57 protein-coding genes and 2 other annotated features (1 of these 59 running past the window's edge) are annotated in these 57,671 nt (G+C 31.9%); of the genes, 48 read left to right on the top strand and 9 right to left on the bottom strand.

Annotation, left to right across the window (positions count from 1 at the left end; all coding sequences use genetic code 11):
- The 5 genes from AB9Q04_RS05615 to serS all read left to right on the top strand — a co-directional run.
- A protein-coding gene (locus tag AB9Q04_RS05615; RefSeq protein WP_410024388.1) for an ATP-binding protein crosses the window boundary here: on the top strand, nt 1-924 show its 3' portion. It extends 45 nt beyond the left edge of the window; 924 of the gene's 969 nt are visible here — the last part of the coding sequence; its start codon lies beyond the left edge, outside the window; the stop codon is at nt 922-924.
- Nucleotides 925-931: 7 nt separating this feature from the next.
- On the top strand, nt 932-1,591 hold the full coding sequence (locus AB9Q04_RS05610) for an NAD(P)H-hydrate epimerase (RefSeq protein ID WP_410024387.1): 660 nt from the start codon (nt 932-934) through the stop codon (nt 1,589-1,591).
- A gap of 74 nt (nt 1,592-1,665) precedes the next feature.
- Nucleotides 1,666-2,151: a DUF1003 domain-containing protein gene (locus tag AB9Q04_RS05605; protein ID WP_410024386.1), complete on the top strand. Its 486-nt coding sequence runs from the start codon at nt 1,666-1,668 to the stop codon at nt 2,149-2,151.
- 62 nt (nt 2,152-2,213) lie between these two features.
- Nucleotides 2,214-3,506: a branched-chain amino acid transport system II carrier protein gene (gene brnQ, locus AB9Q04_RS05600; protein WP_410024385.1), complete on the top strand. Its 1,293-nt coding sequence runs from the start codon at nt 2,214-2,216 to the stop codon at nt 3,504-3,506.
- Between the two features lie 33 nt (nt 3,507-3,539).
- Nucleotides 3,540-3,702, top strand: a binding site (T-box leader).
- 38 nt (nt 3,703-3,740) lie between these two features.
- A complete protein-coding gene (gene serS, locus AB9Q04_RS05595) occupies nt 3,741-5,030 on the top strand; it encodes a serine--tRNA ligase (protein WP_410024384.1) in 1,290 nt (429 codons plus the stop codon).
- Between the two features lie 38 nt (nt 5,031-5,068).
- Here the strand turns inward: serS and AB9Q04_RS05590 are convergent, their stop codons facing one another.
- Nucleotides 5,069-6,940, bottom strand: a complete 1,872-nt coding sequence (locus tag AB9Q04_RS05590; RefSeq protein ID WP_410024383.1) for an acyltransferase family protein — start codon at nt 6,938-6,940, stop codon at nt 5,069-5,071.
- A 79-nt stretch (nt 6,941-7,019) separates the two neighbouring features.
- Nucleotides 7,020-7,712, bottom strand: coding sequence for a cysteate racemase (gene cuyB, locus AB9Q04_RS05585; protein ID WP_410024382.1), 693 nt, complete (start codon nt 7,710-7,712; stop codon nt 7,020-7,022).
- A gap of 98 nt (nt 7,713-7,810) precedes the next feature.
- Here cuyB and AB9Q04_RS05580 point away from each other — a divergent pair, with 98 nt between their 5' ends.
- Nucleotides 7,811-9,001 carry a carboxylate--amine ligase gene (locus tag AB9Q04_RS05580; RefSeq protein WP_410024381.1) on the top strand — a complete coding sequence of 397 codons (1,191 nt, stop codon included), beginning with the start codon at nt 7,811-7,813 and terminating at the stop codon, nt 8,999-9,001.
- A gap of 152 nt (nt 9,002-9,153) precedes the next feature.
- On the opposite strand, the gene AB9Q04_RS05575 is transcribed toward AB9Q04_RS05580, so the two are convergent.
- The 3 genes from AB9Q04_RS05575 to AB9Q04_RS05565 are packed head-to-tail and all read right to left on the bottom strand — an operon-like array spanning nt 9,154 to nt 13,518.
- Nucleotides 9,154-10,023: a DUF4300 family protein gene (locus tag AB9Q04_RS05575; RefSeq protein ID WP_410024380.1), complete on the bottom strand. Its 870-nt coding sequence runs from the start codon at nt 10,021-10,023 to the stop codon at nt 9,154-9,156.
- A gap of 37 nt (nt 10,024-10,060) precedes the next feature.
- Nucleotides 10,061-11,608 (bottom strand): 5-formyltetrahydrofolate cyclo-ligase, encoded by a 1,548-nt coding sequence (locus tag AB9Q04_RS05570; RefSeq protein WP_410024379.1) that lies wholly within the window; start codon nt 11,606-11,608, stop codon nt 10,061-10,063.
- The gene (locus tag AB9Q04_RS05565; protein ID WP_410024378.1) at nt 11,608-13,518 is read right to left on the bottom strand and encodes an alpha/beta hydrolase family protein; all 1,911 of its coding nucleotides are present in this window, start codon (nt 13,516-13,518) and stop codon (nt 11,608-11,610) included. The genes AB9Q04_RS05570 and AB9Q04_RS05565 overlap by 1 nt, the downstream gene beginning before the upstream one ends.
- Nucleotides 13,519-13,634: 116 nt before the next feature.
- Here AB9Q04_RS05565 and hpf point away from each other — a divergent pair, with 116 nt between their 5' ends.
- The 25 genes from hpf (at nt 13,635) to AB9Q04_RS05440 (ending at nt 38,414) form a co-directional block, all read left to right on the top strand.
- Nucleotides 13,635-14,186 (top strand): ribosome hibernation-promoting factor, HPF/YfiA family, encoded by a 552-nt coding sequence (gene hpf, locus AB9Q04_RS05560; RefSeq protein WP_410024377.1) that lies wholly within the window; start codon nt 13,635-13,637, stop codon nt 14,184-14,186.
- Between the two features lie 303 nt (nt 14,187-14,489).
- Nucleotides 14,490-17,249: a preprotein translocase subunit SecA gene (gene secA, locus AB9Q04_RS05555; RefSeq protein ID WP_410024434.1), complete on the top strand. Its 2,760-nt coding sequence runs from the start codon at nt 14,490-14,492 to the stop codon at nt 17,247-17,249.
- A 1-nt stretch (nt 17,250) separates the two neighbouring features.
- A protein-coding gene (gene prfB / locus AB9Q04_RS05550) for a peptide chain release factor 2 (protein WP_410024375.1) occupies nt 17,251-18,367 on the top strand; the annotation gives its coding sequence in 2 pieces (ribosomal slippage) (nt 17,251-17,325 and nt 17,327-18,367; 1,116 coding nt in all).
- A 42-nt stretch (nt 18,368-18,409) separates the two neighbouring features.
- Nucleotides 18,410-19,498, top strand: a complete 1,089-nt coding sequence (gene trpS, locus AB9Q04_RS05545) for a tryptophan--tRNA ligase (protein WP_410024374.1) — start codon at nt 18,410-18,412, stop codon at nt 19,496-19,498.
- Between the two features lie 38 nt (nt 19,499-19,536).
- A complete protein-coding gene (locus AB9Q04_RS05540) occupies nt 19,537-20,112 on the top strand; it encodes a uracil-DNA glycosylase family protein (protein WP_410024373.1) in 576 nt (191 codons plus the stop codon).
- An 81-nt stretch (nt 20,113-20,193) separates the two neighbouring features.
- A complete protein-coding gene (locus tag AB9Q04_RS05535; RefSeq protein ID WP_410024372.1) occupies nt 20,194-21,501 on the top strand; it encodes a sodium-dependent transporter in 1,308 nt (435 codons plus the stop codon).
- A 99-nt stretch (nt 21,502-21,600) separates the two neighbouring features.
- Nucleotides 21,601-22,908: a sodium-dependent transporter gene (locus AB9Q04_RS05530; RefSeq protein WP_410024371.1), complete on the top strand. Its 1,308-nt coding sequence runs from the start codon at nt 21,601-21,603 to the stop codon at nt 22,906-22,908.
- Between the two features lie 85 nt (nt 22,909-22,993).
- Entirely contained in the window at nt 22,994-23,932 is a 939-nt protein-coding gene (locus tag AB9Q04_RS05525; RefSeq protein ID WP_410024370.1) for an L-lactate dehydrogenase, read from the top strand.
- A 22-nt stretch (nt 23,933-23,954) separates the two neighbouring features.
- Nucleotides 23,955-24,341: a YbgA family protein gene (locus AB9Q04_RS05520; RefSeq protein WP_410024369.1), complete on the top strand. Its 387-nt coding sequence runs from the start codon at nt 23,955-23,957 to the stop codon at nt 24,339-24,341.
- A 72-nt stretch (nt 24,342-24,413) separates the two neighbouring features.
- Nucleotides 24,414-25,118, top strand: a complete 705-nt coding sequence (locus AB9Q04_RS05515) for a type 1 glutamine amidotransferase domain-containing protein (RefSeq protein ID WP_410024368.1) — start codon at nt 24,414-24,416, stop codon at nt 25,116-25,118.
- A gap of 120 nt (nt 25,119-25,238) precedes the next feature.
- Nucleotides 25,239-26,231: an NADH:flavin oxidoreductase gene (locus AB9Q04_RS05510; RefSeq protein WP_410024367.1), complete on the top strand. Its 993-nt coding sequence runs from the start codon at nt 25,239-25,241 to the stop codon at nt 26,229-26,231.
- A 63-nt stretch (nt 26,232-26,294) separates the two neighbouring features.
- Nucleotides 26,295-26,921 carry a nitroreductase family protein gene (locus tag AB9Q04_RS05505; protein ID WP_410024366.1) on the top strand — a complete coding sequence of 209 codons (627 nt, stop codon included), beginning with the start codon at nt 26,295-26,297 and terminating at the stop codon, nt 26,919-26,921.
- A gap of 201 nt (nt 26,922-27,122) precedes the next feature.
- Nucleotides 27,123-27,500: a lactoylglutathione lyase gene (gene gloA, locus AB9Q04_RS05500; RefSeq protein WP_410024364.1), complete on the top strand. Its 378-nt coding sequence runs from the start codon at nt 27,123-27,125 to the stop codon at nt 27,498-27,500.
- 286 nt (nt 27,501-27,786) lie between these two features.
- Nucleotides 27,787-28,740 carry a D-cysteine desulfhydrase family protein gene (locus AB9Q04_RS05495; RefSeq protein WP_410024363.1) on the top strand — a complete coding sequence of 318 codons (954 nt, stop codon included), beginning with the start codon at nt 27,787-27,789 and terminating at the stop codon, nt 28,738-28,740.
- Between the two features lie 387 nt (nt 28,741-29,127).
- Nucleotides 29,128-29,895, top strand: a complete 768-nt coding sequence (locus tag AB9Q04_RS05490; RefSeq protein WP_410024362.1) for a type I restriction-modification system subunit M N-terminal domain-containing protein — start codon at nt 29,128-29,130, stop codon at nt 29,893-29,895.
- Between the two features lie 227 nt (nt 29,896-30,122).
- Nucleotides 30,123-30,458, top strand: coding sequence for a thioredoxin family protein (locus AB9Q04_RS05485; protein ID WP_262122072.1), 336 nt, complete (start codon nt 30,123-30,125; stop codon nt 30,456-30,458).
- 211 nt (nt 30,459-30,669) lie between these two features.
- Nucleotides 30,670-31,152 (top strand): Csac_0668 family 2Fe-2S cluster-binding (seleno)protein, encoded by a 483-nt coding sequence (locus AB9Q04_RS05480; protein ID WP_410024433.1) that lies wholly within the window; start codon nt 30,670-30,672, stop codon nt 31,150-31,152.
- Nucleotides 31,153-31,293: 141 nt separating this feature from the next.
- On the top strand, nt 31,294-32,649 hold the full coding sequence (locus AB9Q04_RS05475; RefSeq protein ID WP_410024361.1) for a type I restriction endonuclease subunit R, EcoR124 family: 1,356 nt from the start codon (nt 31,294-31,296) through the stop codon (nt 32,647-32,649).
- A gap of 52 nt (nt 32,650-32,701) precedes the next feature.
- Nucleotides 32,702-34,450, top strand: coding sequence for a KAP family P-loop NTPase fold protein (locus AB9Q04_RS05470; RefSeq protein WP_410024360.1), 1,749 nt, complete (start codon nt 32,702-32,704; stop codon nt 34,448-34,450).
- Complete coding sequence (locus AB9Q04_RS05465) at nt 34,451-34,849, top strand: hypothetical protein (protein ID WP_410024359.1); 399 nt, start codon at nt 34,451-34,453, stop codon at nt 34,847-34,849.
- Nucleotides 34,850-34,925: 76 nt separating this feature from the next.
- Nucleotides 34,926-35,774, top strand: a complete 849-nt coding sequence (locus AB9Q04_RS05460; RefSeq protein ID WP_410024358.1) for a MerR family transcriptional regulator — start codon at nt 34,926-34,928, stop codon at nt 35,772-35,774.
- Nucleotides 35,775-36,351: 577 nt separating this feature from the next.
- Complete coding sequence (locus AB9Q04_RS05455; protein WP_410024357.1) at nt 36,352-36,759, top strand: GNAT family N-acetyltransferase; 408 nt, start codon at nt 36,352-36,354, stop codon at nt 36,757-36,759.
- A gap of 52 nt (nt 36,760-36,811) precedes the next feature.
- Nucleotides 36,812-37,174 carry a hypothetical protein gene (locus AB9Q04_RS05450; RefSeq protein WP_410024356.1) on the top strand — a complete coding sequence of 121 codons (363 nt, stop codon included), beginning with the start codon at nt 36,812-36,814 and terminating at the stop codon, nt 37,172-37,174.
- Between the two features lie 45 nt (nt 37,175-37,219).
- Complete coding sequence (locus AB9Q04_RS05445; RefSeq protein WP_410024355.1) at nt 37,220-37,495, top strand: hypothetical protein; 276 nt, start codon at nt 37,220-37,222, stop codon at nt 37,493-37,495.
- 280 nt (nt 37,496-37,775) lie between these two features.
- Complete coding sequence (locus AB9Q04_RS05440) at nt 37,776-38,414, top strand: YdhK family protein (protein ID WP_410024354.1); 639 nt, start codon at nt 37,776-37,778, stop codon at nt 38,412-38,414.
- Nucleotides 38,415-38,492: 78 nt separating this feature from the next.
- Here the strand turns inward: AB9Q04_RS05440 and AB9Q04_RS05435 are convergent, their stop codons facing one another.
- Both AB9Q04_RS05435 and AB9Q04_RS05430 read right to left on the bottom strand, forming a co-directional pair.
- Complete coding sequence (locus AB9Q04_RS05435) at nt 38,493-39,872, bottom strand: leucyl aminopeptidase (protein ID WP_410024353.1); 1,380 nt, start codon at nt 39,870-39,872, stop codon at nt 38,493-38,495.
- A 9-nt stretch (nt 39,873-39,881) separates the two neighbouring features.
- Complete coding sequence (locus tag AB9Q04_RS05430; RefSeq protein WP_410024352.1) at nt 39,882-40,421, bottom strand: DUF421 domain-containing protein; 540 nt, start codon at nt 40,419-40,421, stop codon at nt 39,882-39,884.
- 268 nt (nt 40,422-40,689) lie between these two features.
- Here AB9Q04_RS05430 and AB9Q04_RS05425 point away from each other — a divergent pair, with 268 nt between their 5' ends.
- Entirely contained in the window at nt 40,690-42,066 is a 1,377-nt protein-coding gene (locus AB9Q04_RS05425) for an alanine/glycine:cation symporter family protein (protein ID WP_410024351.1), read from the top strand.
- Nucleotides 42,067-42,108: 42 nt separating this feature from the next.
- Here AB9Q04_RS05425 and AB9Q04_RS05420 read toward each other — a convergent pair whose 3' ends face one another.
- The gene (locus AB9Q04_RS05420) at nt 42,109-43,257 is read right to left on the bottom strand and encodes a cobalamin-independent methionine synthase II family protein (RefSeq protein WP_410024350.1); all 1,149 of its coding nucleotides are present in this window, start codon (nt 43,255-43,257) and stop codon (nt 42,109-42,111) included.
- 75 nt (nt 43,258-43,332) lie between these two features.
- Nucleotides 43,333-43,568: a binding site (T-box leader), on the bottom strand.
- 131 nt (nt 43,569-43,699) lie between these two features.
- Here AB9Q04_RS05420 and AB9Q04_RS05415 point away from each other — a divergent pair.
- The 15 genes from AB9Q04_RS05415 to AB9Q04_RS05345 all read left to right on the top strand — a co-directional run bounded on the left by AB9Q04_RS05415 (nt 43,700) and on the right by AB9Q04_RS05345 (nt 56,640).
- A complete protein-coding gene (locus AB9Q04_RS05415) occupies nt 43,700-44,776 on the top strand; it encodes an FAD-dependent oxidoreductase (protein WP_410024349.1) in 1,077 nt (358 codons plus the stop codon).
- Between the two features lie 291 nt (nt 44,777-45,067).
- Nucleotides 45,068-46,195 carry an ABC transporter ATP-binding protein gene (locus AB9Q04_RS05410; protein WP_410024348.1) on the top strand — a complete coding sequence of 376 codons (1,128 nt, stop codon included), beginning with the start codon at nt 45,068-45,070 and terminating at the stop codon, nt 46,193-46,195.
- A gap of 9 nt (nt 46,196-46,204) precedes the next feature.
- Complete coding sequence (locus tag AB9Q04_RS05405; protein WP_410024347.1) at nt 46,205-47,167, top strand: ABC transporter permease; 963 nt, start codon at nt 46,205-46,207, stop codon at nt 47,165-47,167.
- A 9-nt stretch (nt 47,168-47,176) separates the two neighbouring features.
- Complete coding sequence (locus AB9Q04_RS05400; protein ID WP_410024346.1) at nt 47,177-48,073, top strand: carbohydrate ABC transporter permease; 897 nt, start codon at nt 47,177-47,179, stop codon at nt 48,071-48,073.
- A 9-nt stretch (nt 48,074-48,082) separates the two neighbouring features.
- Nucleotides 48,083-49,705, top strand: a complete 1,623-nt coding sequence (locus AB9Q04_RS05395) for an extracellular solute-binding protein (protein ID WP_410024345.1) — start codon at nt 48,083-48,085, stop codon at nt 49,703-49,705.
- The gene (locus AB9Q04_RS05390; RefSeq protein ID WP_410024344.1) at nt 49,705-50,316 is read left to right on the top strand and encodes a YesL family protein; all 612 of its coding nucleotides are present in this window, start codon (nt 49,705-49,707) and stop codon (nt 50,314-50,316) included. The genes AB9Q04_RS05395 and AB9Q04_RS05390 overlap by 1 nt, the downstream gene beginning before the upstream one ends.
- A 9-nt stretch (nt 50,317-50,325) precedes the next feature.
- The gene (locus AB9Q04_RS05385; protein WP_410024432.1) at nt 50,326-50,607 is read left to right on the top strand and encodes a DUF503 domain-containing protein; all 282 of its coding nucleotides are present in this window, start codon (nt 50,326-50,328) and stop codon (nt 50,605-50,607) included.
- A 1-nt stretch (nt 50,608) separates the two neighbouring features.
- Nucleotides 50,609-51,376: an EFR1 family ferrodoxin gene (locus AB9Q04_RS05380; protein WP_410024343.1), complete on the top strand. Its 768-nt coding sequence runs from the start codon at nt 50,609-50,611 to the stop codon at nt 51,374-51,376.
- Between the two features lie 57 nt (nt 51,377-51,433).
- Nucleotides 51,434-51,784, top strand: coding sequence for an arsenate reductase family protein (locus tag AB9Q04_RS05375; RefSeq protein ID WP_410024342.1), 351 nt, complete (start codon nt 51,434-51,436; stop codon nt 51,782-51,784).
- The gene (locus tag AB9Q04_RS05370; protein WP_410024341.1) at nt 51,781-52,386 is read left to right on the top strand and encodes a hypothetical protein; all 606 of its coding nucleotides are present in this window, start codon (nt 51,781-51,783) and stop codon (nt 52,384-52,386) included. The genes AB9Q04_RS05375 and AB9Q04_RS05370 overlap by 4 nt, the downstream gene beginning before the upstream one ends.
- Complete coding sequence (locus AB9Q04_RS05365) at nt 52,387-52,881, top strand: GAF domain-containing protein (protein ID WP_410024340.1); 495 nt, start codon at nt 52,387-52,389, stop codon at nt 52,879-52,881.
- Nucleotides 52,882-52,947: 66 nt separating this feature from the next.
- Nucleotides 52,948-54,315, top strand: coding sequence for a branched-chain amino acid transport system II carrier protein (gene brnQ, locus AB9Q04_RS05360; protein WP_410024339.1), 1,368 nt, complete (start codon nt 52,948-52,950; stop codon nt 54,313-54,315).
- Nucleotides 54,316-54,352: 37 nt separating this feature from the next.
- Nucleotides 54,353-54,979: a tRNA (guanosine(46)-N7)-methyltransferase TrmB gene (gene trmB, locus AB9Q04_RS05355; protein ID WP_410024338.1), complete on the top strand. Its 627-nt coding sequence runs from the start codon at nt 54,353-54,355 to the stop codon at nt 54,977-54,979.
- 84 nt (nt 54,980-55,063) lie between these two features.
- Entirely contained in the window at nt 55,064-55,948 is an 885-nt protein-coding gene (locus AB9Q04_RS05350) for an SDR family oxidoreductase (protein ID WP_410024337.1), read from the top strand.
- An 80-nt stretch (nt 55,949-56,028) separates the two neighbouring features.
- Nucleotides 56,029-56,640 carry a DUF4230 domain-containing protein gene (locus AB9Q04_RS05345; RefSeq protein ID WP_410024336.1) on the top strand — a complete coding sequence of 204 codons (612 nt, stop codon included), beginning with the start codon at nt 56,029-56,031 and terminating at the stop codon, nt 56,638-56,640.
- Nucleotides 56,641-56,669: 29 nt separating this feature from the next.
- Here AB9Q04_RS05345 and AB9Q04_RS05340 read toward each other — a convergent pair whose 3' ends face one another.
- Nucleotides 56,670-57,383: a heparan-alpha-glucosaminide N-acetyltransferase domain-containing protein gene (locus AB9Q04_RS05340; RefSeq protein ID WP_410024335.1), complete on the bottom strand. Its 714-nt coding sequence runs from the start codon at nt 57,381-57,383 to the stop codon at nt 56,670-56,672.
- Between the two features lie 37 nt (nt 57,384-57,420).
- Between AB9Q04_RS05340 and AB9Q04_RS05335 the strand changes: the two genes are divergently transcribed.
- On the top strand, nt 57,421-57,624 hold the full coding sequence (locus tag AB9Q04_RS05335; protein WP_410024334.1) for a DUF4177 domain-containing protein: 204 nt from the start codon (nt 57,421-57,423) through the stop codon (nt 57,622-57,624).
- The last annotated feature ends 47 nt before the right edge of the window (nt 57,625-57,671 follow it).

Genomic DNA, 57,671 nt, shown 5'->3' with positions numbered 1-57,671 from the left:
GAGCAAAATATCATTGACCAGCAAAATCGTATCAATGAAGTATATGAAAAAATTCCTAGTATGAAAGCTTTAGAAAAAAATATCAAAGAATTGGGCTATTCCATTATTCAAGATGGCTTAAGGGGCTTTGATACAGAAAAAAAGGAAAATGACCTTAAAAATTTGAGATATCAAAAGGTAAGTTTATTAAACCAGCATGGCTTTGCTAAAGACTACATGGAAATTCGCTACCACCATCCAATTTGTAAGGATACAGGATTTGTAGGTACGAGGATGTGCTCTTGCCGAAAACAGCTAATAATTGATCAAAACTATAGCCAATCAAATATCAGAAGCCTAATAGCAAGAGAAAACTTTAGAAACTTTGATGATTCATTATTTTCTGATAATCCCTATAAAGATTACCCAATCACCCCATATCAAAATATAAAGCATATCAAAAAATCTTTATATAACTTTATAAATAATTTTGATAAACAAGATAATAACTTATATATATTTGGTGATGTAGGTCGTGGCAAAACATACCTTTTAAATGCAGTTGCCAAGGAAATCCTAGACCGCAATTATTCAGTGCTTTATATGACATCATCAAAACTTTTTAAATTTTTAAATGACTATAACTGGGCCTTTGAAGAAGCCCGTGTCAAACACCAAGACCAATTTGACTTTATCCTAGATTGTGATTTACTTATTATAGATGACCTAGGAAGTGAACCATCCAGCAAAAATGATTCTGCAAATTTATTTGAGGTAGTAAACAACAGGATGATTGCTGGCAAACCAATAATATTTTCAACAAACTTTGATGAATCCATGTTATCAGAAACCTATGGAGATAGGATATTTTCAAGAATAATTGGAAATAGCGAAGTTTATGAAATATTTGGGGAAGATTTGAGGCTTAAAACAAGAAATTTTTGAGGTGATTATGCTAGTTGTAGACAAAGACCAGATGATTGCAATCGATAAGTATGCTATAAATGAACTAAACATACCGTCTATTTGCCTTGTAGAACGAGCTGCCCTTGCAGTTATAAAAAATATTAACCTTGAAGTGAGGAAGACCTTTGCTATTGTAGTTGGTATAGGCAACAATGGAGCTGATGGTCTAGCAGTTGCTAGAAATCTTTTAGCAAGAGACTTTTATGTAGATATTTATATAATTGGGAACTTAGAAAAAGCTAGTGATGAATTTATCCTAAACTATGAAGCTGTAAAATGTTTAACCGACAATGTATATAGGGTGGAAACTATTGCAGATTTAGAGTTTATGGAAGCAAATTTATCAAATGTTACTACAATTATAGAAGGAATATTTGGTACAGGCCTTGATCGAACCATTTCTGGCACCTATGCTTACGTGATTGCCCTAATAAATCGTTCTTTAAAATATATTATATCAATAGATGTCCCATCAGGTCTTGACTCTACTAGTGGTGATAGCTGGGGAGAGATTGTAGATTGTGATTTGATAGTTTCTATGCAGCTAATGAAACAAGGTGTTTTTGAAAGGTCTATTTATAAAAATAAATGTATCGTAGAAGATATAGGCATACCTCAAAAAGCAATAAATGAAATTTTATCTTAGATGGCTAACTAGCCATCTTTTATTTTTCTAAAAATTAGATAAAATATAATTAAATAAAATTTTAGGAGTTATTAATGAAAGATTATAAAGAAAGTGAAGAAAAAATACTACAAAGTATTCTGGATAATGATTTGGGCCTAGATGATGAAGAAATCATAATGTTAATTAAGGACAGCCTTTCTAAACAAAAAAGAAGTGAAAAAGATGACTATTCTTTCGGAGCAAAGGCAGCAGATAAGATTGCTAAATTTGCAGGATCTTGGACTTTTATAATTATTTTTATAGCTATCCTTGCTATATGGATGATTATCAATAATAAGATGGGAGATAAGGCCTTTGACCCATATCCTTTTATATTATTAAATCTTGTTTTATCATGTCTAGCAGCCGTTCAAGCTCCTCTTATAATGATGAGCCAAAATCGTCAAGAAGAAAAGGATAGGCAAAGAGCAGAGGATGATTACATAGTAAATCTTAAAACGGAAATAATCATAAGAGATATCCACAAACATCTAGAAGAAGTAGAAAAAAAGTTAGATGATTCAAAGATTAATAATTAAGGTGCTAAATTCATTAAATACTTGTATAGTATATCTTATATTAAAAAAAGCAGGTAATATTAATGAATGAAACAAAACTAGATACTAAACAAATAATAATATCAGGCTTTGCCCTATTTGCCATATTCTTTGGAGCGGGCAATCTGATTTTCCCACCCTTTCTAGGGCTAAACTCTGGAGATGAATGGTTTTTAGCTTCTCTTGGCTTTAACTTATCTGATAGTTTATTAATACTTTTAGGAACCCTTGCTATAAGTGCAAGATTAGCAAATTTAACTGCCTTTGGTAACAAAGTGAGCAAAAATTTTGGTAGCATTGTAAGTTTAGTTTGTATAACACTAGTAGGACCACTTTTATCCATACCGCGTACTGGGGCAACTACTTTTGAAGTTGGCGTGATGCCTTTTTATCCAGACTTTAATAAGGTATTATTTTCCTTCTTATTCTTTTCTTTAGTGTATGTATTGACAATAAATGGGTCTAAAGTAATAGATAGGGTTGGCAAATATCTAACACCAGTGCTTTTACTTATCCTTGCAATTTTAATTATAAAAGGAATTACCTATTCAGGTGTTAGTTTAAATTCTCTACCAGGTAATAAATTATCCCTAGGTTTTATAGAAGGCTACCAAACGATGGACTCATTAGGACCAGTTTTTACTACAAGTATTATTTTAAATGACTTTAGGAATAAGGGCATTACCAAGCAAGATGATTTAATAAGGGCTACTATTTATTCTGGACTTATAGCTGTATTTGGTCTTATTATAGTTTATACTGGCCTTACTTATATAGGAGCAAAATCAATTTCCTTTGCAGATCCTAATATGACTAGAACAAATTTATTTATAACTATTGCCCAAAATTTGTTAGGCCGCAATGTCCAAATAGCATTAAGTCTTGTAGTTGGCTTTGCTTGCCTTTCTACAGCCATAGGATTATTATCAGCCTTTGCAACAATATTTTCTGAAAGTCTTCCTAGATTTTCTTATACATTTTATGTAAGGCTTGGGGTTATAGTAAGTTTCATATTATCCATTCTTGGTGTGGAGAGAATAATGGAAATATCCATCCCAATTTTACTTTTTGTCTATCCTATAGTTATAAGCCTTTATATACTAAACTTACTGGATAAGGGAAATATAAGTCCTCTAGTGTATAAAATTGTGATCATAGCAGTAGGGCTTGTAAGCTTAGCAGATAGTATTAATGCTTTAGGCTTTGCTGATAATTTTTATGTAAATACTATGGCAAGACTGCCTCTTGCTGCATCAGGTTTTAGTTTTATATTTGTATTTGTGATTAGTTTATTAATTGGGTTAATTGTTACAAAAAATAAAAAAGAGATTGATTAAAATAAAAATTCATTGTATACTATAAATAACTTAATACAAGCGATGATAAGACCTAGTAGCTATTTTAAAGCCTTTAGAGAGAAGATGGTTGGTGAAAATCTTTGGTGGTAAGTAGTGAATCTACCTTTAGCTTTTTAAATTTGAGTATGTTGTATACATAAAAATTGGGTGGCACCACGAGACCTTCGTCCCATGTAGGATGAGGGTCTATTTTTATGCTAAAAAGGAGAAAAAATGTTAGATATAAAATTAGTTAGAGAAAATCCAGAACTTGTAAAAGAAAATATCAAGAAAAAATTTCAAGAAGAAAAACTGCACCTTGTTGATGAAGTTTTAGAACTTGATGAAAAGGGCAGAGCCTTTAAAACTGAAGGGGATAACCTAAGGGCAGAAAGAAACAAAGTTTCAAAAGAAATCGGCGCTCTTATGGGCCAAGGCAAAAAAGATGAAGCAGAAGAAGCAAAGGCTCATGTTGGTGAAATCAATGATAAATTAGCCCACATAGAAGAAGAAACTAAAAAATTTGAAGATGAAATCAAAACAAGAATGCAAAAAATTCCTCAAATCATCGATCAATCAGTGCCTATAGGTAAAGATGATAGTGAAAATGTGGAAAATGACAGATATGGTGAACCAATAGTACCTGACTATGAAGTCCCATACCACATAGATATTATGGAAAGCTTTGATGGGGTAGACCTAGATGCAGCAAGAGAAACATCTGGATCAGGTTTTTACTATCTAAAAGGTGATATTGCAAGATTACACTCAGCTATCCTTTCTTATGCAAGAGACTTTATGATTGACCGTGGCTACACATATTACATTCCACCATTTATGATAAGAAGTGACGTTGTAACAGGGGTTATGAGCTTTGAAGAAATGGAAAATATGATGTATAAAATTGAGGGAGAAGATTTATACCTAATTGGTACATCTGAACACTCAATGATTGGTAAATTTATTAATACAATCACAGATGAAGATGAAATGCCACTAAAAATGACATCCTATTCACCTTGCTTTAGAAAAGAAGTAGGGGCTCACGGTATAGAAGAACGTGGAGTATACCGTATCCACCAATTTGAAAAACAAGAGATGGTTATTATCTGTAAGCCAGAGGACTCTAAAAAATTCTATGATGAGTTATGGAATAATACAGTAGATTTCTTTAGAAGCTTAGAAATCCCAGTAAGAACTCTAGAATGCTGTTCAGGTGACCTAGCAGATCTTAAAGTAAAATCAGTAGACGTTGAGGCATGGAGCCCACGACAACAAAAATACTTTGAAGTAGGTTCTTGCTCAAACCTAGGCGATGCTCAAGCAAGAAGACTAGGAATCAAATTGCGTGGAGAAGATGGAACATATTTTGCCCATACACTAAATAACACAGTAGTAGCTCCACCAAGAATGCTAATAGCATTTTTAGAAAATATGCTTCAAGCAGATGGCACAGTAAAAATCCCTGAACCACTTAGAATGTACATGGGTGGTAAAGAAAAATTAGTCCCAGTTGAAAAATAAAAAAATAAAATCCAAGCAATTAAGCTTGGATTTTTTATTTATTCGGCAACCCTATTTACATTGAGGATTTTTCTCATTATTAGTTTTGCAAAGTCATCTGAGCCCTCTACATTTGGGTGGGTTCTGTCTGGAGCTAGTAGGTCTGGTCTGTCTTTTATAAAACCTCGCCAATCTACTAGGTGGGCCTTGTCATTTTTTTCTGTAAAATTTGCTAAATTTTTATTTACAAAGTCCATGTAAGACTGGGTGTGAGATGTGTTTACAAAGTAAACATCACGGCCATCTGCTATTTCCATTATTTTTTCTAGGTCGGCTTCATCTGCTGATCCATTTGACCCTAGAGATATTAAAACAGCATCAGCTAGGCCATAGCTATTTTTAATGGAAGCTAGAATATCTGGTCCAGAAACCATATCTCTACCGACTTCACCATCTAAGTAAAAGTTTGGAATGTATTTTCTAATATAGGAGTCAGCGTTTATAATAACTGAATCACCCACTGCGGTAACTCCGAGGTTATTTAAGTATGCTAGTTCATTTTCTGTAAAATTAAAATCATCATAAGGTTTTTCTACAAAATTTTCATCAAGTTGTTTGGTTTTTGGTAAATTTTCTGAAATTTCACTATTTTCTTTTACACTATCAGCATCTTTATCATTGTCTGATTTTTTATCCTCTTTGATTTTATTTTTAGCTAGTATTTCTTTATTGGCCTTATCGATTTGCTCTTGGCTAGCTGTTATATCCTTTCTTAAATCATTTATCTTATCATCCTTGCTATTACCTATTACTTTTGAAGTAATGGTTAGGATAATAAAAATAATCATGGATGTTAAAAGTATATATCTGCCTAGTTTTCTTATTTTTAAGATTTGATAGCTAATCTCTCCTAGTATAATTACAAAAGCAAATTGTATTATTAAGCTTAAGATTATATTATCCATAAGGTTAGGAAAGAAGTATAGGACAAATATTTGTACTATATACTGCCATAGGTAAAAGTGAAAGGACCTATCTCCAATATATAAAAATATCTTATATGCTATACCATGTTTTTTAGGAAGGTAGCGATTTTTATCTTCGTAGTTATATAAAAATGTTATTAATAGGCCAACTACTAAGGTATAAAATATAAAAAATCCATGGTAAGATGAGATGTTTTTACCATCTATGATAAAGAAAGGAACAATAACTACTAGTCCTAAGATAGCTAAGATTATTCTTAAATCTATTTTTAAGTCGATAGTTTCTTTATCAATTTTTTCATTTAATAAATAAGCTAAAATACCTACACCAAAGGCTGAAAATCTAGTTGATATCCCATAATAAATCCTAGTTATATCTTCTGCACTTCTTCCTAGGACTAAAATTAAAATAAAGCTAATGATTGTCATTAGCCCATAGACTAGGATTCTTTTATTATTTTTCTTTGGATTTGCTAGATATTGATCTATTAGCAAAAATATGGCAATAAATTGCATATAAAGAGATACATACCACATATGCAAAAACATATTAAAATTGCCCAGTTGGTTAAAATAATCATCACCAGCTGCTATACGCCTTAAATTTTCAAAATTTAGGGCAACTGGTAAAGCTGATTTGATACTATCATCAAAGATATTTCTAGCAAATTTAAAGGAAAATATCAAAGATATGGCCATTATTAGGTAAACTGGACTTAAAATGCTAATAAATTTTGCTTTTAATTTTGTAAGAGTAGCAGCCTTCTTGAAATCTGCTGTTCTTACTGTTAAAAAGCCCGATAAAATCAAAAATATGATTACCGCAAGATATCCGCCTGGAACAAAGTGTGAGTAGGTATGAAAGAGCGATACGCCAAAAAAAGCTATGGCTCTTAAGATAGTTAGGTAATCATATTTTTTATTCAATTTTCTTCTTTTTCTCATGTATTATTCCACCTCGTCAATAGATACATTATAACAAAGGTGGGGTTAAAGTTTTATTAAGAAATTTTGAAGTTCATAATTATTTTTTTATTTCAAAACCTGATTTCTTAATAGCTTCATAGGATAAAACATCCATAGCATCTATTACAAAATCGTATGTAGCTATATCTTCAATTAGCGATAATTCTGTACAAGCTAATATGATAGCATCCACCTTTGTATTTTTTAATTCCTCTACCATAGACAAAAACTCTTTGTGGTTAGTTTCATTGGTCTCTTTTATCTGGTAAATAGTATCCATAGTAAAATTTTTAATTTTTTCATCCATTGGAATGATATTTATACCTATGTTTTTGGCATATTTTTCATATATACCGCAATTCATTGTTGCAAGTGTGCCTAAAACCGCAACATTTTTTGCCTTTTTTGCTTTACAATATTTTAAAGTTTCTTCTACCATGTTTATTATATTTACACTTGTATATTCTTTAAAAGTATCATAATAATAATGCATAGTGTTGCAGGGGATAGCAATATTTGAAACACCTTGCTTTTTTAAATTCTCTAAGTCTTCTTTTACCTTTTTAAGTAATATATCCTCATTTTTTCCAGTAAGTATAGCCGCGGTCCTATCTGGGATTTGAGGATCTGAAATTATTACTGTAGGTATATGGTCTTGGTCTTTGTTTGCTTTGGTATGTATTACCAACTTCTGGTAAAACATAGCTGTACATAAAGGGCCCATACCACCTAAGATTCCTAATTTTTTCATAAAAATCTCCTTATTTATAGGATTTGCTTTTTACATTATACGATTATATAATAGTTATCACTATTAGCAAGCGTTTTTAGCAAATAGGAGAGAGAAACATGAACAAATTTTTACCAATAATACTAGGTTCAGACCTAAATACATATTCAATAGCAAGGGAAATCTATGAGGCCTACGACATAAAACCTGTAGTAGCTACATCCATGATTTTGCTTCCTTGTATAGATTCACACATAATTGACTTTTACAAAAAAGAAAATTTTTCCAAAGACCCAGCAGTTTATAAAGAGGTTTTAGAAAAAATATATGAAGACTATAAAGAGACTTACGAAAAATTTATAATTTTTGCCCCTGATGATGTTATGAGGACCTTTGTCCTAAGCAACATTGACAATTTAAACTTCAACCCTCTTATACCTTATGCGGACCCTGAAGTTATAAATGGACTTGCTACTAAAAATCAATTTTATGAAAAAATAAAAGATTTAGACCTTGCTCCAAAAACCTTGGTAGCAGATAGTAAAAATTATAGGGACTTAGACTATCCAGCAGATGTATTTATAAAGCCAGACAATGATGTTTTTTACAAAACCCTAGATTTTGATGGATGGCAAAAGGGTTATCACTCAAAATCTAAAGAACAAACTTTAAAGATTTTACAAACTATTTTTGAAAATGGTTATGATTATAAGGTATTAGTCCAAGAATTTGTAGCAGGAGGAGATGGATCAGAATACTCCGTAGAAGGATACAGGTCAAAATCAACTACGTCTATGGCCATGTCTAGAAATATTCTTTTAGACAAACGTGTAGAATGGATAGGAAACTTTGTTGCAAAAATAGACTCTGATGAAAAAATACTATTTGACTTTGCCAGGGATATAGTAGAGACTCTAGGAATTTATGGACTATTTAATATTGACTTTAAAAAGGATACAGAAACTGGTAAATTTTATGCCTTTGAAGTAAACCTCCGTCAAGGACGCAGCCATTATTTTGCAACTTTAAATGGAGTAAATACATCAAAACTTGCCATAGATGATTTAGTTTTTGATAAGCAAGAGGAGATAATAGGGGATAAGAAATTTAGATATTATAACCTAGACCTAGGTCAAACAATCGATAATCTGGATTCTCAGTTTAGAGTAGACTTTGAAAATGAAGCAAGAAAAGCAAACTCGACAAATCCACTAGTTTATAAAAGAGATTTAAACTTTAAAAGAAAAATAAAAATAAAAAGATACTTGGATAAGCTTAGCAAGGAAACATTTGCTATCAAAGAGATATAAGCACTGCCTATAATTTAAAGTAGGATTGGGGGATATACAATCCTAACGGGAAGAGGGATGTGAAATTTATAAAAACTATTAAAACGGTATTTAAAACTTAAAGAAAGATTAGCTAAAAAATAGCCGCCCTATGATTATAGGGTGGCTATTTTTTATTTTTCTAAAACTTTGTCATCCTCAAATATTAAAGGTTTTATTGGATACTGATCATTTGAGAAATCATAAAGCTCTGTAAGATAATCATAAAGATCATCTTTATTTTCAAAAATCACCACTTGGTAGGGAGCAGTAAAGGCTAGTTTTTCTACTAGCATATATCTGCCATCTTTGGTATTAAATAATAAGCCTGTGTGGCCTACAAAAAGCTCGTTGGTATTTTGATTTATATTTGAAAAAATAAAGACTGATATTATGCTATAATCTTTGCCATGGGGAAATTCTATGCCACTTTTCTTCCAAAAATCTTTTATTTTTTTAACTTGAAAGTCTACATCATTTTTATTTTCTGTGGGTATAGCTGAGTAAAATTTGTTAAATCTTTCAATTTGTTCATTATCCAAAGTAGGGACTAGGTTATTATTGAAACTGGTATTATCAATTTCTACTACCGACAGATTTGGGTTTTTGGTATCTTTTACTTTAATTTTATCAGCCACTAGGCCAAATGTAGTTATCCTACAATTTATGCCAGTAAAGCTTGGATTTTTTTTAAAAAGTTCATCTTGGATGGCGTAGAAATCATAGTCTTTAATCTTATTCGATTTTTCGTAATCTTTATTAACAAGCAAATTTTTATTTACTTGTTTATTAAAAAAGTCTACTTGTTTAAAGAATCTATCGATATTATTCTTATCCAAATCAGCGCTTAGCATAATATTTTTAAGATCTTCTTTTGACTTTTTAGTAACTAAGTTGGTATATACTAGTTTATTTCCCTCGTTTTTTGGCAAACTAATCTCATCCTTATTTGCGCAGGAACTTAAGCTTAAAAGTGTAATTATTATTGCAAAAATTTTTCTCATTTTGCCTCCAAAAAAGGATCCACTTGGGACCCCTTGCTTAAAATATTTCTTTTTCTGTTATGATATAATCAAGTTTTTGATCATGTTCGTTGGTATCTATAGCTGCTACTTCAAAATCACTTGCAAAAAATCCAACAGATGTCGTCTGATTTTTACTTAGATACCTATCGTAGTAACCGCCACCGTAGCCTACACGGTGTTTGTTTCTATCAAAACCTAGGCCTGGGACAACTGTAAGGTCAGGATTTTCTATAAACTCTAAAGTGCTTGATGTAGGAATATTAAATTCTCCCACTCCCAAATCATCTAGAGAATAGACTCTTACAGCCCTCATTTGGAAATTATCTGGATCGATGATGTAAGGTACATAAACTTCCTTGCCAAAGTCTATGGCTTTTTTGATTATTTCATAGGTATCTACCTCATCTGCCACAGAAACATAGATAAATATGGATCTAGCTTCTGCAAATAAATCAGAGTTTAAAAATTTAGTATAAATATTATAATCTACCATATTTTTGTGGTCATAGTCCATGTGATATCTAATATCTCTAAATTTCTTTCTCAATGATTTCTTATCCATTTTCTCTATTTCTTTCATATCATTTTCTTTGTTGGGATTTGCTATAGTAGATTCTACTGTTTCTTTTAAAGATTTATTTTCTTTCTCAAAGTTTTTTATTTCATTTTCAGACACTATCTTATAATTGTTTCTTATCGCATCTATTAGCTCCGCGCCTAAGATTAGGATAGTAGAAACTAAGTTTAGCCAAATAAAGAGGGCAAGGATGCCTGCTAGGGCTCCATATACTACTGACTGCTTAGAAAAATTATTTAAGAAGAAGGAGTAAAGAAAGGTTGCTATATATATGGTGAGAGTTGCAAAAATCCCTCCTAACAATGATTCCTTAAATGGTACTCTGTCTTCCTTATTATTTGGTGCAAATTTATAAAATATTGCAAATACAACAGACATTATAAAGATAGGGGCTAGGGTTAGGGTTATTCTAAATAGGGGTGATGATAAAGTTTTTATAACCCTATCAAAAACGCCGCCAAAAGCTCTGTCAGATATTCTTGTTAGGACTTGATCATTTATAAAAGTTAGAATGCTAGGCCCATATATTTGAGAAACTAGGATAAAAACTATAAATATAACAAATATAATTGTAAAAAGTAGGGATGTAAGTCTTTGTTTAACAAATTTGCTATCATCTTCTACTCCATAGGCCTTATTTATGGAAAGCATGAGGTTATTAATTCCCTTAGTTGCTGACCATAGGGCAAATAAAACTGTAATTATTGTAACAGATGCAGAGCTTGTATTAACAAACATAGTATCAATCACCCATTTTGCCATCTCTTGGGCTGCTGTTGGTAAAAACTCAATCAAAGAATATATTGCATCAGTATTATTTTCTAAGATTCTAGAGACTACTGATACAAGCACCATTAATAAAGGGATGGATGCTTGTAAAAAGTAGAAGGACAAGGCTGCAGAATTATTTATAATATCGTGGTTTTTAAATCTATGAACCATATCTACTATGGTTTTTTTAAATTTTATTTTTGTTACTGTTTTCATTATTTTAGATGCCCATCAAACCATTTCTTTATTTCTTTTAGTCTTTTTATCCTGCCATGAGGTTTACCAGATCTCGATAGTTCGTGGTTTTCTCCGTGGAAGACAAACATTTTTGTATCAACACCATTTAATTTTAGTTTGGTATACATTTGTAAACCTTGCTCTAATGGACAACGGTAATCTTCATCTGCGTGGATAAAGAGGGTAGGTGTTGTTGCTTTATCAGCATATTTTATTGGAGATTGGCCCCACATTTTATCTAAACTATCCCAAGGATTTGAGTTTGTTTGATCAGATCCAAAATAATATCCGATATCAGAAACCCCATAAAAGCTTGTCCAATTTGAAATAGATCTTTGAGAACAAGCTGCCTTAAACCTATTATTGTGGCCTATTATCCAATTTGTCATAAAACCACCATAGGATCCGCCGTATACTCCTAGATTATTAGTATCGATTTGTGGATATTTTTTGGTAGCTTCATCTACAAATGTCATCAAATCTTTATAGTCTATATCACCGTATTTACCTCTGATGTCTGAAAATGCTACACCATTTCCACTTGCACCATGAGGGTTTGTGTAAATAACTATATAATCATTGCTAGCAAACATTTGATGTTCATGATGGTAGATAGATCCAAATTCTGTTTTTGGTCCACCGTGTATGCTTAAAAGTGTAGGGTATTTTTTATTTTTATTGAATTTTGGAGGTAGAACTACAAAACCTGTTAAGGTATCTCCATTAGAATCAAACTCAAAGGTTTCTATATCTCCAACTTTTGTTTCTATTTTATTTTCAACTAAAGCATCATCTAAGCCTTTCTTCTTAAGCTCTGATAATGTATTTTTGCCCATAGATAGGTAGTAAATTTCATCATTATTTATAGCAAAATCTTCTACTTCATCGTCTATTTCAAGTTTTAAATTACCATTTATATCAATGGAATAAAGTTTCGTAGTTTCTTTTTCAGTTACCACAAAATATAGTCTATTATTTGTATTATAGAAAGTTTTTGCCCCGCCAAATCTTGCATCTGTACCTAGGGAGTTACCAAAGGACATATCAAAATCATCACTTGTAATCTTTTCATAATTTCCATCAAAATCACAAGCATATATAAATGAATCTTCGTTGATTCCACCTTTTTTCATATCGGTTCCTACAAAAATAATCTTATCTGCTAAAAACTCTGCGGTATAGAAAGAAAATTCATTTTCTATAAGGACTTTTTTAGTTTTCGTTTTGATGTCATAAAGGATTAGACTTTCACTGCTTTTAGCAACATTATTAGCATCATAATTTGCTTTTATAAGTAGGGCCTTGGTATTATCCTCATTTAAAGCTAGATTAAATATTTCATTTGGAAATTTTGAATCTACAATCTTTTCTACGCTATCATCAGATGCATTATAAAAATAATAGGCGCTTACTTCTTTTTTTAAATAACCTTGCCCATTAAACCAAAATGGAAGGGTATCTAGTTTTTCAAAGTACTTATTTTCTTCTTCTTTTTTCTTAGCTTTTTCATCCTTTTTATCAGATGCATGGATAAGGTAAAGCTCATCTTCTAACCATTTGATACTTTTTACATCTAGGTTAAGGTCAAAGGCTTTTTTACCTATGCCATAGCCATCATAGCAAAAAAAGCTATCTTTCTTATCATCTGACTCTGCCTTATAGATTACATTTGAATCTTTGTTAAAAGTGTAAATAGAAACACTTTTGCTAGCTGTTATTGGATATGATTTATCTTCTTTTGTATCATAGAGCCACAGGTCAGTTTCATATTTATTATCATCATAATTTGCTATAGTTTTTTTGTAGGCTAACTTAGTGCCATCGCTTGATATCTCAAGGTCTGATAAAAATTCATAGCCTAGTATATCTTTAATTTTAGTTTTACTCATTATTTCCTCCATTATATTATTTTAATTATACAATATTTTATAAATAATTTAAATTGCATACGTTTGCATAAAATGATTTGGGGTAAATATATAAAAAGAAAAAGGGAGATGTTATTATGAAGATTAATCTTAAGGGAAAAAATATCAATATCACAGATGATATCCGCTATGAAGCTGAAAGAAAATATGACAGATTAGATAAGTATTTTTCTAACGAAGAAGAGGTGGATCTTCTAATTTCTAAAGAAGGTAATGGTTATAAGGCTGAAGTTACTATGTTTCTTGATAAAGGACCTATCCTTAGGGCAGAAGTAAGTGATGAAACTTATCAAAATGCCATTGATAAAACTATAGATGCCTTGGTAAGGCAAATTAGAAAACACAAAACAAGGTTAACCAAGGATCGTCGCCATGATTCTATAAGGTTTGAAAACTTTAATGAATCTTTTGATGATGAGTACGACATAGACAATTCTTATGACTCTGAAATAAATATAGCTAGGACTAAGGAAATTTCCCTAAAACCAATGAATACCGAAGAGGCTATCATGCAAATGGAGCTTTTGGGCCATGACTTTTTTGTATACTATGACCAAGATGATTTAGAAGTGAGAGTAGTATATAAAAGGCGCAAGGGTGACTATGGTTTGATAGTGCCATCTAGGTAAAATGTCTGGTGTATGCTAAACTTATTATGTTAAAATAATTTGTTTGGCCTACACCAGCTTTTTTGTTTGAAAAATTGCCATTAAAAAGGTACTATTAATTAAAGAAAGTTATAAAAATACTTAAGTAAAGCGCAGGGTCTTAAGTGACTAAGTCTACTGCGTTTTTTATATGTTAAGTAAATAAGATTTAAAAATAAAATCCGCTTATATTTCAGTTTACAAATTAACTATTATCCTTTAATATAAGAATGGTAAAACTTAATTATTTTAAAGAATAATTAAGAGAATTGGAGAGTGAACGATTTGGCATTATTTAATTTATTTAAGTCATTTAGTGAAAAGGAAATACAAAATAACCAAAAACTAGTTGATAAAATCCTTAGCCTAGATGAGTCTATGCAACAACTAACAGATGAACAGTTACAAAATAAAACAATAGAATTTAGAGAAAGATTAAAAAACGGCGAAACATTAGATGACCTACTACCAGAAGCCTTTGCTACAGTACGTGAAGCTAGTGATAGGGTTTTAGGAATGAAACACTACCCAGTCCAACTACTAGGTGGTATTGTTTTACACAATGGTCAGATTGCAGAAATGAGAACTGGTGAAGGTAAAACACTAGTAGAAACTTGTCCAGCATACTTAAATGCTTTATCAGGCAAGGGTGTACACGTAGTTACAGTTAACGACTACCTAGCAAAACGTGACCAAGAATGGATGGGTAAAATCTTTACCTTCCTAGGTATGACTGTAGGATGTATTGTCTATGGTCTTACAAATAGTGAAAGACAAGAAAACTATGCTGCAGATATTACTTATGGTACAAACAATCAATTTGGTTTTGACTACCTAAGAGATAATATGGTTATTTATAAAGATGATATGGTTCAGCGTGGATTAAATTATGCCATAGTCGATGAGGTTGACTCTATTTTAATAGATGAGGCTCGTACACCACTTATTATTTCTGGTCAAGGTGATGAATCTACAGATACTTATACAAGTGCAAATTCATTTATCCAAACTCTAGAAGGTAGAATCCTAGATCCAAATGAAGATGCAGATATCGACCCATTTGATCGTGAGTTTAAAGTAGAAGATGTTGATTTCTTGGTAGATGAAAAAAGAAAAACATCAAACCTTACAGAAAAAGGTACAGAAAAAGCAGAAAGATATTTTGATATAGAAAACTTATCAGACCCAGAAAACCTTGAATTATCTCATTACATCAACAATGCCTTAAAAGCAAATACAACTATGCACCGTGATATAGACTATGTTGTAAATAATGGCGAAGTAGAAATCGTAGATGAGTTTACAGGTCGTATCATGCAAGGTAGAAGATTCTCAGATGGTCTTCACCAAGCTATCGAAGCTAAAGAGGGAGTAGAAGTAAAAGCAGAAAGTAAAACACTAGCTACAATTACCTTCCAAAACTACTTTAGAATGTATGACAAGCTTTCTGGTATGACTGGTACAGCAAAAACAGAAGAAGAAGAGTTTGACGAAATTTATAACCTAGACGTTGTAGAAATACCAACCAATAAGCCAATCCAAAGGGTCGATGATGTAGACTATGTATACATCAACGAAAATGGTAAATTTAATGCTATTATCGATGAAATAAATAGAATCCACCCTACAGGTCAACCAATCCTTATTGGTACAATTTCAATCGAATCAAGTGAAAGATTATCAAATGCCCTTAAAAAAGCTGGCATCAAACACACTGTATTAAATGCCAAAAACCACGAAAGGGAAGCTGCAATAGTTGCAGAAGCTGGTCGCTTTGGTGCAGTTACAATTGCAACAAACATGGCAGGTCGTGGTACAGATATCATGCTTGGTGGTAATGTTGATGATATGGCTAAACAAAGGCTTAAAAGAGAAGATATGAGTGATGAGTTACTTGAAGAAGTAGATTCATTTGCTGAAACTGATGATCAAGAAATCCTTGAAGCACGTAAGAAATTTAGACACTACAAAGATTTAATCAGACCAACAGTAAAAGAAGAATCTGAAAAAGTAAAAGAAGCAGGTGGTTTATATATCATCGGTTCAGAACGTCACGAGTCTCGTCGTATAGACAACCAGTTAAGAGGTCGTTCAGGACGTCAAGGAGACCCAGGACATTCTAGATTCTTTATTTCTCTTGAAGATGACTTAATCAGATTAAATGGTGGAGAACAAGTAGCAAAATTCATTGCAAACTCAAACTTTGATGAAAATGAACCTATAGTTTCAAAAATGGTAAGTAGGTCAGTAGAAAAAGCTCAAACAAGAGTAGAAGCAAACAACTTTGCAACTCGTAAAAGGGTCCTACAATATGACGATGTTATGAACAAACAAAGAACAATTATCTATAACGAGAGAGCAGATGTTCTTTATGGCCATGACATGAAAGAAACTATCGTAGGAATGATTAAAGATGTTATAGCTGATAGCGTATATACCTTTACAAATCCTGAAGTAAAACCAGAAAATTGGGAAATGGTAGCCCTATTAAACCATTTAAATAGCCTAGGCATTCCAGTAACTCAGTTACACTTTGAAAATATAAATGATTACACCCAACAAGAACTAATAGATTATATATCTGAAGCTGCTCTTGCAAAATACGAAGATAAAGAAGCACAGTTTGGCTCAGAAAATATGAGAGAAGTAGAACGTGTAATTATGTTAAGAGTAATTGATCAAAAATGGATGGATCATATTGATGCCATGGATCAAATGAGAAAAGAAATCGGTGTTCGTGCTATGGGTAATGAAGACCCAGTTCGTGCATACACAAACGATGGTTTTACTATGTATGAAGAAATGACAAGATCTATCCAAGAAGAAACAGTTAGATACATGATGAATGTAGAAATTAAACAAAACATTCAAAGAAAGCAAGTTATGACTCCAACCACAGAACTAGGTCCAGACCTAGATGGGGATAGTGGTAATAGAGCTCAAACAGCTGATGAACTTAGCGATGATAATCAAATGGCAGGTCTAAATAGAGCAGAACGTAGAAGATTAGAACGCGAAAGCAAAAAGTCTAACGTAAAGAAATAATATGGCAGAAATATATCAATTAAGAGAAACAATTGAAGATTTAACAGAGACTATGAAGCTTATTGGAGACTCTCTTTGACCCTGAAAATCTAGAAAAAGAAGTAAAAGACCTTGAAAAAAAGACCTTTGCTCCTGATTTTTGGGATGATAGTGACAAGGCCCAAGCTATTATGGCAGATTTGGCAGCAAAAAGAGATGACCTTGAAAATTATCAAAAAATTATTACTACTTTAGAGGATAATACAGACCTCATTGATTTAGTAGAAATGAGTGAAAATCCTGAATCTGCTACTTTAAATCAAATAGAAACTGATTTAAAAAAAATAAAAAAAGAAGTTTCATCAATGAAACTAAAAACCCAACTAGATGGGGAATATGATAAAAACAATGCCTTCATGTCTATAAATGCTGGAGCAGGTGGACTTGAAGCAACCGATTGGGCAGAGATGCTCCTTCGTATGTATACTAGGTATTTCGATCATAATGGTTTTAAATATGAACTTACAGACTTAAATAATGAAGAGGCCGGCGGTATAAAATCTGCTACTCTAAAAGTGAGTGGTGCATATGCATATGGATATCTTAAAGGAGAGAAAGGAGTTCATAGACTTGTTCGTATATCTCCTTTTGATAGTGGAGCACGACGCCATACTTCCTTTGTATCTGTAGATATTTTTCCAGAACTACCTGATAATACAAATGTAGAAATTGATCCAAATGATTTAAGAATCGATACCTATAGAGCCAGTGGGGCAGGTGGCCAGCACGTAAATAAAACTGACTCTGCTGTAAGGATTACTCATATACCAACAGGAGTTGTTGCAAGTTCTCAAGCAGAACGTAGCCAATTATTAAATAGAGATACCGCTATGAAACTTCTTTTATCAAAGCTTATTCAAATAAAAGAAGAAGAGCAAAGAGAAAAAATATCTGATATCCAAGGTAAGTACACCCAAATAGCATGGGGTAGCCAAATTAGGTCCTATGTTTTCCACCCATATACCCTTGTAAAAGACCACAGGACAAATTATGAAGTAGGAAACATAGAAGCAGTAATGGATGGAGATATAGAGGGCTTTATAGATGCGTATCTTGCAGAAAGTCATAAAGAAAACTAAACAGGGAGGATATTATCCTCTCTTTTTTAAAAGGAGAATATTTTGGAAGATAAAAATATAATTTTGACAGGGGATAGGCCAACTGGCAGACTCCACCTAGGCCACTATGTTGGTAGTTTAAAAAATAGGGTCAAAATGCAAAATGAGGGCAATTATGAAAAAATGTATGTAATGATTGCCGATAGCCAAGCCCTAACAGATAATTTTGATAATCCAGAAAAAATTCGTGAAAACCTAATAGAAGTAGCTCTAGATTACCTAAGCCTAGGTATAGATCCAGAAAAAGTAACTATCTTTGTTCAATCACAAGTAGAAGAGTTAACAGAACTTACTTTTTACTTTTTAAATCTAGTAACCCTATCAAGGCTTGAAAGAAATCCAACAGTAAAAACAGAAATTAAACAAAAAAACTTTGAGACAAGCCTGCCTGCAGGATTTTTAATATATCCAGTAAGCCAGGCTGCAGATATCTTACTTTTTGATGCAAATATCATCCCAGTTGGTGTAGACCAAGAGCCAATGTTAGAGCAAGCGAGAGAAATAGCTAGAAGCTTTAATAATATCTATGGTGATGTATTTACAGAACCACATGCAATTCTTTCAGAAAATAAACAAGCTCAACGTATGCCAGGTATAGATGGGGCAGCAAAAATGAGTAAGTCATTGGGCAATGCTATTTATTTAGCTGATGATAAAAAAACTTTAAAGAAAAAAGTAATGTCAATGTACACAGATCCAGACCATATAAATATTGATGATCCTGGTAAAGTAGAGGGCAATATAGTCTTTACTTACCTAGATGTATTTTCAGATGATAGCCACTTTGAAAAATACCTACCAGAATATAAAAACTTAGATGAATTAAAAGATCACTACAAAAGAGGTGGCCTAGGTGATGTAAAAGTTAAAAAATTCTTAATAAAAGTTTTAGAAGAAGAACTAGAACCTATTAGAGAGCGTAGGGCTTATTATGAGCAAAACCTAGACCAAGTCCTAGCTATCCTAAAACGAGGAACAGACGATGCAAAAGAAGTAGGACGTGCAAAAATTAATCAAGTAAAAGAAGCTATGGGCATAGATTACTTTTCTGATAGCAGATTTTTAGATGAGATAAAAGATAAATATAAATAAGATAAGCCACCAGTTATTGGTGGTTTTTTGGAGGAAAAATGACCTTTGATAAAATCATAGATGAAATAAAAAATGACCCAAGAAACAAAAATTATACAAAACGAGGCATAGACCCTATTTTTCAAGTAGATAAGGATGCCAAAATACTTTTGGTAGGCCAAGCACCGGGAAGGATTGTAGAAGAAACAGGCATTCCTTTTAATGACAAGTCTGGAGATAAACTTAGATCTTGGATGGGAATAGATAAAGAAACTTTTTATTCCAAAGAAATTGCAATCTTGCCTATGGATTTTTATTATCCGGGTAAGGCTAAGCAAGGAGATAAGCCACCTAGAAAAGAAATAGCAGAAGACTACCATAAAAAAATCTTAGAACTTATGCCAAATATAGAACTTACCATACTAATAGGAGCCTACTCACAAAAGTACTATTTAGGGAAAAATCGTAAAAAAAACTTAACCGAAACAGTAAAAAATTATAAGCAATACTTACCACAATATTTTCCAATAGTCCACCCAAGCCCTCTAAATATAGGCTGGCTAAAGAAAAATCCATGGTTTGAAGAAGAGACACTTCCAGAATTAAAAAGAATAATAGATGAAATTTTACATTAAATTATAATAAAAATAATTAATAAGCTTTATATATTAAAATTTACGTGTTATAATTTTCATAACTTACATTAAGGAGTAATTATGAAAAAGAAATCTACCTCAAACCTTAGGCTACTTTTAATAGCCCTAGGATCTGCAGTAGGTTTAGCAAATATTTGGGGCTTTCCTTATAAATTTGAGTCCGGGGGACTAGCGTTTTTAATCTTTTTTATTTTATTTGCTACACTTTTTGCAGTATTTGGATTGTCAGCTGAACTAGCCATGGGTAGGCTAGTCAAATCAGGAGCCTTAAGCGCCTATGAATTTTCATTTAAAATGGCAGGTAAGGGCAATAAAAAAATGAGATTTATAGGATACATACCCTTAGCTGCTACTTTTTTTGTAGCCGTAGGTTATAGTGCTATTTTAGCGTATATGCTCAAAGGTTTTATAGCAGCTCTTAGCGGGAATATGTTTAAGTCATCAGCAGATATATGGTTTTATTCCTATGCAAGAAAGCCTTATAAAGTTTCTATACATCACGCTATCATTATTTTGATAACAATTTTAACAAGTCTTGGTAATACAAAAACTTTTAATAAGATTTATAGGTATACCATGCCAGTTTTTTTTGTAATTTTAATGATTCTTGCCATAAGAGTGGCTACTTTGCCTAATGCTTATCTAGGATATAGGTATATGTTTAGGTATAATCCATCCCATTTGCATACAAAAACTATGCTTTATGGAATGGGAGAGGCATTTTTTTCCTTATCACTATCAGGAGCGGCCATGGTTGCTGCTGGATCTAAAATAAGTGATGGGCAAAGTATGGTAAATTTATCTGTAGAAAGTTTGGTTTTTGATACTTTAGTTGGTATTATAGCCTCCCTTATGATTATCCCTGCTATAAATGTATTTAATATAGAAAACGCTGGGGGTGCATCCCTATTATTTGTGGCCCTGCCAACGATTTTTTCAAATATAAAATTTGGTAGAATTTTGGCTATATTTTTCTACTTTTCTATTGTTTTTGCAGGCATAGTTGCCCTAGTAGATATGTTTGCTGGAATAGTAAATTCAGCTGTGATTAAAACTCGCAAATTATCCAAAAAAGCTGTTTTACTAATCCTCGGACTTGCAGTATTTTTACTTGGTTTAAACTTAGAAACTATTGATGAATTTACTCATTATATGAATATTATGCTTTTACATATTATTCCTATTGGAGCAAGTATTGGAGCAGTAACTTGGTTTTATATTTTGGATAAGGATATACTTTTAGAAGAAATAAATAAGGGTGCCAGCATTACTTATGGGGATAGGTGGTATAAGATAGGCAAATATCTTTATGTGCCAGTTGCTCTTATTATGACTATCCTAGCCTTTGTGGTGAGGTTTATCCATTAAATAATTAGAGGATTATTATAATCCTCTTTTTTTATTTGATAAAAATCAATCTTATGATACAATCTATCTATAATCAATCTTACTTTAAAGGAGTAAAGTATGGAAAAAGAATTTTCTTCAAAAATTGGCATAGTTTTGTCTGCGGTAGGATCTGCAGTAGGTATGGCCAACATATGGGGCTTTCCTTATAAGTTTCAAGCAGGGGGCCTGGTTTTTTTAATTTTTTACATATTATTTGCTGCCCTATTTTCTTACGTAGGACTCTCATCTGAATTTGCCATAGGTCGTATGGCAAAAACTGGAACTTTAGGAGCTTATGAATATGCCTTTAAAACTAGCAAAACAAAGAAAAAACTTGGAAGAATACTAGGATTTATTCCCCTTATAGGTACTTTTTTAATAGCTGTTGGCTATTGTGTAATAGTTGCCTATGTGTTAAAGGGTTTTGTAGACTCACTAACAGGAGAAATTTTTGTAAGGGATGCAGAAGTTTGGTTTTATAGCTTTGCAGGTGAAAAATATTCTGTAATTATTTATCATTTAATAGCCATAGTTTTAACTATCATAACTTGCCTAGGTGGAGCTTCATCTATAGAAAAATCAAATAAAATTATGATGCCTACATTTTTTATATTATTTGTAATTCTAGCAATAAAAGTAGCCACTCTACCAAATGCTATTTCTGGTTATAGTAACATGTTTAAATATGACCCAGCTACGTTAAATATCAATACAATAGTAACTGCCATGGGCCAGGCGTTTTTCTCCCTTTCTATAACAGGATCTGGGATGATAGTAGTAGGTGCGTATATTAGCAAAAAAGAAGATATAGTTAGCTCATCTGTCCATACTGGCATTCTTGATAGTCTTTCTGGTCTTATTGCATCGTTTGTAATTATCCCAGCCGTAAGTGTTTTTAATATGGAACAAGTTGGTGGACCGTCCTTACTTTTTGTAACTCTACCTACAATTTTAAATAATATAAGGTTTGGCAGACTATTTGCTATATTCTTATACCTGGCCGTTGTTTTTGCAGGCATATCATCACTACAGAATATGTTTGAGGTTATTACAGAATCAATTACCTATAGGTTTAAGAACTTATCACGTAAACTTGTTTTTATAATTCTTGGATTAGTAGTATTTTTCCTAGGAATAAATTTAGAACGTATAGATGATTTTGGGCCATATATGGATATTATTTCTATCTATATTATCCCAATAGGTGCATCAATCGGTGCAATTACTTGGTTTTATGTTCTTAAAAAAGATATGTTACTTAAGGAAATAAACCTAAGTAGCAAAAAGAAATATGGAGATAAGTGGTATAAAATAGGTAAATATTTATACGTACCACTGGCTATAATTCTTACTTTGCTTGCACTTATTTTTAAGATATCATTTTAACTTTTAAAAATAAAGGTTGTATGTTATAATGTAAACATTGTTATGCAACATAACGATATACTAAACGCTTATGAAGGGAGTTGTTATGAAAGATAGTAAAGTAATATTAATTGGTGATGGTGCAGTAGGATCATCATTTGCTTATTCTTCATCATTATTAGGAGTAGGCCGTGAATTAGGAATTATAGACATTAACGAAGAAAGAGTAGAAGGTGATGTATTAGACCTTACAGACGCTCTAAGCTTCACATACCCAAAAAAAGTTTACAAGGCTGATTACTCAGACTGTTCTGATGCAGAAGTTGTAGTAATCACAGCTGGTATCCCACAAAAACCAGGTGAAACACGTCTACAATTAGTAGATAAAAACCTTGCAATCTTTAAAGACATGATTGGTAAAGTTGTAGAAAGTGGATTTGATGGAATCTTTGTAATTGCTTCAAACCCAGTAGACATTACAACATACGCTACAATGAAATTCTCAGGTTTCCCAGCTCACAAAGTAATTGGATCTGGTACAACACTTGATACATCAAGATTCCAAAAACAAATTGGTAATTTATTAGACGTTGACTATAGATCTGTAAGTGCTTACATCATGGGAGAACACGGAGATACAGAATTCCCAGTATGGTCAAATGCAAATGTTGGTGGACTTAGCATTGAAGAATGGAAAAGCACACATCCAAATGTAACACAAGAAGCTTTAGATAAAGCATTCGACCAAACTGTAAATGCAGCTTATGAAATCATCAACAGAAAAGGAGCTACATTCTACGGAATCGGTACAGCACTTACAAGCATTGTTAGAGCTATCCTAAATGATGAAAACGCAGTTTACCTAACATCATCATATCTAGATGGCCACTATGGACAAAACGATATATATGTTGGTGTACCAACAGTAATTGGTAAAACAGGTGCAAAACAAATCATCGAAGTTCCACTTTCAGATGAAGAAAAAGAAAAACTAGATCATTCTGTAAAAACACTTAAAGATATTATTAACAACAGCCAATTATAAGATTTTATAAAGGTAGTTGCAAATGAGTAAAGAAGAAAGAAAAAAAGCAGAAGAACTCTGGGCAAGAAACAAATACCTGGTCTTATCCAAGTCTCATAAGTATTATTTATCCATAAGAGACTATTTAAAAGGGGAAGACCCACAAGTAGTAAATGTAAAAAAGCTAATAGATAGCGCTAAGACCTTAGCAGAAAATAAAAAAGATGTGGTAAATGCTTACCAGCACATCTGGGGCTACTTTAAAGATGATGCTAGCCCAGCAGAAAAAGAAAAGTTTCTATCACTCATAGACCACTACCAAAATGATATAATCGCAAAAGAAGAAGTACTAGCTTTTTTAGCAATACTTTTGGAAAAATATCCTTACGATTATTTACAAAAATCAACTATATTTAAAGAAAAACCGTAAAGCTAAGCTTGCGGTTTTTTATTTACCTAAAATATTGGGTAAATATTTAAATATGAAGAAACGAGGTAAATAGTGGATAAAAAAATATTAGTAGTCATGACAAATACTGATCATTACGGAAATGACAGCGAAAAAACAGGTTTGTGGCTAGCAGAAGCTACAGAATTTGTAGATAGAGTAAACCGAAATGGAATAAAAGTAGACTATGTCAGTCCAAAGGGGGGACAAGTACCCCTAGATCCTAGGTCAATGAAAAAGCCATACGCCAGCAAGAAAGATTATACTATTTTAAACTCCTTAGACTTTAAAAATAGAGCTATCAAAAATTCTTTAAAACCAGCAGATATAAATCCAGAAGAGTATCTTGCAATTTATTATACTGGAGGACATGGGGTACTATGGGACTTTCCAAAAAATCGTGAGCTTATAGAAATAGCAGAAACCATTTATAATAATGGCGGATATATATGCTCAGTATGCCATGGTGTAGTAGGATTATTAAATATAAAAGATAGTAACGAAAATTACTTGATAGATGGCAGATATATAACAGGATTTACCGATGAAGAAGAAACTCTAGGCGGGAAAAAAGAAAAAGTTCCATATAGTGCCGAACAAGAAGCCAAAATACGTGGAGCAAACTTCTTAAAAACCCTACCATATACACCAAATGCTGTAAAATGTGGCAGACTAATCACCGGACAAAACCCATTTTCAGGCAGGGCAGTGGCTAGAAAACTTGTAAAAGATTTAAAGAAGAATGGGCTATATATCTAAATTATTATAGCTATATGATATAAAAATCGCAGCGAGTCATCCTGCGATTTTTAGGTGTAAACAATATTTATCTTCTAAAGACAATATTGACTAAACTGACAAATATAAGTGGAGGTTTTTATGAAATTATTTGAAAAATTAGAAGCAAAAAATATAGACTTTAAAAATAGAATTATTATGCCACCAATGGCTACAGCCAAGGCTGATGCTAGAGGTCATGTGTCTCAAAATATACTTGATTACTATAATGAAAAAACCAAAGATAAAATTTTTTCAACAGTGATTGTAGAACATAATTATATAGATCCTCTTGGAAAGGCAAGCCACAATCAAATGTCCATAGCAGATGATTCTTCTATTGATGGCTTAAAAAAACTTGCAAGAACTATTAAGGATAATGGTTCTAATGCAGTAGTGCAGATATCTCATGCAGGTAGCTCTGCAAGTGAAGAAATAATAGGTGAGAGTCCGCTAGCTGCCTCAAGTATTAAAAATCCTTCCAAAAAAGATGCAGAGTTACCAAGAGAACTTACGATTGATCAGATAAAAGAAATAGAAGATAAGTTTGCTGATGCAGCCCTTAGAGTCAAAAAAGCAGGATTTGATGGAGTTGAGATCCACTCAGCTCATGGATATTTCCTAGACCAATTCCTATCACCCCTTACCAACAAAAGAACTGATGAATATGGTAAAGATATAGATGGCAGAATAAAAATCCACCTAGAAATTATCAAAAAAGTTAAAGAAAAAGTTGGAGAAGATTATCCAATCTTTTTAAGGCTAGGTGCAGGAGATAATTTGGATGGGGGACTTACTAAAGAAGACTCAGTTTATGCAGCAAAAGCCTTTGAAAAAGCAGGTATCGATGTCCTAGATATTTCTGGCGGTATGTGCATGTACTTTACCGATAACCAATATGCTGGATTTTTTGATTATCTATCAAAACCTATTTACGATGCGGTGGATGTACCAGTAATACTTACAGGTGGGGTAAAAACAGGCAAAGATATAGAAGAAATTTTAAACCGTGATGTATGTGACCTAGTAGGTGTAGGTAGAGCTGTTTTTAAAGACTCAAAATGGATAGAAAAGGAAGTAAAACCACTTATCTAAAAAAATGTAGTATATAAAAAGTTTAATAAGGTTTTTCTTAGTTTTATATAGAGGAGTTTTATAGTGAAAAATAATGATTTTAAAGATATAGTTTTTAACAGACATTCAGTAAGAGAGTTTGATAAAAACTATAAGATAGATAGAGAAGAAATGCTACAAATTTTAGAAGAAGCAACCAAGGCGCCATCTTCAGTAAATCTACAACCTTGGAGATTTGTCATAGTAGAATCTGATGAAGGCAAGGACAAGCTACGCCCTATCATTAAATTTAATACCAAACAAAATGATAGCTCTTCAGCTATGATTTTAATATTCGGTGATATGAAATGCTATGAAAAGACTGAAGAAATCTATAGCCAGGAAGTAAAGGCTGGATATATGAATGAAGAAGATAAAAATAAATCAGTGGAACGTTTCAACCAAGTATATAAATCCTTTAGCAAAGAAAAGATGAATGATATCATAAAAATAGACTCAAGTCTCATGGCCATGCAGCTGATGCTAGTAGCCAGAGCCCACGGCTATGATACCAATCCTATCGGAGCCTTTGAACAAGACCAACTATCTCAAGCCTTCGGTCTTGATCCAGATAGATATGTACCTGTAATGATAGTTGCAATTGGTAAAGCAGACCATGCTGGTCATAAGTCTACTAGACTAGATGTAGAAAGAATTACAGAATTTAAATAAAATAAACAAATTATTTTTAACTGGCCCTTATTAAGTTTTAAAAAAGGGCCAATTTTTTTATAGAAAATAACTATGTTATAATATATATAAATATGACAATGGAGACAACAAATAACTTATACCAAAAACTAAAGTAAATCCGAAAAATAAGCTAAGTGAATAATAAAATCTCATTTGGCTATAAATAAATTAGGAGGATATATGAAATTTTTACACACAATGATTAGGGTTAAGGACCTTGATAAGTCCTATAAGTTTTATACAGAAGAGTTGGGCTTTGTTGAAAGTAGAAGGAAGGAATTTCCAGACAAGAAATTTGACCTTGTATACCTAAAACTTCCAGAATCTGGCGATTATGAATTGGAATTAACCTATAATTACGACCAAGAAGAAGATTATAACCTAGGAGATGGCTACGGACATATAGCATTATCTAACCCAGATATCAAATCCTTTAGGGAAGAGTTAAGTAAAAAAGGCTATGAAGTTACAGAACTAAGAGGCTTAAGCGACAATTCAGACAAGTACTTTTTCGTAACAGATCCAGATGGATATAAGATTGAAATTATAGAAAAATAATATTTGAAGACTTGCGATTTAAAAGGGCTAGCAATAAAATTTCCTAGCCCTTTTGGTATGTCTGAGAGATACTCCTAGGGGAGGTCGAGTCATATAATTGTGATAGAGGCAACTAGTTATGCAAATATAAGGATTCTACCAAAGTTTAAAACTCAAAAAACAAATAGGTGATGTGGTGCTTAGAGTATCTATTAGCTAAACTTGTAGGAATGCAAACATTCTGTTTTGCAATAGAATATTGACTTATGTTCAAGGAAAAGATGGATAGAGAAAGGCGAATTAAAAAATGAATAAATTGAAAATAGGAAACTTTCCGACACCAGTTTATAAAATAGATAGCTTGTCTGATTATTATGGGACAAATATTTACATAAAAAGAGATGATTTTTCTGGTTTAGAAGTTTCGGGAAACAAAATAAGAAAATTGGAATATTTAGTATATGATGCGATTGATAAAGAATGTGATGTTTTGATTACAAGTGGAGCAGTTCAATCAAATCATGCCAGGGCTACTGCTGTAGTTTCTGCCATGTATGGCCTAGATTGTTATTTAGTACTTGAAGGTGAAGAAAAAGAATTTGAAGGCAATTTATTTCTGGATGAGGCCTTTGGAGCAAAAATTATTTTTACAAACAATGTAAAAGATTCAATAGAGGAACTTGAAGATAAGCTTTATGACATAGGAAAAAAACCATATATAATTCCTATGGGAGGATCCAATTATATAGGATCAAAAGGATACTTTAATCAATACAAAGAGATTTTATCTTACGAAAATGAAAATAATATAAAGTTCGATACTATTACTTTGGCAATTGGTTCAGCTGGAACATATGCAGGTATTTATCATGCCAATGAAAAATTATCAGCTGGTAAAAAGCAAATATACGGCATATCTGTTAATAACAGCGAAGAATTTTTTATAAAAAAAGTAAGAGAAATTTTAAAAGACAGCAAAGATGAAATTGATACTTCAAAAATCTATATAAATGATAAGTTTATAGGTCCGGGCTATGCTAAATATAGAAAAGAAGATATAGAATTTTATCTAAATATAGCAAGAAAAACAGGAATATTATTTGATCCATGTTACACAGGAAAAGCATTTGAAGGATTTATTTCTAATATTGAAAACAAGTTCGATAAAAGGGACAATCATTTATTTATCCATACAGGAGGAATTTTTGGATGGACAAAAGAGATGAGAGAAATGGCCAAAGAAATAGTAAGAGAAAAATAGATATATAATTTCAAGGATACTTACAGTAGACTTATAGAAGAAGCAAGCAAACAAACACCAATCTTTAAGAAGCGTAGGTCTAGATGAAAAAATTGAAAAATGTATTAAATTCTTCTTGACTTAACCCCAAAATCTAATATGGATTTAGGGGTTTTTTAATTTCAAAATATATATATCACAAATTTACTAGTTAAAATATTATTAAATTATTGCGTGTTTACGTTCTCAGCTGAAAACGATAGTTCTTTTATGCCTACTTTTAATTAGAGACTTAGATAGAGACGAATGTAGTAAGAAAAATAAATTTAGAAATTATAAATGCTATACTAAGAAGTCAATCAAATAGATATAGAGCCTATGTTATAATATATACATAAGGAGATGACAATGGAGACAACAAACAATCTATACCAAAAACTATGGTCCGCTTCAGATGATTTGCGTAACTTTATGGATGCCAATGAGTACAAAAATTATCTACTAGGGATCATTTTTTATAAATATTTATCAGATAAACAACTAAAAAAGATAGCAAACTTATTAGAGCTAGATACAGACGATTTAGAGAAAATCCAAGTGGCCTATGAGGCTTACCTACAAACAGAGGATGCTGATTTGCTATTAGAAGAACTCAAATACCAAGATGGCTTTATTATCAAAGCAGAGTACACCTTTACAAATCTTATCAAAGAAATAAATGAGGGGACTTTTCAGCTAGATAATCTAAAACAAGCTTTCAATGATATAGAAAGATCAGATGAAAACTTTGCAGGGCTTTTTGATGATGTCGACCTATACTCAAATAGACTTGGCAAGTCAATGCAAGACAAAAACAAAAGAATAGCCAACGTTATGAAACAAACATCAGGTATAAACCTTGCAGAATATTCTGGAGACATCCTAGGAGATGCCTATGAATATATGATATCTAACTTTGCCAGCGAATCAGGCAAAAAAGCCGGCGAGTTTTATACACCACAAGAAGTCAGCAAGTTAATGGCCATGATAGTTATGGATGGTAAAGAAGATGTCAAAGGCTATACAGTCTATGACCCGACCATGGGGGAACGTGTCATAATAGTGATGGGTGCAGTTTGTGTTAATAAATCAACGGTTTTAAGAACTTTAACTAAATATATTTCGTGCATTGCTTAGAGTAATTAGGATCTAATTGCTGTGAGCAGTGCATGAGAGGTAAGGACATTAGCTCTTGAATAGTTGATAATTATCTAATACAATCATATTTAAGGTGATAGTTAGTTACGCATCAGTATAATTATGTTCATGTTGAATATCTTAGTAGAGCAAAGGGTAAAATTTAGTTAGATAAAGAGTAAGTAAATTATATGGAGTAACTTACTTTTTTAGGAGGAAGTGACAATTTGAAATACAAGCAAATATTTAACTCTGGAGTTACTTTTCAACAATTTTACGATACTGCTCAGGATAGATATAAGAATTATGCTAATAATGCGATAAGAAATTATTTAAATTTAGAGAGAGATTTAGAAAAGGTTAGTAGTATAATAAGCAAATTTAATATACTTGCGATTGAAGAAAACTGGTGTATTGATTCTATAATTAATATTCCTGTAGTTCATTGGTTAGAAAAAAATAATGAAAATATAAGACTTAAAGTAATAGATACAGATAGTTACAGTAAGTTTATGCCTAATGGAAAAGTTATTACACCAACATTTATTATTATGAATCAATAATATCAGGAGATAGGGAAATGGGTTCAATATCCTAAAAGAATAATAGATGTGGTTGAATCTAAGGACCTAGTTCGAGTTATAGTAGAGAAAAGGAGATACCGACAGGGAGAATATATTGTAGATACATTGAAAGAGGTATTAGATATCCTGATTAACTATAGAAATAATATTTATTTAGACAGGAGGAATTAAAGTGAGTCAAGAAAATAAGATAAATCAATCTTGCTGTGGTTCAATACAAAAAAACATTGGTACCGTGGAAGAAAAAGAAAATTGCCCCAAATGTTACGAAATAGGAGAAAAAGTTAAGAATATAACTGTAAAGCATATGGTATCAGAAAACCTTATGGGAAAGGTTGTAGATGAAGAAACTTACTATTTATGTATGAATGAAGATTGTGATGTCGTGTATTATAACTTAAACAATGAAAGAGTTTTTTATAAGGAAGAAGTAAAAGTTCCTATATGGTTAAAAAAGAATGCAAATCCCAAATATATATGCTATTGCAACCAAGTTACAGAGCAACAAATTATAAACGCTGTTTTAGATGATGGTGCAAAGAATATTAAAGATATTATTAGACTTACAGGGGCAATGAAAAATAGAAAGTGCGAAATTAACAATCCTTTGGGTAAATGCTGTAGTCCTTTTATTCAAGAAACCATCAATAAAGCATTAAATAGCAAAGAATAGTTTGCGACACATAATTTATAAAGTACGTAACAACAGTAATAAAATTAAAAATAATAAAAAACTATAGAATTAAAATTTTAGCGGTTCAGATGTAAAAGTCTGGGCCGCTTTTTTATTTTCCCTGGAAAGGAGGTCACCTATATGGTAAATGATGAAGTTAATAATAAGGCTATAAATATTGAGATAAAAGTGGCTCAGTATTCAGCAAAGGCTATTATAAAAGCTATTAAAAAGATTATAGAAGATGCCGCTGAAAAAAGCCAACCACTTGCAGATTATATTAGTGAAAAAAGAAAAACTAATTCAAGGAAACTTAAGGATATGGTAAAGAAAGGTCAGCTGGAAAATATTGATTTACAAAAGGGTGAAGTCAAGGAACTTAAAAATCAACTTAACCGATATGGAGTAAACTTTTCTGTAATGAAAAATAAGGAATCAGGCTTATATTCAGTATTCTTCCAGGCAAAAGATACAAAGGCAGTGGATCTAGCCTTTAAAAAGGCCATAGAAAGATATGAGAAAAAGGAAAATAAAAGAGACTCAACATTTGATGATAGAAAAACTTATGGACAGGTAGTCACATTTAGAACTCCCTTTGCCTTTCAAGATGCTATAAGAGATGCCTTTAGCCTATACTCCAATGGTGGGGGCAATTTTGTAACTGCACCTGATTATAAAGAAGCCAAACGCAGGTTTGAAGATGCAGCAGCTGGCTTATTACAATTTCAAATAGTAGATGATCCAGAGTTAGAAGTGGGCTATGAGAGCATGAAAGAGTTTTTAAAAGCCTTTCAAAAGTTTGATAAAGCCAATGCAGCTGTGATGGTTTATAGTGACTATACTGATGAAGAAAGTTATTTTAAAAATATAATAGGTGAGGACCAGCTAAAAGAATACATGGAATACTATGAATATCTAAAAGCTCTCATAGGCCCTGATGGGGACCAATCAGATGATGAATTTGACCTATTAGATATCAACTACCAACCTATTTCTATTAGCACCAACATCATAGACTATTCCTACCTAACCAGCCTTATCCAAGAAAAGGCCAATAGCAGGGGAGAGATGAATCATAAAAACGATGATGAAATAGAAAAAACTCTAGCAGAACTTATCAAACAAAACCCAGCCAAGGGAGAAGTATATCGCCAAATTATAGAAGAAATAGATCAAAACCCAGATAAGTACCAAGACGCTATCATAGATGAAGTAGCCAAAGACAAATTTAACACCATTATTCAAGCCAATATAGACAAATTTGCAGATAACTATAAGGTAAACAAAGAAGACCTAGAATTTCTAATAGCAAATTACCCAATAGACAAAAAAGAAGTCAAAAAACCACTAGGCGAGGATAAGTTAATAAAAAACGCCAACAAAGACCTATACAACGAGGCAAGTGGTGAAAATCTAAGCTTATTAAAATTTAAATCTATGCTTAGAAAAGATACCCATAAGTTTATAAAGCAGAAGATTAGGCCTTATTTTGAGTAGGTTAAATTTTATAATTACTAGAATATTATTAAAATAGATATGGAGATAGATTATGAAATATTTTACAGATAAGCCTATAGAAAATAATTCAGATGATTTATTAGGTAGGGTATCTTTTTCTGAAAGAGTTGGGGATACTATATATAACTTTGATGCTGAAGATGGATTGGTAATAGGTCTGTATGGCTCATGGGGGAGTGGTAAAACTTCTGTTGTTAATATGATAGTTAATCACATTGAAGAAAAATCCACCGATAATAAACCTTTAATCATAAAATTTGAGCCATGGAATTATTCGGATAAAAATAATTTAATTAGTATATTCTTTGATAATCTTAATGAAAAAGTAGAAAGTAAGATGAGTCGCTACTATAAAAAAATAATTAAAAAACCATTAAATAATTATTCAAACGCTATAGATCTACTTCCAAACACTCCAGGTAAATTAGGTGTAGTCATAACTGTTTTAAAAAGTTTAAAAAAATTTATTATAAGAACTCCACCTTTAGATGAATCAAAAAAATCTTTAGAAAAAGCTTTATTAAAGGCAGATAAAAAAATTATAATTATAATTGATGATATCGATAGACTTACGAACTCCCAAATTAGAGATATATTTCAATTAGTTAAACAACTGGGCAATTTGCCAAACATTATATATGTACTAGTTATGGAGAGAGAAGTAGTAGCTAGGGCATTAAATGAAGTTCATAATGTCGATGGAAATGAATACTTAGAGAAAATAGTTCAAGTTCCGTTTGAAATACCAGAATTAAATAAATATAAAGTTCACAAGATTTTAAAAAATAAACTAGATGAAATAATTAAGAATACTCAAGAAAAAAACTCATATATTACTATTAATTATGAGTATTATAAATTAATTTTACAGAACTGTGTCAATCCTTATGTCAGAAACCTTAGAGATATAAATAGATTTATAAATATTTTTCAATTTAAATACGGAGCTCTTTATAATGAAGTTTCATTTGAAGATTTAATAGCAATTACCTCTGTAGAGGTTTTAGAACCTAGTTTGTATAATTGGGTTTTTGAACATAAATTAGATTTATGTGGTGAAATTTCGAACAGTTATTTTCTTGATGATGACAAGGAAGAAAAAAATAATAAATACTATTATAACGAATTTAAAAAGATGGGTATAAATTCTGATTTGGCGTTACATTTTCTTTCAACATTATTTCCTAAATTTAAACAAAAAATAGATAAATTCACCTACTTTTCAAACTTAAATACAAGAAAAGAAAATAGAGTTGCTAATGTTGAAAAATTTGATCTATATTTTTCCTTTAATTTAGAAGATGTAAAAATACCTAGAGTTGAAATAGACAGTATTATTTATGAAAAGAATGAAAATGATTTGTTTTCATCTATAAATGATATATATTCGGATGGTAATATAAATTATTTACTAGATGAAATTGAAGCGAAGATTGATGAAGTTCCATATGATAGATTACATTTAATTTTGTATGTTTTATTGCATTCAACATGGGAGATTAATCCTAATAGAGATAAAAGTGAAGACTTTAATTCATTAATTGTTATTATTGAAAGATTTATATTTAATGCTTTGAAAGGCATTAGTAATAATAACGAGAGATATAAGTTCATAATAAATTCAATCAGAACGGTCGGTGAGATTGGGTTAGGTATAATTGGAATAATTATAAATAGACTGCATAGTTATTATTCTAGAGATGAAGAAAGCGTAGGAGATAATCAAATTATAAGCAGAGAAAAATTATTTCAATTAGAGAATATTTACATAGAAAAATAAATGAGATTAAAATTGTCAGAATTTATTGCAATTATAAAAATTAATCTACCTATATTCTACTTTTGGAAACGCATTGATAAGAGTGGACTTAATAAATATTTAAAAGAATCAGTTACGAATGATTTGAGTAAGCTTAAATTTGTATGTGCTCTGGCAGAAATTTGGACTGAAGGCCCAATTCAAACTTGGACTTTTAATGAAGAAAGATACTCAAGATTTATTTCTAAGGAAGAGGTATATAGTATTATAAAAAATCTAGATAAAACTACACTAAATAAATTTTCTAAAGAAGACCAGATTAAATTAGCTATATTTATTTTAGTGATTGATAATGATACTGAAATCATAACTAAAAAAGAAGCTACTAAATACCTAGATAACTATATGAGAAAATCTTAATAAAATACAGTTCTAATATAGTATTGACCTGCTCCCTAGGGACAGTGATATAATTTAATCAAGGAGGTGGAAGGTCATGTTAAGAAATGAAATACAAGAGAAGACAGGACTAACAAGAAAAGCAATAGAATATTATGAAGATAAGGGGCTTATAAACCCTCAAAGACTTGAAAACGGCTATAGGAATTATAGTGAAAAAGACCTAGACCTATTAAATAAAATATCTATGTATAGAAAACTCGGATTAAGTATAGGTGAAATAGAAAAGTGCCTAGGATCTGATGATAAATACCTATCTACAATTTTAAGAAGAAAAGAATATGAGCTTGATATTGATAATAGAAGGAAAAATGTTCTTAATCTTATTGTAAATGGAGAGAAAGATGAAATTATCAAAGAAAAAATTGCTCAGATTGAAGCTCATGAAAGTATCTATGAGAAGTTAGAAAGGATTTTTCCAGGATATTTTGGTCAGATGATTTTTGTATCATATAGACCCTTTTTGAATGAAAGTTTAGATGATAAGCAAAAAAATTCCTTTGATGAATATGTAAAATTTCTTGATCAACTTCCTAAGTTTGAACTAAGCAAGGATGAGAAAGATTATATAGAAAAAATTAGTTCTGATTTAAGTATGGAAACTTTATCAGATGTAGCCCAATCTAAAAACAAGGCAATTGAAAATCCAGAAGTGTGGCTTCAAGAAAACAAAGAATTTATAGAGCAGTATGACCTATACAAATCCAGTGAATATTACCAAAATAGCAAATTGAAAGAAATTCAAGATAAATTACAAAAGTTCATGGTAGATAATAACTATTATGAAGTAGCTATCCCCTTGATAAGAAAATTTAGTAAAAGTTATGATGAATATTATGAAAAACTAATTAAGGCAAATGATGTATATCTAAAATATAAATCTTGAGATTTAAATATTTAATATACTATAACCATTTATATATTGAAATGATAATATTATTTTTGTTAAAACCATAGATTGATTAGGAAGGATTAGAAAATATGAATAAGTTTATCTATTACATAAGTACATTCTTGTTTTCTATGGGTTCTTCGATAGTAATTAGAGAAGGTTCTATGGATTATAAGTTTATAGTATCTTTTATATTAGTATATATGCTTACAATATATTTACGTAAATTAATAAATAAAAACTTTATTGTCAATTTTTATAGTATTGTTGCCTGTGTATTTATAGTCATAGTATCAATTTTGATAGGGAAATATATGATAAATATAAATAAAGATATACTATTATCGACAATATTTATTTATATTTTAGTTTTGCTTAGCCATAAATTTATAACGGATAAATTAATAACTATAATTTCTTAAAGCTTAATTACTCATATGATTTTATGTATATTTGCTAATAGGGAGATTTAATATACTAATTAAGAATTTTATTAATTTTAGAATAAAAGCAATCTAAATAAAGGTGTTAGTAAAAGAAATCAAAATATAGGGATTAAAAGGCGGAGATAATGAAGAATATAGTATATAAAAGTGACCTTATCCCAGCAATTGATAAGGTACTCTACTTATATAATGATGTTGGCTGGACTTCTTATACTAAGGATAAAGAAGTATTAGAAAAAGCGATTAAAAATTCTTTAAAAGTATGGACAGTTTGGGATGGAGATGAGCTTATAGGGCTAGCTAGAGTAGTGGGAGATGGTGTGTCAATTGTTTATATACAAGATATATTAATCTTAGCTAGCTATCAGGGACTAGGTATTGGAAGTAGGCTACTAGAAATAATACTTGATGAATACAAGTTAGTCAGGCAAATATTGCTATTAACTGATAATTCTAGCAAAAATATAGAATTTTATAAAAATAATGGTTTAAGAAATGTTTCCGACTACAATTGCTTAGCTTTTATGAAATAGATTGAATTTAATTTTATATATAAAAATTTTAAAATAAGGAAATTATTTAAAGTTGATTAAATTAATAGGTAGAGATGAGAATATGAGTATAAAACAACAGGAAAATAGCATTTTTGAAAAACTAAGAATTTTAGATTCTTCTATAGTTACCGATGGTATAGTAGATGAAAAAGAATATTTAGATTCAAAATATAAAATTCTTTATGTTATGAAAGAAGTAAACTCATATCAAAATGGTGGATGGAGCTTGACAGAGTTTATATCAAATGGAGCTAGGTCTCAGACACGGGATAATGTAGCAAGGTGGACTGAGGGTATACTTAATTTAGAAAAAGATCTTGATTGGGAGTATCTAAGTAGGGCTAATGATTTAAGAAGAAATATATATCTTAAGAAAATAGCTTCTATCAATTAAAAAAAGACGCCTGGTAGACATACCTCTATACATAACGAAATTAGGTTGGCAACTAAAAATAATAAAGAGATTATAAAAAAACAAGTAGATATATACCAGCCAAATATTATCATATGCTGTGGGACTTCAGGATTATTTGCAAAGTATTATTTAGAGTCTGGCTTAACTTGGCAAATGACTAATAGAGGTATCGAATATATGATACTTGATAATACTATCATAGTATCATTTTCACATCCTGAAGCAAGGGTTGCAGACCAGTATCTATACTACGCATTAATAGACGCTATTAGAGAAATACTAGAAGAATATCCTATGTAATGAAGCTGCCTTATTGGTAGCTTTAGTTTATTTACTAAAAGATTTTGCAAGATTATAAAGAGTTTTGCATGGATGTCAGTTGCACCTGTTGCTTATCAAGCTTATGAATTGATAGCAAGTCTGTTTATTAGGGTAAGAGTGTATTATATCCTAGATTTTACTTATGTAAAAAAATAAGGAGGGGATTATCAAATTTAATTAAGTGATTTTTAACTTAAATTATGATAATTGACAATCGGGAGTATATAAAATAAAGTAATAGTTAAAGAGGAGGAAGAGTATGAAAGATAATAAAAAGAAATTAGGAGCTGTTTTACTATCATCTGCATTATTGCTAGGAGCTTGTGGTACAAATGATGATGGACAAACAGAAGTAGAAGAACCAACAACTACAGTAGAAGAAACTACAGAGACTGATACAGCCGAAGACACTAACGACGTTACAGAAGATGAAGCTACAAATGAAGGCGGTCACGAAGATATGGTGCATGATGAATCTGGTGAAGTTCCAGAAGGAATGAAAAAAGCAGAAAATCCAGCTTATCCAGTAGGTAGCGAAGTTGTTATTGAAAATGACCATATGCCAGGTATGAAAGGTGCTACTGGTACAGTAGTAGGTGTATTTGATACTACTGCTTATGAAGTAAGCTATGATGATACTGAAACAGGTGAAACCGTAGCTAACCATAAATGGGTAGTTCATGAAGAATTAGAAAATGCCCAAGACGAACCATACCAAGCAGGCGATGAGGTAGTTTTAGAAGCAACTCATATGCCAGGAATGAAAGGTGCAACAGCAACTATTGATTCTGCTGAAAAAACTAATATTTATATGGTTACTTACACAGATACAGAATCTGGGGAAGAGATCAAAAATCACAAATGGATGTCAGAAGACGAACTATCTAAAGCTGAATAAATACCGTCTTGGTAATAAAAATAAGTATATTTAGCAAAAAAAGCTACCATTTAATGGTAGCTTTTTCTATGCCTATATTTATTTACTATAAGATTTTGCTAAATTATAAAGGGTTTTTACGTGGACACCTGTTGCACCTTTTTCGTATAGGCCTTGGGCTTTTGATAAGTATGCTGTACCTGCTATGTCTAGGTGGACCCATGGTTTTTCTTCTATGAAATTTTCTATAAATTGGCCGGCTGTGATGGTACCGCCCAGTCTACCGCCTGAGTTTTTGACATCTGCTACTTCAGATTCATTGTATTTTCTTATTGTATCGTCATTTGGTAGTTGCCAGATTTTTTCGTCTGCTTCATTGGCTGCTGCTAGAACTTTTTCAAATGTTTCTTGATTATTTGTAACAGCCCCTGTATAGGTTTCGGCAAGGGCTACTAGGCATGCGCCTGTGAGTGTTGCAAGATCTACTATAAATTCTGGGTCGTATTCTGTTACTCCGTAGTTTACTGCATCAGCAAGGGTTATTCTTCCTTCTGCATCTGTGTTATCTACTTCTATGGTCATGCCGTTTCTTGCTTTTATAACATCGCCAGGTTTGTAGGATCTGCCTGAGATACTATTTTCACAAGCTGCAACTATTCCTATTACATTTACTTTTAGTTCGTTTGATGAAATGGCATCTAGGGCCCCAATTACTGTTCCTGCTCCACCCATGTCAGCATTCATAGTTTTCATACCATCGGATGGTTTTATGGAGTATCCACCTGAGTCATAGGTGATACCCTTACCTACAAATACTAATGGTTTTTGCTCTTTTGGACCGTTTAGGTATTCCATAACGATAAATCTAGGTGGGTTATCCGAACCCTTTGCTACTTCAAGATATGCTGTAAGGCCTAGGTCTTTGATTTGTTTTTCATCATAGATTTTAACTTCTACATCTCTTGTTAGTCTTTCTTTTGCAGCTTGGGCTAGACTTTCTGGGTAGATGTCATTTGAGCGTAGGTTTACTAAATCACGGGCGAAGGCTTGGGAATCTAGGACTGTTAATTGTTCTTCTATGGCATTTGAGTTTTCATCATCTAAGTCTTCTGGGAAGTTGATATTTTCTATCTTGCAGGATTTTTCTTCCTTGTAGTAGTCAAAGTTATAGGAAGCTAGACTTACTGCTTCTATTATTTGGCTTACAAACTCATTATCTTCTATATCTATGTTTTCTTTTTCAAAGCTAAGTTCATCCAAGTCTAGTCTGATAGCTGATTTTGCTAGTTTATAGATAGCTTTTTTAAAACTTTCTTTATTTAGTTTTTCTTTTTCGCCTAGGCCTAAAAGAATGGTGTTTTCGCTTGGATTTGGGAGGGTTTCTCCAAGGTCTGCCTTAAAGTATGGGTTATCGCTCTGGTTTTTGTAAGCAAATTTAACTAGATTTGCTTTTTTACGATTATTAAAACTTACTTGCATTTTTTCTCCTTATATTATGTCATCTCGGGGGTCAATTTTTACTGAGTCATATATATGACTGTCTAGTCCTCCATCAGATTTGCTTATAACTGAAATAGACCCCTGGGTTTCTAAAATTACTGCTTCTACTTTGTCTAATGAAGAAATGCCACTTGACCTAACTGCCTGTAAGATTTCTCTTTCTGTAACTCTCTCATGTTTCATAGTTTTATATAAAAAGTGGTCATTATAGTAAAGGAGGGCAGGGTCTGATTTTATTTTTTGTTCAAATTTATCAGACTTATAGGCCCATTTACTGATTATATATTGGCCACCTAGTAGGACTATGATTGCAGTAGTACCTTGGGCAAGTTTTACATCCTTGCTTGTAAGAACTGATGCAAATACTGATCCTATGGCTATGGTGATTATAAAATCAAAAATATTTAACTTTGATAGGCTGCGCTTACCTGTTATTCTTAAGGCTATAATTAAGAATATGTATATCAGTATACCCTTTATAGCTGTAGAATAGACAGTTTCAAAGTTATTGTAAAAAATGTTTCGCATATTAATCCTTTCTTATATATTACATACTTATTATATAAGATATGCTTTGGTTAGTAAAACCTTGATTACTTTACTAGTACAAAAAATTACTTATTTATATTATTAATAAGATATATCTAAATATTTTATTAACTAGACAAAGTAACAATAGCTATAAAATACATAGTGCCAAAACTTACAATTTAATTTATGTCTTGTATTTTTTTTATAGATTATATATAATGATGAGGTGTTTTGCACAAGAAATATTTTTATAAAGGAGGATTATATGCAAAATATAATCGGCGTTGCCAATTGGATGTGGGATAACGTTATCGGATACATATTATTGGCTGTTGGTCTTTACTATTCACTAAGACTAGGCTTCCCACAATTCAAATATGCTGGTAACATTAATAAAGTTTTGAAGAAAAACTTGAAATCTGGTGATAACATCAGTGGCTTTGCTGCACTTGCAACTGCAGTTGGTGGTCAAGTTGGTACTGGATCTTTAGTTGGGGTAGCTACAGCTATCGTTTGGGGTGGTCCTGGAGCTATTTTTTGGATGTGGATTACTGCTCTTTTAGGAATGGTAATAACCTTTGCAGAAACCGTTCTAGGTCAATTATACAGAGTAAAGCTTGAAGATGGTACATATAGAGGGGGTCCTGCTTATTACGTACAATACGGACTAAAATCTCGTGGCTTTGCTGTGTTAACCGCATTTTTCTACATTTTAGGTGTTGGCTTATGTATAGCATTTATGCAATCTAACTCTATCGGGCAAGCCTTTACAGGAGTTGTAAATGCAAATCCTATTTGGCCTGGCATAGTTGTTACAATTGCTGCAGCTATCATAACAATCGGTGGGGTAAAAAGACTTACTGAGTTCTCATCTAAGGTTGTTCCTTTTATGGCTGGTTTATATATTTTAGCAGTTTTATTTATCATAATTACTAACATTACAGAAATCCCAGCAATGTTTGGATTAATCTTTAGGGGAGCTTTTAAACCAGAAGCTGTAGTAGGTGGTCTAGCGGGACACACTATTTCAGAAGCTTTTAGACATGGGGTTGCTCGTGGTCTATTTTCAAATGACGCTGGTAATGGTATTGCTGGTATCATGCACGCATCTGCAGATGTTAAACATCCTGCTGAACAAGGTTTCTTAGGTATGTTTGGTACTTTTGTAACTACAATTATTATTTGTTCTCTATCAGCATTTGCTATTCTACTAACAGGTGTTGCTGGTAATGGTCACGATGGTATCCTCTTAGTACAAGATGCCTTCCAATCACAATTTGGTCAGGTAGGTAGATGGTTAGTATTCTTTGCTATGAGTTTATTTGGTTTTACAACACTTATTGCCGACTTATTCTACGGTGAAAGCAATATTCTTATAATGTTTGGTAAAAACTACAAAATCCCACTTTGGATTTATAGAATTGTAGCATTTATCATGTTCTTAGTAGCTACACAAATGGATTTATCTATCGTATGGGGCTTTATCGACGTATTTGTTGGTATAGTAGTATTTATCAACGTTATCTGCTTATTCTTATTGTTTAAAGATGTTAAGGTAGTATTAAAAGACTATCAAAGGCAACTTGATGAAGGAATAGAAGAACCAGTTTGGCAAAGAGACGAAGAATACCGTCTATACTAAACTAAATAAAATAAGTGCAAGGGGGAGGTCCTTGCACTTTTTTTATCCCCAAAATTCTTCGGCTATCTTTTGGCCTTGGTCAATTTTTGCCCATTGTTCTTCTATAGTTAATTCATTTCCCCCATCACAGGATGCAAAACCACATTGGTGGGAGAGGTAAAGTCTGTCTTTATCTATGATTTCGCTAGCCTTTTCTAAAAGCTCTTTTACTCTTTTTTCATCATCTAGGGTGTTTGTCTTACTTGATAGTAAGCCTAAAACTATTTCATTATCCTTATTTTTGAAAGCATTTAAGGCATCTATAGAACCTGCACGCTCATCATCCCATTCTAGGTAAAATCTATCGTAGTTTTGCTTTTCTAAAAATAAGTCTGCTATGGACTCATAGGATCCATCACTCATAGATCTTGAATCGTAGTTACCCCTGCAGTTGTGGGTATAGACTTTTAAACCTATTTTGTGGGCGTAGTCTATCACATCGTTATTTATTTCTATAAATTTATAAGCTAAATCTCTTTTTTCAACTTCTGTTGAGTCAGCTGAAAATGGGCTATCTTGGTTATCTTCTGCAAATAATTCCCATAGGCAATCATCAAATTGGATTATTTTACCTCCAGCTTTTTCGTAGTCGTCTAAAAATTCCTTATAAGATGTTTTTAAATCTTCTTCAAATTGGTCAATCTTACCAGCATAGTAGCCATCATCTAGTCTGCCAAACAATGAAAGTTCTCCATAAATATGTGATGGGGAAGGTATACATTGTTTAACTTCTTTATCTCCTGCAAGATCTTTTACTCTTTTAAAATCATCAATAAATGGGTGGTTTTTGCCGCTAAGTTTATCAGTTAATTTGATACCGATATCTTTTCTAGTTTCGTATTTACCTTCTTTATCCTTATCCCTAAAAAAGTAACCATTTTCATCGATAAATCTGTGAGCTCCATGTAGACCCCAAACAAAGTCTAGGTGCCATAAGGATTTAGAATATTCACCATCTGTTATTTGAGGTAAATCGTGGTCAATCTGGGCATCTACTACATTTTTTACTGCCTTATCTTCAGCTTCCTTGTATCCTTCGATGTCATCATAAAATGGATATGTAATGTCATCTCTGTGTTCTATTTCGTTTTTAAATTTTAATAATTCCTCTTCTCTTAGTAACGATCCTACTGTTAAAAATCTTTCGCTCATAATTAGCTCCTTTATTAAAAATATTTAGAAATAAAACGCTAAAGTAAAATTTTTATAAAAAAAGACCCCGCCCTTAGAAAGGACGAGGTCACTCGTGTTACCACCTTAATTTTATATCAATCTCACAATTAATAACTCATCAGGTACAAATTTATACCCTATCGCTGTAACGTGCGCACACGGATTATCTTAAAAATTCGGATAATCAACTTAGAGGCCATTTTCACTTTGCCTAACCTAGACTAATCTCACCAAACTTAGCCTCTCTGGGTAGGTTATAGCAACGCTACTTTTCTCATCAACGTTTTTATTTCTAAGTTTATTATAGGGGGTGTTTTTCGCTTTGTCAAATATTTTTTGTATTTATATCAAAAAAAGTTAATAATCATTTAGAATAAAACTCTAGTATAGTGATTATATCAACAAAAAGGCAGGATATAGTATGAAAAAAATTATTTTAGCTGGTGGTGGTCATGGCCACATAAATATTCTTAAAAACTTAATAAAAAATCCAATTAAAAATCATGAGATAATTTTGATAACTGATTATAAAAGACAATATTATTCAGGTATGCTAGCAGGTTACATAGAAGGTATCTACACAGAAGAAGAGATATCCTTTGACATTCCAAAACTCTGTAAAATGGCAAATGTAAGCTATAGAGAGCAAAAAATTATCAGCATTGATAAAAAAAAACAGAGGGTAATTACAGAAGGGGATGCTTATAGCTATGACTATTTATCAGTAAATTTAGGATCATTATCTAAATTAAACTTTAATACAGATTTTAAAGGTGTGACCTTGGTAAAACCTATCCTAAATGTAGTAAAGGTAAAAGAGGGAATAGTAAACTTATGCAAGGAAAAATCAAATCCAAAAATTACCTTTATAGGGGCAGGAGCATCTGGAGTGGAACTTGCCCTATCTTTTAAAGCAGCCTTTCCAAAGGCTGATATTAGTATAATAACAGCTAGAGATATTCTAAGAAATTTTAATGATAAGGCTAAAAAAAGATTTGAAAAACTTTTATACCAAAAAGGCATAAGAGTTATAAAAAAAGAACGAGTTATGGAGGTTAAGAACTATAAAATATTTACAGACAAAAACACCCATGACTTTGACCATGCCTTTGTTACTTCAGGCTTTAGTGGGCCAGATGTTGCTTTTTATGGTTTTATGACCTTTAAGCAAAATTATCTAGGAGTTGGTGAAAATCTTTTAGCAAGCCAAAACACGCTAGCAATAGGGGATGTTGCAACAATTAAAAAATATCCAGCCATGCCAAAGGCAGGTGTATATGCTATTCGTGAAGCTCCTATTCTTTATGAAAATTTACTAAAACTAATAAATGGGGATAATGATTTTAAAACTTATAAACCGCAAGAAAAATATCTGCAAATTATAAATTGTGGCAATAAAAAGGCCCTGGCAAATTATGGAAATTTTTCTAATTATGGAAAAATTAGTTGGATGATTAAAGATAAGATAGACAGAGATTATATGAAAGTTGGAAAATAAAAATATTGCTCTATGATTATTTAAAAAATATATGCTTATTAAATAATGTAACAACAAGATTTAAAAAAGTTAAATATATTTAGATATTGATTAATAAATGCAACTTTACCCCCGGGGGCCTAATTAAATTTTTACAAGTAAACCTAGTAAAAATAAAGTCCTCGTTTACAATGTAAATGTTTTGTTATATAATATAAGTAACAAAATAATATATCTCATTTTGTTGGGCGCTCCCAAAAACTGCCACCTTCACAGTTATTGGGAGTTTTTATTAAGAAAAGGAGGGATAATTTGTCAAATGTAAAATTACAAAATATTTCTAAGGTTTATCCAAACGGTTTTAAGGCTGTTAATAATATAAATTTAGATATAAAAGACAAAGAATTTATAGTTTTAGTTGGCCCATCAGGCTGCGGAAAATCGACCACGCTTCGAATGATAGCAGGTCTTGAGGAGATTTCTGATGGCAAGCTTTATATTGGTGATGATCTGGTAAATTTAGTTGAACCTAAAAACCGTGATATTGCAATGGTGTTTCAGTCCTATGCCCTTTATCCGCACTTATCAGTAAGGGATAATATTGCCTTTGCTTTAAAGGTTTCTGGAGTGAAAAAAGAAGAACGATACAAAAAAGTAGATGAAGTTGCTAAAATCCTTCAGCTAGAGTCAGTTTTAAACAAAAAACCAGGTACTCTTTCTGGGGGCCAAAGGCAGAGGGTTGCCCTAGGGCGAGCTATGGTTCGTGATCCAAAAGTGTTTTTATTTGATGAACCACTTTCAAACCTAGATGCAAAACTAAGAGTAGCCATGCGTGGGGAAATAGTTAGCCTTCATAAAAACCTAGAAACTACTTTTATTTATGTAACCCACGATCAAACAGAAGCTATGACTATGGGAGATAGGATAGCAGTTATGAATGCAGGAGTTGTTGAACAATTTGACACTCCAGCGAACCTTTATCACAATCCAAAAAATCTTTTTGTAGCTGCCTTTATAGGCTCACCTCAGATGAATTTTTATCAGGCAAATCTAACTAATAAGGATGATGATATTTTTATTAAGCTTTGGAACAAGGAATTTTCTTTACCAGAGTCTATAAAAAATAGACTAGATTTAAAAAAATCATCTCTAGATGTAGTTTTAGGTATCAGATCTGAAAATATTTATTATAGAGACTTAGAAGATTCAGATAAAAACCTAACCGTTCTTGCAAATAAGGTAGAGCAGCTAGGAAGTGATACTTATGTATATTTTAATAGTCCACAAAGTAATGATGAGTCAGTAGCAAGGTTTAACCCGCCAAGAAGCGTTGATGTAGGTCATGAAATAGGACTTAAGTATGATTTAGAAAAAATAATAATTTTTGATAAGGAAACTGGACTAAATATACTAAAATCTAATGATGTTAGTCATTTTTAGGAGGCTATTATGAAAAAATCTATTAAAAAAGATAAATTACCTTCTAAAGTTTCGGACCTATCCCTAGGTGGACGCATCAAATTTTATTTAAAAAGATACTGGCAATTATATATATTTTTATTACCAGCCCTCATTTATTTTTTAATCTTTCACTATGGGCCTATGTATGGAGTGCAAATTGCCTTTAAAAAATATATGCCTTCTTTGGGTATCACTGGCAGTCCATGGGTTGGTTTTGAGCATTTTAAAAAGTTTTTTGACTCCTATTATTTTGGAGATTTGATAAAAAATACCCTAGGTATAAGCATTTATGAGCTAATCTTAGGTTTTCCAATGCCTATAATCCTTGCCTTAGTTTTTAATGAATTAAAGAATGGATTTTTTAAGAAATTTGCTCAAACAGTAACCTATGCACCTCACTTTATTTCAACAGTAGTTATAGTTGGGATGTTAGTTTCTTTTCTTTCTCCATCAACAGGTATTATTAATCATATAATCGCAGCCTTTGGTGGAAATCGCCACGCATTTTTGGAAGATCCAAAGTGGTTTAAAACTATTTATGTTTTATCAGGGATATGGCAAAATACTGGTTGGAACACCATTATTTATATGTCAGCCCTAGCTGGAGTAAATCCAGAGCTGCATGAGGCAGCAGCCATAGATGGGGCAAGCAGGTTTCAAAGATTACTTTATATAAATTTACCAGCCTTAGTACCAACTATGATTATTTTATTAATCATGAACTTTGGTTCTATAATGTCTATGGGTTATGAAAAAATATTACTTATGCAAAACCCATTAAATATTGCAGCAAGTAATGTTATATCAACCTTTACCTACCAGCAGGGTTTGATAGATGCAAACTACTCTTATGCGGCAGCTGTTGGATTATTTAATGCGGCAATCAATGCGATTTTGCTTTTAAGTGTAAATAAAATTACTAGAAAAGTAACTGACATAGGTTTATGGTAAGGAGGATTTATGCAAAAGAAAAGTTCAGATAGGATTTTTGATATAATAATCCACCTTATAGTAATCTTAGTTTTAATAGTTGTTTTGTATCCGCTTTTATATATAGTTTCTGCATCGATTTCTTCCCCAAATGCTGTAAACTCTGGAAGAATGTTCTTATTTCCAAAGGATATTACTTGGGAAGGTTATAAGATTATTTTTAGAAATAAAGATATTTGGAATGGTTATCTAAATACAATTATTTATACACTGGTAGGGACTTTGGTAAACTTAGCCTTTACCATTCCAGCTGGTTATGCCCTAGCTCGTCGTGAGCTACCGGGCCGTAATTTCTTTATGAAATTTATCCTTGTAACTATGTTTATAAGTGGGGGACTGATTCCTTCTTATATCCTTATCACAGGTTTAGGTTTAAAAAATTCTATGTGGGCCCTAATCTTACCTGGAGCAGTTTCAGTCTATAACTTAATTGTAGTTAGAGCATATTTTCAAACTAATATACCTGAGGAACTTATAGAATCAGCAGTAATAGATGGGGCAAGCTTTTTTAGGATATTTTTTGAAATTGTGTTGCCACTTTCAAAACCAATCCTTGCAGTAATGGCCTTATTTTATGGAATAGGCCATTGGAACCAATATTTTGGGGCACTTTTGTATATAGATGATAGGAGTAAATATCCCCTACAAATGATATTAAGAGAAATTTTGGTAATCCAAGATATGAGTTCAAATCCAAATATGTCCATGTCTGGAGAAATGGCTAAGTTTTTATATAGCCAGCAGCAACTAGCTCAAGTTATAAAATACGGAGTTATGATAGTTTCAACCCTTCCTATTATTTTAATATATCCTTTCTTACAAAAATATTTTGTAAAAGGGGTTATGATAGGATCAGTAAAAGGTTAAGGAGAATATATGAATAAAAAAATATTTTTAACAGCAGCTATGGCTTTATCTTTAGCTGCTTGTGGTAATAATGCTGATAGTCCAAAAGATGATGCAGCAAATAATACACCAGCATCCAGTGTAGAAGTAGCTAAAGAAGGCTATCCAATAGTTGATGAAAAAATTACTATGACAATGATAGCCCCAGGTCTAGGTATCAATGAGTGGAATGATATGGACTTTATAAAAGATTATGAAGAAAAAACTAACATCCACATGGATATCACAACACCACCTCAATCAGAATTTAAAACAAAATTAAACTTAGACTTTGCAAGTGGCGAAATACCTGATGTAATCTATGCTGGAGGACCAAACACTTTAAATGCTGCTGCAGAAGTAGACTATGGTAGTCAAGGACTTCTAACTCCACTAGAAGATTTAATTCCAGAATACGCACCAAATTTTAATAAGCTGATGGAAGAAAATCCAGAAATTAAAAAATCCATAACTACCACAGATGGTCACATTTATGCAATCCCTCACATCAATGAAGGCCCAACTTCAAAATGGATTATGGGGCCAGTTTGGTATAATGGGGAGTGGCTAGACAATCTGGGTGTAGAAGAATTACCAAAAACTACAGATGAATTTTATGATTTGATGGTTAGATTTAAAAATGAGGACCCAAATGACAATGGTCAGGCAGATGAAATTCCAATTTCAGATGTAAACTTTGGTGGTATACGCCACTGGTTTATGCCAGCTTTTGGCTTAAAAGGATGGGGTGTACAAGTAAATGATGATAAGGTTTCATATTCATTTACAGATCCAGGTTTTAGAGGCTATCTAGAATTTATGCATAAACTATATGCTGATGGCCTGATTGATCAGGAAATATTTTCCCAATCAAAAGAGCAATTACAAGCTAAGGGTCAAGATGATAGACTAGGAGTTTTCCAAGAATGGTATTCATACTTTATTACAGGCCGTGATGAAAGTGAAGCAATAAATGACCCAATGTTTGCCCCACTTACAAGCGAATACCAAAAAGAACCTGTAATGCCAATAGTAACTGGTATTAAACGTGGATCATTTGCAATTTCTAGCAAGAACCCATCACCAGAAGCAGCCCTACGTTGGATAGATACTTTCTATACAAAAGATGGTTTTGATTATTTATACTACGGTCCAGAAGGTTCATACTGGGTGTGGAATGATGATAAAACTATTAAAGAATATTCAGATGCTGCAAAAAATTCTGATGATGTAGAAAAATATCGTGGCTATGTAACACCAGCCTATGGAATTACAGTGCCAGCTTACTCTGTACCTTTAGATCCAATAGGTGGAGAAACAGATAGCAGTTTTAATGATTTTATTGAAAAAGAAACTGAAGAAAAAATCCTAAATAACGGTGAAATTATCTTCCCATTAACATATCTAACAAATGAAGAAAATGAGGAAGTAAGTGATATAACTGTAGAGCTTGAAACTTATATGAAAGAAAATGAAGCTCAATTTATCAATGGCTCAAAAGAGTTAAATGATCAAACTTGGCAAGAATACCTTGATACTATGAATAAAATCGGGGCTGAAAGATTAATCGAAATCTACCAAGCAGCTTATAATAGATGGAAAGCCGTTGAATAATGAATGATAACAAACTAATAAAAATAGGTAACTTTTTGGGGGATATGTTTATCCTCCAGGCCTATTTTATTTGCTACTCACTAAGGGGAGGCATCATACTTGGTGTCTTCCCTTCTTTTATAGCACTTATAGATATTCTTTCTACAAAACTTTATAAGGAAGATGGCGAAGTTTTAAGCTACTTATTTAAAAAATCTTACAAAGAAAATTTTAAAAAATCCAACCAAGTAGGGTGGGTGCTTTTATTTTTTGGAACTATATTAGTCTTTGATTATTATATAAACAAAAACTTTATAAATAACAAAACAGTTGGGCTAATCTTGTTAATTTTACTAATAATATATATAATATTAACTAGCCATATGCCTATTACTTTACTCAGATTTGATTTATCATTTAAAAATTATTTCAAACAGGCTATGCTAATAGCCCTTAGTTCTCCTTTCGAATTAATTTCTGTTATTTTAAGCGGGCTGCTCTTAGAGCAAGTTTTAGTAAGACTTCCTATATTAATATTATTTTTAGGAGCGCCTCTAGTGGCTATTCCTTTTGCCTGGTTTACTTATAGGTCAATTGAGAAAATAAAAGATAAAAAGAAAAAAGAAAGTTAGGTCGGTAGTATTTACATATATTTATTAGATATAAAAATAAGGATAGATAATAGCTTTAGCCTCAAAGATAAGAGAAAAGTTGTTAAATCTATTATAGATTATGCTAGAAACAATCTAAAAATTTCATCAGCTGAGCTTTCTAGTCAAGATATTAGAAATATGGCTCACATGGGCTTTGTTACTATTTCAAATGACAATGATACTGCCAAAGCGATTTTAGAAAATCTCTTAGTAAGAATAGAAACAAAGTATCCTGTAGAAATTATTGATTATTATATAGAAAGGATTTAATATGCTCATATATTTTTCAGCAACGGGCAATACTAAGCACGTTGTAGATGAGATAGCCCATGAGGGCGAAACGATAATTGCTGTTGATAAGCAAAAAGATTTAAAAGAAATAAATTTAGAAGACAATGATAGGTTAGGCATCCTAGCTCCATCCCATGCAGGAGGTCTACCTTTAAACGTAAAAGAATTTTTAAACGATTTACAAATAAATTTTGATAAGCATCCCTATACATTTTTCATAGGGACTTGTGGGGGATCCACTGGCTATAGTAGCAAGCAAGTAAAAGATATTTTAATAAAAAAAGGAATGGAATTAGATGCTTCATTTGCTATTAGGATGCCAGAAACTTTTATCCTATTTTCTGATGTAAATGATAAAGAAAAAATAGCTAGGGTAAATGATGAAGCCAACTATGAAATATCCCTTATCAAAAAAAGACTAGACAATGGAGTTTACGGAAACTTTATAGATTCCCAAGTCCCAAAATTTATAGGAAATATTGTCCAATCAGCCTATGGCAAATTTAAATCAACTAGTAAATTTGAAGTAAGTGATGCTTGTATATCTTGTGGGACATGTGAAAAAGATTGCCCAGTGGATGCTATAAAAATAGAAGATGGAAAACCAGTTTGGGTAAAAGATTCTTGCTTGCTTTGCCTTAGATGTATCCATGCCTGTCCAACTAATGCTATTGATTATGGCAAAAAAACCAAAGGCAAGGGCCAATATTTGCATTCAGCTTATAATAAAAATTTAAATAATGTATAATAATAAAAAGTGGGTAGAAACATTGCCCACTATTTTAATACAAGTTAGGAGGAATATATGAAATTAATTTGCTATAAAAGATGCACTACCTGCAAGGGTGTTGAAAAAATGCTTGATGAAAAAGGCATTTCCTACGATTATAGGGATATAAAAGAAGAAAATCCAACAGCAGAAGAGATAAAGTCTTGGCATGAAAAGACAGGACTAGCTATAAAAAGATTTTTCAATACTTCAGGTAAGGTTTATAGGGAAAATAATATAAAAGATAAATTACCAGAAATGAGCAATGATGAGGCTTATGATTTATTAGCAACTGATGGCATGCTAGTAAAAAGACCTATACTCTTTACTGATGAGGGTGATATTTTTGTAGGTCCTGATGTAAAAAAATATGTAGAAAACCTATGAGATACAAAGTAGATAATAAAACCAAAAGATATATTTTTTACCTTATAGTTTTACTAGTAGCCTATTATTTGGTAGAAACTTTGCCCTTTAGAAAAGAAGAAAAAACCAGAAATGAGATAGTATCTGAAAATATCAAAACTTTAGCGAGTACCGGTAGTGAGTTAGATAGCCTAATTACAAGTGATAAGCAGGCCTTAAATGATTTTTTCTTTAATGATAATACTAGTGAAAAAATAATGGGACTTATAAGCACCTACTCAGCTGATAGGGACTTTAAAATAAATGATAATATTAAAATATTTTTACAACAAAAGGGCAATCCTGTAAAAATAAGATATAAGAGAGCTGAGTATGAGTTAATAAATACAAAAATAAGAAATAGTGAAGATGCAAGTGATAATATGGCAATAACCTATGATGTAATAGTAACTGATAATCCAAATGGGATTAACAATTATCAACTCATCCACGATTTAAAAACCTACCTAGTAGACTCTTTTGGCCAAGATGCCTTTAATAATTTTTTGGATGATATAATAGCAGATACTATAAAAGAAAATCAAGAACTTATTAAAATTTTAAGTAAAGGAAAGAAGGAATAAGTGTCATTAGAAATTAGAGGAATAGAGAAGTTAAATGATCAAGAGCGTATGGATGAGCTGATTAATTATATAAAAATTCAAATAGATGATGAAAGAGATAGCCTAGCTCTAATGAGTAATATTTCTAGTTTTATAATGGGTACTATAAAAAATTTAAACTGGGCTGGGTTTTATCTTTATAAAGAAGACGAACTAGTTTTAGGACCCTTCCAAGGGCAACCTGCCTGTACTAGACTAAGTTTAGATAAGGGGGTTTGTGCTAAAGCTTTTAGAGATAGAAAAGTAACAAAAGTAGATGACGTCCACGATTTTGCTGATCATATAGCTTGTGATAGTGCCTCAGAAAGTGAACTAGTAATACCATTATTTAAAGATGGGAATGCTTACGGCGTCCTAGACCTAGATAGTCCTATAAAAAATAGATTTACTGATATAGAAGTAGATGGATTTACAAAAGTGGGAAAATTTATAGAGGATAATATTTATCCTTTTTAGTCCTTTAACTTATGGTAAAATTATAAATTTATTGATATAATTATTCCGTTAAAGGAAGGAAAATAAATGAAAAAAAAATTAAGTTTTAAAGAAGTTTTACTGGTAGGTTCGCTTCTTTTTGGCCTATATTTTGGAGCGGGAAATCTTATATTTCCTCTAGAACTAGGCCAAAAATCAGGAGTTAACCTTACACCAGTAACTATAGGATTTCTATTATCTGGAGTAGGTCTACCTATTTTAGGTATAGTTGCAACTGGCTTAAGTGATAGCGAATCCTTGTTCGAATCAGCAAAGCCTGCTGGAGATTTTTTTGCATATTTTTTTACGATTCTACTTTATTTAACTATAGGACCAGGTTTTGCCATACCACGTACAGCCACCGTTTCCTATGAAGTAGGATTAAAAGGATTAGTGGGAGCCAATGATAGCTTATATTTACTAATATTTTCTATTATATTTTTTCTCCTAGCATACTTATTTGCTGTAAAAAAGGGCAATCTAATAGATACTATAGGAAAGTATATGACTCCTATATTTTTGATTTTACTTGCACTTATTGCCATATTAGGTTTTATTAAACCCATGGGGCCTGTTGCAAGTATAGATCCCACTAAGGAATACCAAACTAGTCCCTTCACAGCAGGATTTATAGATGGATATAATACCTTAGATGCACCGGCATCTTTGGCTTTTGCAGTATTAATTATAGCAGCTATTAAAAAATTGGGAGTAACAGAGCCAGCTGATATAGGCCGTGAAGTTTTAAAAGCGGGGATTGTCTGTTTAGTAGCTATGGGTGTGGTTTATTCTTCCCTAGCTTATCTTGGATCAACATCTGCCCATATTATGGATGGGGGAGAAAATGGAGCTATTATTTTAGCAAAAATTTCTAACCATTATCTAGGTTCTTTTGGCCATATCCTATTAAGTTTAATAGTTTTCATAGCTTGTTTAAAAACGGCTATTGGTCTTATATCAGCTTGTTCGGAAATGTTTAGTGAGATGCTTTCATTTAATATATCCTACAAACAATACTGTATAATATTTGTAATAGTTTCATTTTTAATAGCAAATCTAGGATTAACAAGGATAATTTCTTTATCCATACCAGTGCTGATGTTTTTATATCCCTTATCAATTGCACTTATTTTCTTATCTATGGTTTCTATTAAAACTGGTAAGAGAGAAACAATATATAAGTGGACACTGGGTCTTACAGCCTTTGCAGCTTTTTTTGATTTATTAATAAATCTGCCAGAATCTATATCAAAAAGCAATTTTGTTACAAGTATTTTAACGTTTCCTAATAAATATTTGCCAGGATTTAGTCTAGGTTTTGGTTGGATTATTCCTACAATGTTAGGATTTGTAATAGGGTATATGATTGATAAAGCTAAGAAAAAAAGTAAAGTAACATACACTACAGGCAAGTAGCTCGCAGAGCAAGGCTTGCCTTTTTTGTGAGGAGATTATGAGATTAAGATTTAAACCAAATGCTATACCAGAAATGAAAGAAAATGACAGGATATTTTTCTATCCTAGGGATATGAAAGGCAAATGGCATGAAGTTTTTGGAAATGACCACCCAATTTATCTAGAAATAGGAGCGGGTAAGGGAGACTTTATCATAGAAAAAGCAAAGCAAAATCCTGATATTAATTTTATAGCCCTAGAGATGAATACAAATGCTTTTGTAATTGCTAGTAGAAAAATAATTGAAGAAGAACTTACCAATGTTATTGGTTTAGTGGACTATGCAGAAGAATTAACTGATACTTTTAATGAGGGAGAAATAGACCACATTTATATCAATTTTTCTACCCCATGGCCAAAGACCAAGCACCATAAAAGACGTTTAAGCCATGAGAGATTTCTTGAAAGATATAAAAAAATTATAAAAAATCAGGGAATTATAGAACAAAAAACAGATGATTTACCATTTTTTGAAGACTCTTTAAAATACTATGAAGACTTTGGCTTAGAAATTTTAGAAGCAGAGTATGACTTGCCAGAAGAAAAGTCCATAGTTACAGAGTATGAAAAAAAATGGAGAGAGCGTAACAAACCAATATATTATGCTAAGGCTAAGTTTAAATAAACTTAGTCTTTCTTTTTATATAAAATTTATTTGCTGGTTTTTTGGGGTAATAATTTAAATAAGGAACATTAAAGGAGTTTAACAATGAAAAATAAAAATTTAAAAGATCCAAGAACTTTATATCATACAGAAGGATACCATGAAAAAGATCAAGACACACCAGCAGTGGAAGCAAAGATGACCTATAAACCTGACCATGGAGAAAAATCTTACGTAGGCCATGGCAAGCTTGAAGGAAGAAATGCCCTTATAACTGGTGGAGATTCTGGTATAGGACGTGCAGTTGCAATTGCTTTTGCTAGAGAGGGAGCAAATGTAGCTATTCAATACTTCCCTGGTGAAGAAGCTGATGCCAATGAAGTAAAAGAATTAATAGAAGCAGAAGGGAAAAAAGCTCTAATAATCCCAGCAGATCTTAGAGAAGAGGGAAGTGGAGCAGAAATTGTAGAAAAAACAGTAGAAGAATTTGACGCAGTAGATATTCTAGTACTAAACTCTGCCCAACAAATTATTTCAGATAGCCTTGAAGACTTATCAATGAAACAGGTAAGAGATACTATGAATGTAAATATTATCTCTATGTTTGAAACCGTAAAGGCAGCAGAAAAATATCTAGAAGCAGGTGCATCAATCGTTACTACAAGCTCCATGCAGGCCTTTGAACCATCAGGAGAACTTCTAGACTACGCAACAAGTAATGGGGCAGTGCTTACCTTTACTAAAGGACTTGCAGCTTACTTTACTCCAAAGGGAATTAGAGCAAATACAGTAGCACCAGGCCCAATTTGGACACCATTGCAATTAGATGAGGGTAATAGTGATATAGAAAACTTTGGCCAAAAAACACCCCTAGGTAGAGCAGGTCAACCAGCAGAGCTAGCCCCACTTTACGTATTTCTAGCATCTAATGATAGTTCCTATGTTTCAGCCCAAGTTTATGGGATAACAGGAGGAAGCAGGAGCATATAATATTAATTCCATTTAATCTAAACTTTATTTTATTTATTTTATAAGTATAATAAAAGTAGAAAATAAATAAAGGAATTAATATGAGTAAAAATAAAAGTAAATTTAAACAAGGGCTAATTAGTGCTCTTATAGTAGCAGGACTAGTGCTAGCCGCATTTTTTACTGCAAAAAGTATATTTAATGTAGAAGAAGAAACTAAGATTACATCAGAAACAGTAGAAGCAGCTTTAAAAGAAGCAAAGGAGCTTACAACCCTAAAATACCGCTATAAAAATATAGCTTCATTTGAAAATAGTCAACAATTTCAAGGCATGAAAATACCATTTACAACAAAAAGATTTTTATACACTTATGAGGGAGAGATCCATGCTGGAGTTGATTTAGATGAGGCTAAGGTAAAAGTAAATGAGGAAGCAAAAACCATAAATGTAAGCCTACCAGAAACAAAAATTCTTAGCCATGACATAGATGAAAATAGCGTAATGGTCTATGATGAGAAAAATTCTATATTTAATCCGCTAGAACTAGAAGACTACTCAAACTTTAGAAAAGAAGAGGAAGCAAAGGTAGAAAAAGAAGCAATAGATAAGGGATTATTAGAAGAAGCCAAAGATCAGACCCTAAAGGCTGTCAAAGAATTACTAAATATAAATCCAGTTATAAGCGAAGAATATACATTAACTGTGAAATAAAAAAACTAGGAGATTTTGCTCCTAGTTTTTTATTTTGCTAAATTATATATTAAAGTAATCAAGGGATATAAGATAATTTGGTGGGCTAGGTATATTGGCATAGCATATCGGCCGATTTTAGATAGAATATTATCTTTCCCGTATTTTCCATAAAAGTTTTTGTTTTTTAAATATTTACCAAAGGTGTAACCAAATAGGTAGAGAAAAGTCCAAGGGATTATTGGAAAATAATCGCTGGAATGAAAATCACTTGATGGAAAACCTAGGTAATAAATATTTATATCGTATAAGTTTTTAAAAATACTATTGCTATATAGTATTCCTCGTGGGATTTTGTAAGTTAGCACAAAAAGTATTAAAAATACAAAGGCCCACTTTGGTGAAATATCTGTAAAATATTTTAATATACCTGTAATTATCATAGATGACCCAAGCCCATTTAGCACTCCCCAAAGTATAAATTGATCTGGTGCAGCTATATAGGTGATAAGGGTAATTGTAAAACCTATTAGGCTTGTTTTTATCCCTCGCTTTATATTTCTATTTGCATCTAGAAAATTTGATGTGATTCCTGATATGATAAAAAATGAGCAAGCTATAGATAATTGCCATACTTTATTTAAAATTGTGCCATCATACCAAGGAATTTGCCAATAATAATTTATGTTATACATTAAATGAAAAAGCACCATGGAAATAATAGTAAATCCACGCCACTTATCTAGATTATAATTTCTTTTCATGATAATATTATAACATAAAAACTAGCTAGGAGGACTTATGTTTGAGTATAAGTTTGAAAAAAATGTTATTAGTAATGGCTTTAAGGAAAGCCAGTCAAATAATATGGACCAGGTAGAAAAAGTTATAGAAGAAAATGCTAATGATGGATGGAGATTATCTCAAGTTTTGGTAGTACCAAAGGAAAAGGCAGGTCTTTTTATGATAAACTACTATCAAGTAATATTTGAAAGAAAAATTTAACAAAGAAAAAAGCCCCAACTTGAGCTGCACCCCAAAATCCGGAATAC

Origin of the sequence: Anaerococcus groningensis, assembly GCF_046365465.1 — a bacterium.
GTDB lineage: Bacteria > Bacillota > Clostridia > Tissierellales > Peptoniphilaceae > Anaerococcus > Anaerococcus groningensis.
This window is presented reverse-complemented; position numbering and strand designations above follow the sequence as displayed.

Excerpts from the sequence above, each read along its gene's own strand:
- AB9Q04_RS05610 (WP_410024387.1), top strand. The coding sequence starts at position 932 with ATGCTAGTTGTAGACAAAGACCAGATGATTGCAATCGATAAGTATGCT.
- AB9Q04_RS05605 (WP_410024386.1), top strand. The coding sequence starts at position 1,666 with ATGAAAGATTATAAAGAAAGTGAAGAAAAAATACTACAAAGTATTCTG.
- brnQ (WP_410024385.1), top strand. The coding sequence starts at position 2,214 with ATGAATGAAACAAAACTAGATACTAAACAAATAATAATATCAGGCTTT.
- serS (WP_410024384.1), top strand. The coding sequence starts at position 3,741 with ATGTTAGATATAAAATTAGTTAGAGAAAATCCAGAACTTGTAAAAGAA.
- AB9Q04_RS05590 (WP_410024383.1), bottom strand. The coding sequence starts at position 6,940 with ATGAGAAAAAGAAGAAAATTGAATAAAAAATATGATTACCTAACTATC.
- cuyB (WP_410024382.1), bottom strand. The coding sequence starts at position 7,712 with ATGAAAAAATTAGGAATCTTAGGTGGTATGGGCCCTTTATGTACAGCT.
- AB9Q04_RS05580 (WP_410024381.1), top strand. The coding sequence starts at position 7,811 with ATGAACAAATTTTTACCAATAATACTAGGTTCAGACCTAAATACATAT.
- AB9Q04_RS05575 (WP_410024380.1), bottom strand. The coding sequence starts at position 10,023 with ATGAGAAAAATTTTTGCAATAATAATTACACTTTTAAGCTTAAGTTCC.
- AB9Q04_RS05570 (WP_410024379.1), bottom strand. The coding sequence starts at position 11,608 with ATGAAAACAGTAACAAAAATAAAATTTAAAAAAACCATAGTAGATATG.
- AB9Q04_RS05565 (WP_410024378.1), bottom strand. The coding sequence starts at position 13,518 with ATGAGTAAAACTAAAATTAAAGATATACTAGGCTATGAATTTTTATCA.
- hpf (WP_410024377.1), top strand. The coding sequence starts at position 13,635 with ATGAAGATTAATCTTAAGGGAAAAAATATCAATATCACAGATGATATC.
- AB9Q04_RS05540 (WP_410024373.1), top strand. The coding sequence starts at position 19,537 with ATGACCTTTGATAAAATCATAGATGAAATAAAAAATGACCCAAGAAAC.
- AB9Q04_RS05535 (WP_410024372.1), top strand. The coding sequence starts at position 20,194 with ATGAAAAAGAAATCTACCTCAAACCTTAGGCTACTTTTAATAGCCCTA.
- AB9Q04_RS05530 (WP_410024371.1), top strand. The coding sequence starts at position 21,601 with ATGGAAAAAGAATTTTCTTCAAAAATTGGCATAGTTTTGTCTGCGGTA.
- AB9Q04_RS05525 (WP_410024370.1), top strand. The coding sequence starts at position 22,994 with ATGAAAGATAGTAAAGTAATATTAATTGGTGATGGTGCAGTAGGATCA.
- AB9Q04_RS05520 (WP_410024369.1), top strand. The coding sequence starts at position 23,955 with ATGAGTAAAGAAGAAAGAAAAAAAGCAGAAGAACTCTGGGCAAGAAAC.
- AB9Q04_RS05510 (WP_410024367.1), top strand. The coding sequence starts at position 25,239 with ATGAAATTATTTGAAAAATTAGAAGCAAAAAATATAGACTTTAAAAAT.
- gloA (WP_410024364.1), top strand. The coding sequence starts at position 27,123 with ATGAAATTTTTACACACAATGATTAGGGTTAAGGACCTTGATAAGTCC.
- AB9Q04_RS05495 (WP_410024363.1), top strand. The coding sequence starts at position 27,787 with ATGAATAAATTGAAAATAGGAAACTTTCCGACACCAGTTTATAAAATA.
- AB9Q04_RS05490 (WP_410024362.1), top strand. The coding sequence starts at position 29,128 with ATGGAGACAACAAACAATCTATACCAAAAACTATGGTCCGCTTCAGAT.
- AB9Q04_RS05475 (WP_410024361.1), top strand. The coding sequence starts at position 31,294 with ATGGTAAATGATGAAGTTAATAATAAGGCTATAAATATTGAGATAAAA.
- AB9Q04_RS05470 (WP_410024360.1), top strand. The coding sequence starts at position 32,702 with ATGAAATATTTTACAGATAAGCCTATAGAAAATAATTCAGATGATTTA.
- AB9Q04_RS05465 (WP_410024359.1), top strand. The coding sequence starts at position 34,451 with ATGAGATTAAAATTGTCAGAATTTATTGCAATTATAAAAATTAATCTA.
- AB9Q04_RS05460 (WP_410024358.1), top strand. The coding sequence starts at position 34,926 with ATGTTAAGAAATGAAATACAAGAGAAGACAGGACTAACAAGAAAAGCA.
- AB9Q04_RS05455 (WP_410024357.1), top strand. The coding sequence starts at position 36,352 with ATGAAGAATATAGTATATAAAAGTGACCTTATCCCAGCAATTGATAAG.
- AB9Q04_RS05440 (WP_410024354.1), top strand. The coding sequence starts at position 37,776 with ATGAAAGATAATAAAAAGAAATTAGGAGCTGTTTTACTATCATCTGCA.
- AB9Q04_RS05435 (WP_410024353.1), bottom strand. The coding sequence starts at position 39,872 with ATGCAAGTAAGTTTTAATAATCGTAAAAAAGCAAATCTAGTTAAATTT.
- AB9Q04_RS05430 (WP_410024352.1), bottom strand. The coding sequence starts at position 40,421 with ATGCGAAACATTTTTTACAATAACTTTGAAACTGTCTATTCTACAGCT.
- AB9Q04_RS05425 (WP_410024351.1), top strand. The coding sequence starts at position 40,690 with ATGCAAAATATAATCGGCGTTGCCAATTGGATGTGGGATAACGTTATC.
- AB9Q04_RS05420 (WP_410024350.1), bottom strand. The coding sequence starts at position 43,257 with ATGAGCGAAAGATTTTTAACAGTAGGATCGTTACTAAGAGAAGAGGAA.
- AB9Q04_RS05415 (WP_410024349.1), top strand. The coding sequence starts at position 43,700 with ATGAAAAAAATTATTTTAGCTGGTGGTGGTCATGGCCACATAAATATT.
- AB9Q04_RS05405 (WP_410024347.1), top strand. The coding sequence starts at position 46,205 with ATGAAAAAATCTATTAAAAAAGATAAATTACCTTCTAAAGTTTCGGAC.
- AB9Q04_RS05400 (WP_410024346.1), top strand. The coding sequence starts at position 47,177 with ATGCAAAAGAAAAGTTCAGATAGGATTTTTGATATAATAATCCACCTT.
- AB9Q04_RS05395 (WP_410024345.1), top strand. The coding sequence starts at position 48,083 with ATGAATAAAAAAATATTTTTAACAGCAGCTATGGCTTTATCTTTAGCT.
- AB9Q04_RS05390 (WP_410024344.1), top strand. The coding sequence starts at position 49,705 with ATGAATGATAACAAACTAATAAAAATAGGTAACTTTTTGGGGGATATG.
- AB9Q04_RS05380 (WP_410024343.1), top strand. The coding sequence starts at position 50,609 with ATGCTCATATATTTTTCAGCAACGGGCAATACTAAGCACGTTGTAGAT.
- AB9Q04_RS05375 (WP_410024342.1), top strand. The coding sequence starts at position 51,434 with ATGAAATTAATTTGCTATAAAAGATGCACTACCTGCAAGGGTGTTGAA.
- AB9Q04_RS05370 (WP_410024341.1), top strand. The coding sequence starts at position 51,781 with ATGAGATACAAAGTAGATAATAAAACCAAAAGATATATTTTTTACCTT.
- brnQ (WP_410024339.1), top strand. The coding sequence starts at position 52,948 with ATGAAAAAAAAATTAAGTTTTAAAGAAGTTTTACTGGTAGGTTCGCTT.
- trmB (WP_410024338.1), top strand. The coding sequence starts at position 54,353 with ATGAGATTAAGATTTAAACCAAATGCTATACCAGAAATGAAAGAAAAT.
- AB9Q04_RS05350 (WP_410024337.1), top strand. The coding sequence starts at position 55,064 with ATGAAAAATAAAAATTTAAAAGATCCAAGAACTTTATATCATACAGAA.
- AB9Q04_RS05345 (WP_410024336.1), top strand. The coding sequence starts at position 56,029 with ATGAGTAAAAATAAAAGTAAATTTAAACAAGGGCTAATTAGTGCTCTT.
- AB9Q04_RS05340 (WP_410024335.1), bottom strand. The coding sequence starts at position 57,383 with ATGAAAAGAAATTATAATCTAGATAAGTGGCGTGGATTTACTATTATT.
- AB9Q04_RS05335 (WP_410024334.1), top strand. The coding sequence starts at position 57,421 with ATGTTTGAGTATAAGTTTGAAAAAAATGTTATTAGTAATGGCTTTAAG.